The 53,469-nt window shown below is 68.8% G+C and carries 59 protein-coding genes (1 of these 59 only partly in view); 33 read left to right on the forward strand and 26 right to left on the reverse strand.

What is annotated here, in order from left to right; genetic code table 11:
- Positions 1 to 172: 172 nt before the first annotated feature.
- The 11 genes from HLB44_RS32640 (at position 173) to HLB44_RS32690 (ending at position 14,091) form a co-directional block, all read left to right on the forward strand.
- Positions 173 to 1,720 carry a PHA/PHB synthase family protein gene (locus HLB44_RS32640; RefSeq protein WP_173133572.1) on the forward strand — a complete coding sequence of 516 codons (1,548 nt, stop codon included), beginning with the start codon at positions 173 to 175 and terminating at the stop codon, positions 1,718 to 1,720.
- Between the two features lie 38 nt (positions 1,721 to 1,758).
- A complete protein-coding gene (locus tag HLB44_RS32645) occupies positions 1,759 to 2,940 on the forward strand; it encodes an acetyl-CoA C-acetyltransferase (RefSeq protein WP_173133575.1) in 1,182 nt (393 codons plus the stop codon).
- Positions 2,941 to 3,067: 127 nt separating this feature from the next.
- Entirely contained in the window at positions 3,068 to 3,814 is a 747-nt protein-coding gene (gene phbB, locus HLB44_RS32650) for an acetoacetyl-CoA reductase (protein WP_173133578.1), read from the forward strand.
- 10 nt (positions 3,815 to 3,824) lie between these two features.
- Entirely contained in the window at positions 3,825 to 4,511 is a 687-nt protein-coding gene (locus tag HLB44_RS32655) for a DUF6781 family protein (protein ID WP_173133581.1), read from the forward strand.
- Positions 4,512 to 4,559: 48 nt separating this feature from the next.
- Positions 4,560 to 5,966: a cytochrome ubiquinol oxidase subunit I gene (locus HLB44_RS32660; RefSeq protein ID WP_173133584.1), complete on the forward strand. Its 1,407-nt coding sequence runs from the start codon at positions 4,560 to 4,562 to the stop codon at positions 5,964 to 5,966.
- An 8-nt stretch (positions 5,967 to 5,974) separates the two neighbouring features.
- Positions 5,975 to 6,970 (forward strand): cytochrome d ubiquinol oxidase subunit II, encoded by a 996-nt coding sequence (locus tag HLB44_RS32665; RefSeq protein WP_173133586.1) that lies wholly within the window; start codon positions 5,975 to 5,977, stop codon positions 6,968 to 6,970.
- Between the two features lie 65 nt (positions 6,971 to 7,035).
- Positions 7,036 to 7,953: an amino acid ABC transporter substrate-binding protein gene (locus HLB44_RS32670; protein WP_173133588.1), complete on the forward strand. Its 918-nt coding sequence runs from the start codon at positions 7,036 to 7,038 to the stop codon at positions 7,951 to 7,953.
- A gap of 56 nt (positions 7,954 to 8,009) precedes the next feature.
- On the forward strand, positions 8,010 to 9,800 hold the full coding sequence (locus HLB44_RS32675) for a sensor histidine kinase (protein WP_173133591.1): 1,791 nt from the start codon (positions 8,010 to 8,012) through the stop codon (positions 9,798 to 9,800).
- 7 nt (positions 9,801 to 9,807) lie between these two features.
- Positions 9,808 to 11,172: a sigma 54-interacting transcriptional regulator gene (locus HLB44_RS32680; RefSeq protein WP_173133594.1), complete on the forward strand. Its 1,365-nt coding sequence runs from the start codon at positions 9,808 to 9,810 to the stop codon at positions 11,170 to 11,172.
- A 102-nt stretch (positions 11,173 to 11,274) separates the two neighbouring features.
- Positions 11,275 to 11,694 (forward strand): secondary thiamine-phosphate synthase enzyme YjbQ, encoded by a 420-nt coding sequence (locus tag HLB44_RS32685; RefSeq protein ID WP_173133597.1) that lies wholly within the window; start codon positions 11,275 to 11,277, stop codon positions 11,692 to 11,694.
- Positions 11,695 to 12,750: 1,056 nt separating this feature from the next.
- Complete coding sequence (locus HLB44_RS32690; protein WP_173133600.1) at positions 12,751 to 14,091, forward strand: toll/interleukin-1 receptor domain-containing protein; 1,341 nt, start codon at positions 12,751 to 12,753, stop codon at positions 14,089 to 14,091.
- Between the two features lie 346 nt (positions 14,092 to 14,437).
- Here HLB44_RS32690 and HLB44_RS38425 read toward each other — a convergent pair whose 3' ends face one another.
- Positions 14,438 to 14,905, reverse strand: coding sequence for a HEPN domain-containing protein (locus tag HLB44_RS38425; protein WP_173133603.1), 468 nt, complete (start codon positions 14,903 to 14,905; stop codon positions 14,438 to 14,440).
- Positions 14,902 to 16,023 carry a DUF262 domain-containing protein gene (locus HLB44_RS32700; protein WP_173133606.1) on the reverse strand — a complete coding sequence of 374 codons (1,122 nt, stop codon included), beginning with the start codon at positions 16,021 to 16,023 and terminating at the stop codon, positions 14,902 to 14,904. Before HLB44_RS32700 ends, HLB44_RS38425 begins: the two co-directional genes overlap by 4 nt.
- 215 nt (positions 16,024 to 16,238) lie before the next feature.
- Here HLB44_RS32700 and HLB44_RS32705 point away from each other — a divergent pair, with 215 nt between their 5' ends.
- Positions 16,239 to 16,862 (forward strand): tyrosine-type recombinase/integrase, encoded by a 624-nt coding sequence (locus HLB44_RS32705; RefSeq protein WP_173133609.1) that lies wholly within the window; start codon positions 16,239 to 16,241, stop codon positions 16,860 to 16,862.
- A gap of 355 nt (positions 16,863 to 17,217) precedes the next feature.
- On the opposite strand, the gene HLB44_RS32710 is transcribed toward HLB44_RS32705, so the two are convergent.
- The 5 genes from HLB44_RS32710 to HLB44_RS32730 form a co-directional block, all read right to left on the reverse strand.
- Positions 17,218 to 18,501: an amidohydrolase family protein gene (locus tag HLB44_RS32710; protein WP_173133611.1), complete on the reverse strand. Its 1,284-nt coding sequence runs from the start codon at positions 18,499 to 18,501 to the stop codon at positions 17,218 to 17,220.
- A gap of 434 nt (positions 18,502 to 18,935) precedes the next feature.
- Positions 18,936 to 19,418 (reverse strand): GreA/GreB family elongation factor, encoded by a 483-nt coding sequence (locus tag HLB44_RS32715; protein WP_173133614.1) that lies wholly within the window; start codon positions 19,416 to 19,418, stop codon positions 18,936 to 18,938.
- Between the two features lie 477 nt (positions 19,419 to 19,895).
- Positions 19,896 to 21,140, reverse strand: coding sequence for an adenylate/guanylate cyclase domain-containing protein (locus HLB44_RS32720; RefSeq protein WP_173133617.1), 1,245 nt, complete (start codon positions 21,138 to 21,140; stop codon positions 19,896 to 19,898).
- A gap of 418 nt (positions 21,141 to 21,558) precedes the next feature.
- Entirely contained in the window at positions 21,559 to 22,233 is a 675-nt protein-coding gene (locus tag HLB44_RS32725; protein ID WP_173133620.1) for a hypothetical protein, read from the reverse strand.
- A gap of 86 nt (positions 22,234 to 22,319) precedes the next feature.
- Complete coding sequence (locus HLB44_RS32730) at positions 22,320 to 23,264, reverse strand: hypothetical protein (RefSeq protein WP_173133623.1); 945 nt, start codon at positions 23,262 to 23,264, stop codon at positions 22,320 to 22,322.
- A 124-nt stretch (positions 23,265 to 23,388) separates the two neighbouring features.
- Between HLB44_RS32730 and HLB44_RS32735 the strand changes: the two genes are divergently transcribed.
- Complete coding sequence (locus HLB44_RS32735; RefSeq protein WP_173133626.1) at positions 23,389 to 23,637, forward strand: hypothetical protein; 249 nt, start codon at positions 23,389 to 23,391, stop codon at positions 23,635 to 23,637.
- 9 nt (positions 23,638 to 23,646) lie between these two features.
- On the forward strand, positions 23,647 to 24,552 hold the full coding sequence (locus HLB44_RS32740) for a YhjD/YihY/BrkB family envelope integrity protein (RefSeq protein WP_173133629.1): 906 nt from the start codon (positions 23,647 to 23,649) through the stop codon (positions 24,550 to 24,552).
- Here the strand turns inward: HLB44_RS32740 and HLB44_RS32745 are convergent.
- Positions 24,549 to 24,797 (reverse strand): hypothetical protein, encoded by a 249-nt coding sequence (locus HLB44_RS32745; protein WP_173133632.1) that lies wholly within the window; start codon positions 24,795 to 24,797, stop codon positions 24,549 to 24,551. The genes HLB44_RS32740 and HLB44_RS32745 overlap by 4 nt on opposite strands.
- A gap of 44 nt (positions 24,798 to 24,841) precedes the next feature.
- Positions 24,842 to 25,087: a hypothetical protein gene (locus HLB44_RS32750; RefSeq protein ID WP_173133635.1), complete on the reverse strand. Its 246-nt coding sequence runs from the start codon at positions 25,085 to 25,087 to the stop codon at positions 24,842 to 24,844.
- A gap of 88 nt (positions 25,088 to 25,175) precedes the next feature.
- Between HLB44_RS32750 and HLB44_RS32755 the strand changes: the two genes are divergently transcribed.
- Positions 25,176 to 26,414 carry a cation:proton antiporter domain-containing protein gene (locus HLB44_RS32755; protein WP_173133638.1) on the forward strand — a complete coding sequence of 413 codons (1,239 nt, stop codon included), beginning with the start codon at positions 25,176 to 25,178 and terminating at the stop codon, positions 26,412 to 26,414.
- 88 nt (positions 26,415 to 26,502) lie between these two features.
- The gene (locus HLB44_RS32760; protein ID WP_173133641.1) at positions 26,503 to 26,856 is read left to right on the forward strand and encodes a hypothetical protein; all 354 of its coding nucleotides are present in this window, start codon (positions 26,503 to 26,505) and stop codon (positions 26,854 to 26,856) included.
- 10 nt (positions 26,857 to 26,866) lie between these two features.
- Here the strand turns inward: HLB44_RS32760 and HLB44_RS32765 are convergent, their stop codons facing one another.
- Positions 26,867 to 27,283 (reverse strand): GNAT family N-acetyltransferase, encoded by a 417-nt coding sequence (locus HLB44_RS32765; RefSeq protein WP_173133644.1) that lies wholly within the window; start codon positions 27,281 to 27,283, stop codon positions 26,867 to 26,869.
- A 75-nt stretch (positions 27,284 to 27,358) separates the two neighbouring features.
- Between HLB44_RS32765 and modA the strand changes: the two genes are divergently transcribed.
- From modA to HLB44_RS32790, 5 genes are all read left to right on the forward strand, one after another.
- Positions 27,359 to 28,120 carry a molybdate ABC transporter substrate-binding protein gene (modA, locus tag HLB44_RS32770; protein WP_173133646.1) on the forward strand — a complete coding sequence of 254 codons (762 nt, stop codon included), beginning with the start codon at positions 27,359 to 27,361 and terminating at the stop codon, positions 28,118 to 28,120.
- Between the two features lie 15 nt (positions 28,121 to 28,135).
- A complete protein-coding gene (gene modB, locus HLB44_RS32775; protein ID WP_173133657.1) occupies positions 28,136 to 28,804 on the forward strand; it encodes a molybdate ABC transporter permease subunit in 669 nt (222 codons plus the stop codon).
- A gap of 7 nt (positions 28,805 to 28,811) precedes the next feature.
- Positions 28,812 to 29,507: an ABC transporter ATP-binding protein gene (locus tag HLB44_RS32780; RefSeq protein ID WP_173133671.1), complete on the forward strand. Its 696-nt coding sequence runs from the start codon at positions 28,812 to 28,814 to the stop codon at positions 29,505 to 29,507.
- 4 nt (positions 29,508 to 29,511) lie between these two features.
- On the forward strand, positions 29,512 to 30,339 hold the full coding sequence (locus HLB44_RS32785; protein WP_343051703.1) for a TOBE domain-containing protein: 828 nt from the start codon (positions 29,512 to 29,514) through the stop codon (positions 30,337 to 30,339).
- A gap of 132 nt (positions 30,340 to 30,471) precedes the next feature.
- Positions 30,472 to 31,884 (forward strand): coniferyl aldehyde dehydrogenase, encoded by a 1,413-nt coding sequence (locus HLB44_RS32790; RefSeq protein WP_173133674.1) that lies wholly within the window; start codon positions 30,472 to 30,474, stop codon positions 31,882 to 31,884.
- 25 nt (positions 31,885 to 31,909) lie between these two features.
- Here the strand turns inward: HLB44_RS32790 and HLB44_RS32795 are convergent, their stop codons facing one another.
- A complete protein-coding gene (locus HLB44_RS32795) occupies positions 31,910 to 32,641 on the reverse strand; it encodes a substrate-binding periplasmic protein (protein WP_173133677.1) in 732 nt (243 codons plus the stop codon).
- A gap of 98 nt (positions 32,642 to 32,739) precedes the next feature.
- Between HLB44_RS32795 and HLB44_RS32800 the strand changes: the two genes are divergently transcribed.
- The 4 genes from HLB44_RS32800 to HLB44_RS32815 are packed head-to-tail and all read left to right on the forward strand — an operon-like array spanning position 32,740 to position 37,044.
- Positions 32,740 to 33,684, forward strand: a complete 945-nt coding sequence (locus HLB44_RS32800) for a chromate resistance protein ChrB domain-containing protein (protein WP_173133680.1) — start codon at positions 32,740 to 32,742, stop codon at positions 33,682 to 33,684.
- A complete protein-coding gene (gene chrA / locus HLB44_RS32805; RefSeq protein ID WP_173133683.1) occupies positions 33,684 to 35,063 on the forward strand; it encodes a chromate efflux transporter in 1,380 nt (459 codons plus the stop codon). Before HLB44_RS32800 ends, chrA begins: the two co-directional genes overlap by 1 nt.
- Before the next feature lie 17 nt (positions 35,064 to 35,080).
- Positions 35,081 to 35,992, forward strand: a complete 912-nt coding sequence (locus tag HLB44_RS32810) for a Fe-Mn family superoxide dismutase (RefSeq protein ID WP_173133686.1) — start codon at positions 35,081 to 35,083, stop codon at positions 35,990 to 35,992.
- A gap of 5 nt (positions 35,993 to 35,997) precedes the next feature.
- The gene (locus HLB44_RS32815) at positions 35,998 to 37,044 is read left to right on the forward strand and encodes a Cj0069 family protein (protein WP_173133689.1); all 1,047 of its coding nucleotides are present in this window, start codon (positions 35,998 to 36,000) and stop codon (positions 37,042 to 37,044) included.
- Here HLB44_RS32815 and HLB44_RS32820 read toward each other — a convergent pair.
- The gene (locus HLB44_RS32820) at positions 37,041 to 37,256 is read right to left on the reverse strand and encodes a hypothetical protein (protein WP_173133692.1); all 216 of its coding nucleotides are present in this window, start codon (positions 37,254 to 37,256) and stop codon (positions 37,041 to 37,043) included. The two genes, HLB44_RS32815 and HLB44_RS32820, sit on opposite strands and share 4 nt — an antisense overlap.
- 138 nt (positions 37,257 to 37,394) lie before the next feature.
- On the opposite strand from HLB44_RS32820, the gene trxC reads away from it, so the two are divergent.
- Entirely contained in the window at positions 37,395 to 37,817 is a 423-nt protein-coding gene (trxC, locus tag HLB44_RS32825) for a thioredoxin TrxC (RefSeq protein WP_173133695.1), read from the forward strand.
- Positions 37,818 to 37,842: 25 nt separating this feature from the next.
- Here the strand turns inward: trxC and HLB44_RS32830 are convergent, their stop codons facing one another.
- The 3 genes from HLB44_RS32830 to HLB44_RS32840 all read right to left on the reverse strand — a co-directional run bounded on the left by HLB44_RS32830 (position 37,843) and on the right by HLB44_RS32840 (position 38,775).
- The gene (locus HLB44_RS32830) at positions 37,843 to 38,139 is read right to left on the reverse strand and encodes a type II toxin-antitoxin system RelE/ParE family toxin (protein ID WP_173133698.1); all 297 of its coding nucleotides are present in this window, start codon (positions 38,137 to 38,139) and stop codon (positions 37,843 to 37,845) included.
- The gene (locus tag HLB44_RS32835; protein WP_173133701.1) at positions 38,136 to 38,369 is read right to left on the reverse strand and encodes an addiction module protein; all 234 of its coding nucleotides are present in this window, start codon (positions 38,367 to 38,369) and stop codon (positions 38,136 to 38,138) included. The genes HLB44_RS32830 and HLB44_RS32835 overlap by 4 nt, the downstream gene beginning before the upstream one ends.
- A 91-nt stretch (positions 38,370 to 38,460) precedes the next feature.
- On the reverse strand, positions 38,461 to 38,775 hold the full coding sequence (locus HLB44_RS32840) for an EthD family reductase (protein WP_173133704.1): 315 nt from the start codon (positions 38,773 to 38,775) through the stop codon (positions 38,461 to 38,463).
- Between the two features lie 50 nt (positions 38,776 to 38,825).
- Between HLB44_RS32840 and HLB44_RS32845 the strand changes: the two genes are divergently transcribed.
- From HLB44_RS32845 to HLB44_RS32875, 7 genes are read left to right on the forward strand one after another with little or no spacing between them, the layout of a single operon-like run.
- The gene (locus HLB44_RS32845; RefSeq protein WP_173133707.1) at positions 38,826 to 39,434 is read left to right on the forward strand and encodes a GNAT family N-acetyltransferase; all 609 of its coding nucleotides are present in this window, start codon (positions 38,826 to 38,828) and stop codon (positions 39,432 to 39,434) included.
- Positions 39,431 to 39,781: a VOC family protein gene (locus HLB44_RS32850; RefSeq protein ID WP_173133710.1), complete on the forward strand. Its 351-nt coding sequence runs from the start codon at positions 39,431 to 39,433 to the stop codon at positions 39,779 to 39,781. Before HLB44_RS32845 ends, HLB44_RS32850 begins: the two co-directional genes overlap by 4 nt.
- Positions 39,782 to 39,787: 6 nt before the next feature.
- Positions 39,788 to 40,378 carry an NAD(P)H-dependent oxidoreductase gene (locus HLB44_RS32855; protein WP_173133714.1) on the forward strand — a complete coding sequence of 197 codons (591 nt, stop codon included), beginning with the start codon at positions 39,788 to 39,790 and terminating at the stop codon, positions 40,376 to 40,378.
- A gap of 16 nt (positions 40,379 to 40,394) precedes the next feature.
- Positions 40,395 to 41,051 carry an aspartate/glutamate racemase family protein gene (locus HLB44_RS32860; RefSeq protein ID WP_173133717.1) on the forward strand — a complete coding sequence of 219 codons (657 nt, stop codon included), beginning with the start codon at positions 40,395 to 40,397 and terminating at the stop codon, positions 41,049 to 41,051.
- Between the two features lie 9 nt (positions 41,052 to 41,060).
- On the forward strand, positions 41,061 to 41,531 hold the full coding sequence (locus HLB44_RS32865; RefSeq protein WP_173133721.1) for a GNAT family N-acetyltransferase: 471 nt from the start codon (positions 41,061 to 41,063) through the stop codon (positions 41,529 to 41,531).
- Complete coding sequence (locus HLB44_RS32870) at positions 41,531 to 42,367, forward strand: protein-L-isoaspartate O-methyltransferase family protein (RefSeq protein ID WP_173133724.1); 837 nt, start codon at positions 41,531 to 41,533, stop codon at positions 42,365 to 42,367. Before HLB44_RS32865 ends, HLB44_RS32870 begins: the two co-directional genes overlap by 1 nt.
- Positions 42,364 to 42,792, forward strand: a complete 429-nt coding sequence (locus HLB44_RS32875; protein ID WP_173133727.1) for a GFA family protein — start codon at positions 42,364 to 42,366, stop codon at positions 42,790 to 42,792. The genes HLB44_RS32870 and HLB44_RS32875 overlap by 4 nt, the downstream gene beginning before the upstream one ends.
- A 12-nt stretch (positions 42,793 to 42,804) precedes the next feature.
- Here HLB44_RS32875 and HLB44_RS32880 read toward each other — a convergent pair whose 3' ends face one another.
- From HLB44_RS32880 to HLB44_RS32930, 11 genes are all read right to left on the reverse strand, one after another.
- Positions 42,805 to 43,353: an arsinothricin resistance N-acetyltransferase ArsN1 family B gene (locus HLB44_RS32880; RefSeq protein ID WP_173133730.1), complete on the reverse strand. Its 549-nt coding sequence runs from the start codon at positions 43,351 to 43,353 to the stop codon at positions 42,805 to 42,807.
- The gene (locus HLB44_RS32885) at positions 43,350 to 44,549 is read right to left on the reverse strand and encodes an MFS transporter (RefSeq protein WP_173133732.1); all 1,200 of its coding nucleotides are present in this window, start codon (positions 44,547 to 44,549) and stop codon (positions 43,350 to 43,352) included. Before HLB44_RS32885 ends, HLB44_RS32880 begins: the two co-directional genes overlap by 4 nt.
- Before the next feature lie 5 nt (positions 44,550 to 44,554).
- Complete coding sequence (locus HLB44_RS32890) at positions 44,555 to 46,045, reverse strand: NAD(P)-binding domain-containing protein (protein ID WP_173133735.1); 1,491 nt, start codon at positions 46,043 to 46,045, stop codon at positions 44,555 to 44,557.
- The gene (locus tag HLB44_RS32895; RefSeq protein ID WP_246312609.1) at positions 46,036 to 46,470 is read right to left on the reverse strand and encodes a MarR family winged helix-turn-helix transcriptional regulator; all 435 of its coding nucleotides are present in this window, start codon (positions 46,468 to 46,470) and stop codon (positions 46,036 to 46,038) included. Before HLB44_RS32895 ends, HLB44_RS32890 begins: the two co-directional genes overlap by 10 nt.
- Before the next feature lie 119 nt (positions 46,471 to 46,589).
- Positions 46,590 to 47,258, reverse strand: a complete 669-nt coding sequence (locus HLB44_RS32900; RefSeq protein WP_173133741.1) for an aquaporin — start codon at positions 47,256 to 47,258, stop codon at positions 46,590 to 46,592.
- A gap of 2 nt (positions 47,259 to 47,260) precedes the next feature.
- Positions 47,261 to 47,755 (reverse strand): arsenate reductase ArsC, encoded by a 495-nt coding sequence (locus tag HLB44_RS32905; protein ID WP_173133744.1) that lies wholly within the window; start codon positions 47,753 to 47,755, stop codon positions 47,261 to 47,263.
- A gap of 2 nt (positions 47,756 to 47,757) precedes the next feature.
- On the reverse strand, positions 47,758 to 48,633 hold the full coding sequence (locus HLB44_RS32910; protein ID WP_173133747.1) for a sterol desaturase family protein: 876 nt from the start codon (positions 48,631 to 48,633) through the stop codon (positions 47,758 to 47,760).
- Positions 48,634 to 48,643: 10 nt separating this feature from the next.
- Complete coding sequence (locus HLB44_RS32915; protein ID WP_173133750.1) at positions 48,644 to 49,156, reverse strand: ArsI/CadI family heavy metal resistance metalloenzyme; 513 nt, start codon at positions 49,154 to 49,156, stop codon at positions 48,644 to 48,646.
- A gap of 37 nt (positions 49,157 to 49,193) precedes the next feature.
- Positions 49,194 to 49,523 carry an ArsR/SmtB family transcription factor gene (locus tag HLB44_RS32920; protein WP_173133753.1) on the reverse strand — a complete coding sequence of 110 codons (330 nt, stop codon included), beginning with the start codon at positions 49,521 to 49,523 and terminating at the stop codon, positions 49,194 to 49,196.
- 142 nt (positions 49,524 to 49,665) lie between these two features.
- Complete coding sequence (locus tag HLB44_RS32925; protein ID WP_173133756.1) at positions 49,666 to 50,307, reverse strand: glycine-rich domain-containing protein; 642 nt, start codon at positions 50,305 to 50,307, stop codon at positions 49,666 to 49,668.
- Positions 50,308 to 50,378: 71 nt separating this feature from the next.
- On the reverse strand, positions 50,379 to 53,469 hold the 3' portion of the coding sequence (locus HLB44_RS32930; protein ID WP_173133759.1) for a bifunctional diguanylate cyclase/phosphodiesterase. 203 nt of this gene lie beyond the right edge of the window; the window shows 3,091 of its 3,294 coding nt (coding positions 204-3,294); its start codon lies off the right edge, out of view; the stop codon is at positions 50,379 to 50,381.

The following is a 53,469-nucleotide window of genomic DNA, read 5'->3' on the forward strand; positions in this document are numbered from 1 at the left end:
TCTGAGGCCCTGTACTCGGGGCCGAGTTGTCCGCCCATCCCGCGTCCGCGAGCAGCGCAGGGCAATCGGCCCCCAGGGCCGATCGCGGCCTCCGCCCGGCCAGCGTGCCCGCCGCCGGCTTTGCCGCGCAGACCGTCGCAAGACTGCAGGCCACCGCAGTGGAGCAACTGACATGACCACCCCCTCGAACCCTTTCGATCCGAACGCGTGGCTGAGTCTGTGGACCCGCGCGCTGAACCCCGGCGCGGACGCGCCCGCGGATCGCCGCTTCGCCGCTGACGCGTGGCAGAAGGACCCGCGCTTCGCGCCGCTGGCCCAGGGCTACCTGCAACTCAGCGCCTTGATGAACCAGGCACTGGACGCCGCGCCGCTGGACGAGCGCAGCAAGGGGCAATGGAGCTTCGCGCTGCGCCAGGTGGTCGACGCGATGAGCCCGGCGAATTGCCTGGCCACCAACCCCGAGGCGCTGCAGACGGCGCTGGACAGCGGCGGCGCCAGCCTGGTCGAAGGTGCGCGGCTGTTCCTGGCCGACATGAGCCAGGGCCGTATCGCGATGTCGGACGGCGAGGCTTTCGAGGTCGGCCGCAACCTGGCGACCACGCCGGGCAGCGTGGTGTTCGAGAACGAGCTGATGCAGCTGATCCAGTACACGCCGGTGACGCCGCAGGTGCACCAGCGCCCTCTGCTGATCGTGCCGCCGTGCATCAACAAGTTCTACATCCTCGACCTGCAGCCCGAGAACTCGCTGGTGGCTTACGCCGTCGCGCAGGGCCACACGGTGTTCCTGGTGTCGTGGCGCAATGTCGGCCCCGAGCTGGGCCACCTGGGCTGGGATGACTACATCGAGCAAGGCGTGCTGCAGGCGGTGACGGTGACCCGCCGCATCAGCCGCGCCGACCGCGTCAATACGCTCGGCTTCTGCATCGGCGGCACCTTGCTGGCCAGCGCGCTGGCGGTGGCCGCCGCGCGTGACGAGCAGCCCGTGGCGAGCCTGACCTTGCTGACGACGATGCTCGACTTCTCGGACACCGGCGAGCTGGGCCTGATGGTCGACGAGGCGATGGTCGCTGCCCGTGAAGCCAGCATCGGCCAGGGTGGGCTGCTGCGCGGGCGCGAGCTGGCGCAGGTCTTCGCCGCCCTGCGCGCCAACGACCTGATCTGGCCGTACGTCGTCAACGGCTACCTGAAGGGCCAGGCGCCGGCGGCCTTCGACCTGCTGTTCTGGAACGGCGACGACACCAACCTGCCCGGCCCGATGTATTGCTGGTACCTGCGCCAGACCTACCTCGAGAACCGGCTGTGTGAACCCGGCGGCACGGTGCAGTGCGGCGTGCCGGTGGACTTGTCGCTGATCGACGTGCCGGCCTTCGTCTACGCCTCGCGCGAAGACCACATCGTGCCGTGGCAGACGGCCTACGCCAGCACGCACCTGCTCGGCGGCGACAGCCGTTTCGTGCTCGGCGCCAGCGGCCACATCGCCGGCGTGATCAACCCGCCGGCCAAGCGCAAGCGCCACCACTGGACGGGTGCGGTGCAGCCCGAGGCATCGGACTGGCTGGAAGCCGCGCAGCAGGTCGACGGCAGCTGGTGGCCGGACTGGACCGACTGGCTGCGCCCGCACGCCGGCGCCCTCGTCGCCGCGCCGCGCAAGGCCGGCAACAGTGAATTCCCCGTGATCGAAGCCGCCCCCGGGCGCTACGTCAAGACCGCGGCAGCCTGAGCGCCGCTTCCGTGTTCCTAACTTCCAAGGAGAATGACATGACCGACATCGTGATCGTCGCCGCGCAACGCACGGCAGTAGGCAAGTTCGGCGGCACGCTGGCCCGCACCCCCGCGCCGGAGCTCGGCGCGCATGTGGTCAAGGGTCTGCTGGCCAAGGCCGGCGTGCCGGTCGACGCCATCTCCGAAGTCATCATGGGCCAGGTGCTCGCCGCGGGCTCGGGCCAGAACCCGGCGCGCCAGACGGTCATCAAGGCCGGCCTGCCGCAATCGGTGCCCGGCCTGACGATCAACAAGGTCTGCGGCTCGGGCCTGAAGGCGGTGATGCTGGCCGCGCAGGCGGTGAAGTGCGGCGATGCCGAGATCGTGATCGCCGGCGGCCAGGAGAACATGAGCGCGTCGCCGCACGTGCTGCTGAACTCGCGCGAAGGCAACCGCATGGGCGAGTGGAAGCTGGTCGATTCGATGATCACCGACGGCCTGTGGGACGTCTACAACAAGTACCACATGGGCACCACGGCCGAGAACGTGGCGAAGAAGTACGGCATCAGCCGCGAGACGCAGGATGCGCTGGCGCTGGCCTCGCAGCAGAAGGCCGCCGCCGCGCAGGAGGCCGGCCGCTTCGCTGACGAGATATTGCCCTTGAGCATCGCGCAGAAGAAGGGTGACCCGATCGTCTTTGCGGCCGACGAGTTCATCAACAAGAAGACCAGCGCGGAGGCCCTCGCCGGCCTCAAGCCCGCCTTCGACAAGGCCGGCAGCGTGACGGCCGGCAATGCCTCGGGCCTGAACGACGGCGCGGCTGCCGTGCTGGTGATGTCGGCACAGCGTGTAGCGGCGCTGGGCCTGAAGCCGCTGGCTGTCATCCGCGGTTATGCCAGCGCCGGTCTGGATCCGACCCTCATGGGCATGGGCCCGGTGCCAGCCTCGCGCCTGTGCCTGCAGAAGGCCGGCTGGAATGCGCAGGACCTGGACCTGATGGAGATCAACGAGGCCTTCGCGGCGCAGGCCTGCGCGGTGAACCAGGAGATGGGCTGGGACACCAGCAAGATCAACGTCAACGGCGGCGCCATCGCCATCGGCCACCCGATCGGCGCATCGGGCTGCCGCGTGCTGGTCACGCTGCTGCACGAGATGCGCCGCCGCAATGCGAAGAAGGGCCTGGCCTCGCTGTGCATCGGCGGCGGCATGGGTGTCGCATTGGCGGTCGAACTCGCGTGATCTCCCACCCCCGTAACGGCCTTCGGCCGCCCCCCCTCAAGGGGGCAACACCAGCGGCCCGGCAGAGCCGGATCCGCGGTGTTCGCTTGGTTTAAGGCATCCGATTTTCATTCAACGGAGTAGAGCAATGAGCAAAGAACGTGTGGTGCTGGTCACCGGTGGCATGGGCGGCCTGGGCGAGACCATCTCGACCAAGATGGTCGATGCCGGCTACAAGCTGGCGGTGACCTACTCGCCCGGCAACAAGACGCATGGCGAGTGGCTGCAGCAGATGAAGGCCAAGGGCTACGACATCCTCGCCGTGCCCTGCGACGTGGCCGACTTCGATTCCTGTGCCGAGGCGGTGGCCGTGGTGCAGCAGAAACTCGGCGCCATCGATGTGCTGGTCAATAACGCAGGTATTACGCGTGACATGACCTTCAAGAAGATGGACAAGATCAACTGGGATGCGGTGCTGCGCACCAACCTCGACAGCCTGTTCAACATGAGCAAGCAGGTCGCCGATGCGATGGCCGAGCGCGGCTGGGGCCGCATCATCAACGTCTCGTCGGTCAACGGCTCCAAGGGCGCGTTCGGCCAGACCAACTACTCGGCCGCCAAGGCCGGCGTGCACGGCTTCACCAAGGCGCTGGCGCTGGAAGTGGCCAAGAAGGGCGTCACCGTCAACACCATCTCGCCGGGCTACATCGGCACCAAGATGGTCACGGCGATTCCGAAGGACGTGCTGGACAGCAAGATCCTGCCGCACATCCCGGTCGGCCGCCTGGGCAAGCCCGAAGAAGTGGCTGGCCTGATCATCTACCTGGCTTCGGAAGAAGCCGCCTTCGTGACGGGCGCCAACATCGCCATCAACGGCGGCCAGCACATGCAATGAGGCCGCAAACATGATCAAGCATGGCATCGATCAGGACGCGCTGATCACCCGGTTCTCGCAGGCCAGCGCCCAGCAGGGCGAAGCCTTGCGCAAGGCCGTCAACGAGGCCACGTTGAAGGCCTTGCAGGGCCGCGAGCTGACGCTCGCCAACATCAAGCAGGTGCTCGGCACGGTGGCCAAGGCGGCATCGACCGGTGCGGCCGGCAGCGCCCTGCCCCCGGCCGACGTGGAGGGCCTGCTGGCCAAGGCCTTCGCCGGCATGGACTCGGCGCTGGCGCAGGCGGTGCAGGCGCATCGCAAGGCCTTGCAGCAGCTGGTCGACCAGGGCGCGAGCCTGCGCGAGACGCAGCTGAAGAAGGCCGTGTCCGACATCGAGAAGATGGAGGACAGTCTCTTCGCCGCGGTGCGCAAGGCCGCGGCGGGCGCTGCGCCGTCGCTCGAAGGGCCGTGGGCCGGCGTGCTGCAGGCGATGCAGGGCAAGGGCACCGGCACCGGCGCGCTGGCCAGCGCGACGGTCGAGCAGCTGATGGACGATGCGCAGAAGAGCCTGAAGCATGGCCGCTCGCTGGGCCTGCGGGCCTCGCAGGCCATGCTCGACGGCTACACCGCGCTCGTCAGCGGCGTGCTGATCGGCCTGTCCGACGCGCTGCAACCGGCAGCCGCCGCGGCGGCCCCGGGTCGATCGCGCAAGGCCTGACATCACAGCAGCCGCGCGGCCGGAAGCGGCCGCGCAGAGAGCCCATCGATGGACGCCCTGATCCTGGCGCGCGTGCAGTTCGCGGCCAACATCACCTTCCACATCCTGTTCCCGACGATCAGCATCGGATTGGGCTGGGTGCTGCTGTTCTTCCGCTGGCGCTGGCTGCGCACGCGGCGCGGCGCCAACGCATTGCAGGCGCAGGGCTGGCTGGATGCCTACCGCTTCTGGACCAAGGTGTTCGCGCTGACCTTTGCGCTCGGCGTGGTCAGCGGCATCACGATGAGCTTCCAGTTCGGCACCAACTGGCCGGGCTTCATGGAGCGCGTGGGCAACATCGCCGGCCCGCTGCTGGGCTACGAGGTGCTGACGGCGTTCTTCCTCGAAGCCGGCTTCCTCGGCGTGATGCTGTTCGGCCACGGCAAGGTCAGCGAACGGGTGCACCTGATGTCCACCGCCTTCGTCGCCTTCGGCACGACACTGAGCGCGTTCTGGATCCTGGCGTTGAACTCGTGGATGCAGACCCCCGCCGGTCACGAGATCGTCGACGGCGTCTACCACGTCAAGAGCTGGTTCGACGTGGTCTTCAACCCGTCGTTCCCGTACCGCTTCAGCCACATGGTGCTGGCCTCGGCGCTGACCTGCGCCTTCCTGCTGACGGGGCTGTCGGCGTGGCAGGTGCTGTCGGGCGTCGGCCAGCGCTCGGCGCCGCGCGTGATGCGCGCCGGCCTGACGCTGGCGGCCGTGCTGGTGCCGCTGCAGATCGTCGTCGGCGACCTGCATGGGCTGAACACGCTGCAGCACCAGCCGGCCAAGATCGCCGCAATGGAAGGCGTGTGGCAGACCGAGCGCGGCGCCCCGCTGCTGCTGTTCGCGATACCCGATCTGGCGCAGCGCAAGAACCACTACGAGATCGCGGTGCCGAAAGTCGCGAGCCTGATCCTGACGCACAAAGCCGATGGCGAGATCCGCGGCATGAACGACTTCCCCGGCGCGCACCCGCCGCCGCTGCCGGTGTTCTTCGCCTTCCGGATCATGGTCGGCACGGGGATGTTGATGCTCGGCACCAGCTGGCTGGGCTGGTGGCTGTACCGGCGCGCCGCGTGGCAACCGGCGCGGCTGCCGCGGCCGCTGCTGTGGCTCTTCGCCGGCATGGCGTTCTCGGGCTGGGTCGCGACGGTGGCCGGCTGGTACGTCACCGAGATCGGCCGCCAGCCCTACATCGTGCACGGCCTGGTGCTCACGGCCGACGTGGTCTCTGCCGTGCCGCCGTCGATGATCGGGCTCAGCCTGGCGCTGTATGTCGCGCTGTACCTGGGCCTGATCGTCGCCTACCTGGCGGTGCTGAAGTACATGGCCGAGAAGCCCGAGGAGGTGCTGCAGCGCGAGGCGGTGGAGCGGGCCGTCACGCCCGCCGGCGCGATCACCGCGCCGCTGGTCGAGGAAGGTGTGTGATGAGCGCAATGAGCTTCGACCAAGCCCTGCCGGTGATCTTCATGGCGCTGATGGGCGCCTCGATGCTGATCTACGTGGTCAGCGACGGCTACGACCTGGGCGTGGGCATGCTGATGCACCGGGCCACCGATGCCGAGAAGGACATCCTGGTGGCATCCATCGGCCCGTTCTGGGACGCCAACGAGACCTGGCTGGTGCTGGGCGTCGGCATCCTGCTGGTGGCCTTTCCGAAGGCACATGGCCTGGTGCTGGGCGAGCTGTACCTGCCGGTCGTGCTGATGCTGATCGGGCTGACCTTGCGCGGCGCGGCCTTCGACTTTCGCGTCAAGGCCAAGGACACGCACAAGCGCACCTGGGACCACCTGTTCTTCGCCGGCTCGACGCTGGCCTCGGTCGCCCAAGGCTGGATGCTGGGGCGCTACGTCAGCGGCTTCGGCAGCGGCTGGAACTACCCGCTGTTCGCGGGGGCGATCGCGCTGGCGCTGCCGATGGCCTACGTGCTGATGGGGGCCACCTGGCTGGTCATGAAGACCGATGGCGAGCTGCAGCAGAAGGCGGTGCACTGGGCGCGCATCGCCTGGGCGCCGATGGTCGGCGGGCTGGTGCTGATCTCGATGGCCACGCCCTGGGTCAGCGCGACGGTGCGTGAGCGCTGGTTCACGCTGCCCGAGATCATCGCGTTGATGGCGATCCCGCTGACGACGCTGCTGGCGCTGCTGGCGGTGCGTGGCCTGCTGCACACGCGCTTCGTGCGCGGGCCGCTGTGCTGGATGCCCTTCGTGCTGCTGGTGGTGGTGTTCCTGCTCGGCTTCCTGGGCCTGGCCTACAGCATCTACCCCTACGTGGTGATCGACCGCATGACGATCTGGCAGGCCGCCAGCAGCCCGGCGGCGCTGAAGGTGATCCTGGTCGGTGTGTTGATCGCGGTGCCGGCGATCGCGGGCTATACGATCTTTTCGTACCGCGTGTTCCGTGGCAAGACGGGGGAGCTGAAGTACGCGTGAGCAGCCTTCAACGCATGACTCTTCATTCACCCACTCGCCGCTTTGATCGGCGTACGGAGACAACGATGGACTTTCGCGTTTGCATTCGTTATGGGGCCGTGGTTCTCGGCCTGCTGGCGATGGGATTCGCCGTGGCCCAGCCCCGGGCTGTCACCGAGGTCGCACCCTTCACCGGGACGCTGCAGAAGATCTACGAAACGGGCGTCATCCGCATCGGGCACCGCGAGAACTCCCCACCGTTCGCGTTTCTCAACGCGCAGCGCCGACCCATCGGCTACTCGCTCGACCTGTGCGACGTGATCGTCGAACAGGTGGGCGAGCTGCTTCACCGCTCGCCGCGCGTCGAATACGTGCCGGTGAGCCCGAGCAACCGCTTCGACCTGGTCAACTCGGGCGCCGTCGATCTGGAATGCGGCTCGACGACGGCCAGCGCGGAGCGGCGCACGGTGTTCGACTTTTCGCCCGCCATCTTCATCACCGGTACCAAGCTGCTCGTCAAGCGCGGCAGCGGCATCCGTTCGCTGCGCGACCTGCGGGGCAAGACCGTCGTGCTCACCAGCGGTACCGTGCACGCCGACACCGTGCCGCGGCTGGCGCAGCGCCAGAAGGTGGACATCCAGTTCGTGTTCGCGCCGGATCACGACGCGTCCTTCAAGATCCTGGCCGAAGGCAAGGCGGACGCCTTCGCGAACGACGACATCCAGCTCTACGGCGCGATCGCGCTGCGCAATGCCGCCAGCGACTACCGCGTGGTGGGCGACTTCCTCACCTACGCGGACTACGCGCTGATGTTCCGGCGCGGCGATGCCGAGTTCGCCGAGGTGATCAACCAGGCCTTCGAGCGCATGGCAGGCACCGGCGAGACCCGCGCGATCTATCGCCGGTGGTTCCAGCAGCGCTTGCCCGACGGTGCGAATCTCAACGTGCCGATGAGCGCGCATCTGGAACACGTGTTCAAGCTGCAGGCGCTCTCGTCCGACTGACCTCCATAGTGGTCTTACTGATGCCACCGGACCCCGCCCTGTGCGATACCCGTCCGATGACCTCAACGCCACCGGATGCCCGGGCAACCTCCCGGCGCCGCTGGCGCGGCCTGCCGCGCTGGTGCGCCGCGCTCGGCGCGGTGCTGCTGGCCGCCTGGATCGGCCACCAGGTGGCGCTGCAGACCGGCTTGTCGCGCCTGCGCGAAGCGGCAGCGCATCGGCTCGACATGCTCGCCACCGGGCTCGAAGCCGACCTGTCGCGTTTCGACTACCTGCCGGCGCTGCTGGAGATAACGCCCGTCATCCCCGCATTGCTGGACGGACCGGCCGACCCCACGCTGCGCGATGCCGCCAACCGCACGCTGAACAGCGTCAGCGCCACCGTAGGCGCCGAGATGCTGTACGTGCTCGACGCGGGAGGCACGTCGCTGGCCGCGTCCGACTGGCAGGACAGCGGCACCACGATCGGCCAGGACCTGTCGTTCCGGCCCTACGTGACCGATGCCATCCGCCAGGGGCGCGGCCGCTTCTACGGCGTGGGCATCACCAGCCGCCGGCCCGGCTACTACCTGTCGTATGCCCTGCGGCGCGGCGAGCGGCTGCGCGGCGTGGTCGCCGTCAAGGTCAACATCGAGGACGCTGAACGCCAGTGGCGCAACCTGCCCGGCGACGTGATGCTGATCGACGAGCGCGGCGTGGTGATCCTGTCGACGCGCGAGGACCTGAAGTACAGGCCGGTGGCGCCGCTGGAAGCCGGCCAGCGCGCCGAAGTGCAGCGGTCGCGGCCGTATGGCGAAGCGAGCCTGACGCCGCTGGACTGGGCCGCGCTGGAGGCGCCGGCCGCGAATGCGCAACAGGTGGCGCTGGACCGCCGGCCGCACCTGGCCTCCACGCGCGCGCTGCAGCGCACGCCGTGGCGCCTGGTGGCGCTGGACGACCTGGCGCCGGTGCGTGCGGTGGCGCTCTACGCCGCCATCACGGCCGGCCTGGCGATGGCGGTGCTGGTGCTGGCCGGCGTCACGTTGTGGCAGCGCCAGCGCGCGGTGCGCCAGAAGCTGGCCAGCCAGGCCGCGCTGCAGGCGGCGCACGACAGCCTGGAAGCCACCGTGGTCGCGCGCACCGCCGAGCTGCGCGCGACGCAGGCCGACCTGGTCCACGCCGGCAAGCTCGCCGCGCTGGGGCAGATGTCGGCCGGCATGGTGCACGAGCTGAACCAGCCGCTGACGGCGATGCGCACGCTCTCGGAGAACGCCGCCATCCTGCTCGAACAGGACCGGCGCGCCGACGTGCAGGGCAACCTGCGCCGCATCGCCGGCCTGGTCGACCGCCTGGCCCGGCTGACCTCGCGCCTGCGAACCTTTGCCCACAAGAGCGAGGCGCCGCCGGCCGCTGTGCCGCTGGCCCGCTGCATTGCCGACGCGCAGGCCCTCGTCGGTGCGGACCTGAAGTCCCGCGACATCGCCTTCGACAGCGACGTGCAGCCGCCCACACTGCAGGTGCTGGCCGACGAGGCGACGATGAGCAGCCTGCTGATCAACCTGTTCCGCAACGCCATCGATGCGATGCACGAGGCCCCGCAGCGCCGGCTCGAGGTGCGCGCGCGCGCCAGCGGCGAGCGCGTGCTGCTGACCGTCAGCGACAGCGGCCCCGGCATCCGCGCCGACATCCTGGCGCGCCTGTTCGAGCCCTTCGTCACCAGCAAGCCCGCGGGTGCGGGGCTGGGCCTGGGGCTCGTCATCTCGGCCCAGCTGGTGCGCGGCGTCGGCGGTACGCTGCGCGCTGCCAACCGGGCCGAAGGCGGGGCCTGTTTCACCGTCGACCTGCCCGGCGCGGACCCTGAGGAGTGAAGACAACGTGAGCGAAGCGCATTCAGTCCGGGTCCTGCTCGTCGAAGATGATGAAGACGTGCAGGTCAGCATCACGCAGGCGCTGACGCTGGCCGGCTTCGAGGTCGAAGCCTGCGGCAGCGTCGAACGCGCGCGCGCCCACATCAGCTTCAGCGCCCCGGTGATCGTCGTCTGCGACGTGCGCCTGCCGGGCCTGAGCGGCGCCGAGTGGCTGCCCGAGATCCGCAAGATCGACGCCGAGCTGCCCGTGGTGCTGGTGACCGGCCACGGCCACATCGCGATGGCGGTGCAGGCGATGCGCGAAGGCGCCTACGACTTCATCGAGAAGCCCTTCACGTCGGAGCGCCTGCTGGCGGTGGTGCGGCATGCGGTCGAGCGGCGGCAGCTGTCGCTGCAGGTGCGCACGCTGCGCGACGCGCTCGAGAACTGGCACGGCATCCAGGCGGTGCTGATCGGCCGCTCGGCGCAGATGCAGAAGGTGCGGCGCATGGTCATGACGCTGGCCGAGACCGCGGCGGACGTGCTGATCTACGGCGAGACCGGCACCGGCAAGGAGCTGGTCGCGCGCTGCCTGCACGATCACAGCGAACGAAGGCGCCACCACTTCGTGCCGCTCAATTGCGGCGGCCTGCCCGAGACCCTGGCCGACAGCGAGCTCTTCGGCCACGAAGTGGGCGCCTTCACCAGCGCCAACAAGCAGCGGGTGGGCAAGCTTGAATATGCGAACGGCGGCACCCTCTTCCTCGACGAGATCGAGAGCATGCCGATGGGCGTGCAGATCAAGTTCCTGCGCGCACTGCAGGAGCGCAGCATCGAGCGGATCGGATCGAACAAGTCCATTCCGATCGACTGCCGCGTGGTCGCCGCCAGCAAGGACGACCTGAAGGCCCTGAGCGACCAGCAGAAGTTCAGGGCCGACCTGTACTACCGCATCGGCGTCGCCTTCATCGAGCTGCCGCCGCTGCGCGAGCGGCGCGAAGACATTCCGCTGCTGTTCGAGCATTTCACGCTGCTGGCGGCCAGCCGCTACGAACGCGCGGCGCCGCTACTCAGCAGCGCCCAGCTGGCCGAGCTGACGGCCTACGCCTGGCCCGGCAACGTGCGCGAGCTGCGCAACGTGGCCGATCGCTTCGTGCTGGGCCTGCTGGGCGACCGGCTGACGCTGGCCCGCGGCACCGGCGAAGGCGCCCCCGGCCTGCCCCTGGGATTGCCGCAGCAGGTGGAGCACTTCGAGCGCACGGTGATCGTCGAGGAGCTGCGGCGCCACAAGGGCGACCAGCCCGCCACCGCCACGGCGCTGGGCATTGCGCGGCAGACGCTGCATGACAAGTTGCGGCGGTTTGGGATTGCGGCGGAGGAATTCAGAAGCTGATCCGGCCGGCGCCTTGCTCGGGTTCCGGTGGCGCTGCCAGACCGCTCGGCGCCCGAAGGGTCAATTCGCCCGCCAGCAGGCGCGCGACGCACACTGCAACCTATGCGACAGCACCACACCACGCTGCACGTGACCACCCACGGCCGCAGCCTGGTCGAGATCACGCGGAGCATCGCCGACTGGCTGCACGGCACCGGCATCGAAGCCGGCGTGCTGACGATCTTCATCCGCCACACCTCGGCCAGCCTGCTGATCCAGGAGAACGCCGACCCGGACGTGCAGGCCGACCTCGAACGCTTTTTCGCCCGCCTGGTGCCTGATGGCGATCCGCTGTACGAGCACCGCAGCGAAGGGCCTGACGACATGCCGGCGCATGTGCGCAGTGCGCTGGGGCAGGTGCATTTGGCCGTGCCGGTGCTGCAGGGGCGGATGGCGCTGGGTGCGTGGCAGGGGGTGTATGTGCATGAGCACCGGCGGCATGGGCAGGTGCGGCAGGTGGTGGTGCAGGTGATGGGGGAGTGAGGAGAAGCGCTGGCGGGCATTCCTGTGAGGACTGCCCAGGCCGTAGGCGCTGATCCCATCGAGCCCCGTGCGCATTGCGCTGCGCGGGATGGCAGGATTCGACCTGCCAATGCCGCCGGCCGGCTGGCTACACGAAGCCAAACGGTGGACGAACGACGTTCCGCTCGACCAGCCGACGCGCCGATCGTCCGCTATGCAGCGTTGTCGGTCACTCGGGCGCGAAGGCCGAACTCACGCTGACTGCCATCAAGCAGTCGCCGGGCTCGGCGGCCGCGAACGGCACGAAGGTCAGCAGTACGAAGTACAGCGGTCGCAGGCCTCATGCGTGGCCCTCAGCGCCACACTGCTGACTCCTTCTCTCCGCCCCGAACTCGCGCTGCCGACCCATCAGCGACGCTCGCCACCTTGGGCTTGTCGCCCCAAAGCCGCCGCTCGCCCGGGTTGTTCGGACTCGTGCAAAGTCACCCGAAGGAAAGGTCATGCCGACTCGCGGTCGTGTGCGCCTGCATCGTCGCGCATTGAGCTGGTGGCTCCCGCCGACTAGCTTTCCGAGGGCCTTTGGTCAACGACACCGTGGGTGCGGTCGCTGCGCAACTGCTGTACGACCTGTTCTCACGAGGCAGGTTGTGCAGACGGCGCTTTGATCAACCTCTCCAGCAAACGAGCTAGACCTATCGACGTCCACACCCAACGTGTAGGAGCGCTACGGTCACGATCGGTCTAGCGTCCCGCGCAGTCAGCAGTCAGGCGGCGGGTCGCTGCCCCACGTGGTCGGCCTCTGCCGGTGGCCAAGCCTCGGCGTTCCCCAGACTTCGGCGCTCGCCTCGCGCAGTTGCGATGCGTCAGTTCGCCGATCGGCGAGACCAGCAACGCGAGCGAAGAGCAGTCGCAAGGAATTGCGGCCGCGGTCCGACGTCTTCAGGCCGAACGGCCGACGCTTGGTAAGCTATGACATGCTACCCCGGGGCCCAGGCCCGGTCCCGGTTGCCAACGGCTGAGCCGGTAGCGTGCCTACGGGTCTCGTCGGGTCCGAGCGTTTCTTGGGGTGCTGCCAACATGTCCGACAAGCCAGGGGTGTTCATCAGCCACATCCACGAGGACGGCAAACTCGCGGTCGCACTTGAGACGTTCGTGCGAAAGACACTACTCGGGGCCGTCGCCGTCTTCAACTCCTCAAACCGTGAATCGATCGCCCCAGGCGATCCGTGGCGTGACCTGATCGTCCAGCACCTGCGAGCCTGCAAAGTCACGCTTGTCCTCGCCAGCGTCGAGAGCGTGCAGCGCCCCTGGATCAATTTCGAGAGCGGCGGTGCCTGGATCGCGGGCAACCGCGTGGTGCCCGTGTGCGTGCCTGGGCTCGCGCCCCTGGACTTGCCCGCACCGCTTGTTCACCTGCAGGCGGTCGAGCTCTCGAGTCAGGAATCGCTGCGGGACCTCATCCGCCAATTCGCAAACGTCTGCGCCCTCGAAGAGCCGCAGAACGTGGACTATGCTGGGGCAGCGCGAGAGTTCCGGCGCCTAGCGGACGAAGCCCGCGAGCCCAGGAACAAGATGGCGAACGTCTTCACCGAGGAGCGTGGCTACAAGTTCGACGATGCGCTCGCTCTGCTCAAGCACGCGATGAACGGGCACAACGTTTCCAAGTGGGGTGTGGCCGTTCCTCTGGTCGCAGGAAACTGCGATCTCATGGTCGGTTTTCGTTTCGGCGACAGTTTCCTTGGGGGACAAGCGCACTTTCTGCCTGGCTACGCGGTCGATGCGCAGAAGATGATCCATGTCCGGGTTCTGTCGGCACGCAGACCGAGGTCCCGCTTCGGCATGTTGTTCACCGAAGAACTCTGGGGCGCGATGAAGGCCGGCCCGGCCACAGGCGAATTACTGCGTTCTATCGTCAATCAACTCCTGAAAGACGGACTGCATCCTGACCATCCGATCGATCTGGACGATGTCTGTCGACGACTCAGGCGAACTCTCACCCTGGTCGACGAAGCTCACGTGCCGGGAAGCGGCTACCGGTCGGACATCGGCACCGTCATCTGCCTGCTGGGCCACGACCTCGTCTTGACGACGGACGGCATTAAGCACATTCGACTCAGAGATTCCGAGGCGATCCCAATCTACGGTCTCTTTGAAAGAGCTGGACTCGCCCTCAAGCCTGATCGGCTGGCCTCGCGGCATGACTATTTCGCTGTTAGCGAATTCGCCGGCCACCCTGAACTGGCGCAAGCGGTTGCGGCTGTCCGCCTGCTCTATTCAACAGGGTTCCTGCAGGGGCTGCTCGACGTAGACCTCGAACGCGAAAGCCACGCGGGTCCCTTCGCCGGGATCAAGATCGACCGGGTGCGTCGAAGATCGACGAAGAGCAAGCCACGCCCCTCGGGAGGCAAGAGCTCATAGGGTCTTGTTGGACGACCACCGCGATTCGACCCGTCGTCTGAACGACGACCTGCCCGTCAGATCACGCGCTCAGCCGCCGCCGACAGCTGTGTTGGACAGCAGTGGGTCGCGAGCTTGCATCCAGCGCCCGGAAGCAGCTATCGTCGAGCGGCAGGTCATGCCCGCCCATAGTGAGTTGCCCACGGGGCGCAGTTGGATGCCGGACGACTGCTCCTTGAGGCCGCGGTCGGCCCAACTCGACCAGTAGCAGACTTCGCAATCCGCGGATGCGTTGCGCGAAAGCAGACGCTATAGCAAAGTCGCACAAAGTCATTGGCCCGGCGAAACCGCAAAACTCACGTCAACGTCAAGGTTCGACCAGACTTGCTACGTGTTCGATAACCTCGTTGACTACGGCGTAGTGCTTGCGGATTTGCGAAAGGCTCGTCCCTACAGACTCACCGTGCGCGATCTTGTGTCGGAGCGCGACGAGACTATTCACACTGTCCTTTCGTTCATCAATCAGGTAACCCGCCAAGTCATCTCGCCAGCTTTGACTGAAGGCACCGAATAGGTCGATGATCTTTTCCGACTTCGGGTTGGTCCACGGGCCAAGTTGTCTCTCGACAAAGGACGCAATCTCTGGGGCGCAACGCACCTGCGCGTATGCGAGGAGAAGTGCGCATAGGCAGCTTTCAAGATACCCCGACACGAGAACGCAGAGGTACTTCGCAAAGTCAGCTTGAAGTTCTATATCTGAGGTCGAGTCCGGCGCTCGTCCAAAGGTTGCGTCTAACCGCGTCCTTAGGCGGTGGACTACATGTCGGCCACTCATTTGACGGCGGAAAAAGCCGCACGCGTCGCATCGAGACGCTTCTTCACAAAATCCTCGTCGGCGGTTGACCGTGTGATCCAGGTGGTGAAGTCGCCGCTCTTGAAGAGGCCTTCATAGGCTGCGCGCATCCCTGTGGAATCGGAAATGGGGCTGCCGGTGGCTAGGCGATTCGCGACGCCGATCATGATCGAGTCCACGAGTGCCGCGTTCACTGTGTTTTTCAAGCGGAACGCGCGCGGGCCAAGATGCTGATGGATAGCCGCAACCGTTGACTCGAAGATGGGGCGCAACTCGTTGTCACCGTGTTTCTGCAAATCGACGTTTGACGCCATATACCGATTGAGAAACTCCTTCATCGGCCTACGGTACTGTGGCGCGTGGAAGTGCAACGCGAAGAACCGAAGAATTAGTTCGAGGTCCTTGAGGCGTGCGCTCTTCTTGCCATAGAGAGCACGCCAAGACCCATTTGCGTTTAGATTTCCGAGGAGCGATGCGAACTTCCCGTGGTACAGGGCGACGCGAATCTCTTGAGGCTGCAAGAAGATGCCGCCGGAGTTTAGGCGCTCAAAGACCAAGTAGATGCTACTTTGATCGTCCGAAGGTTCATCCTGACGCACTATGGTTGCATGGATGATGCTGTCGTCGAGGCGCCTGCGGTCATCGACGTCTAACGTCTTGTAGCTGCGGTCCTTCCACTTCTCTTGGACGTGCTGCAGTAGAAATTCTTTGCCTTGAAAGAGCCCAGAATAGAAGTACTGAAGCGTCTTGAGGCGTTGCTGCCCATCAAGCACAAGATGTTTGCCCGAGGCCTCCTTTACAAGAAAGATGCCCGGCACCGGCAGTCCAAGCAGTAGCGACTCGACAAACCGATCGCATTGCGGTTTGGTCCAAACAAACTCCCGCTGAAAGCCAACGGTTGACTGACCCGCCTCTGGAGCATTGCTGAACAGCGGCACAGCTATGTCGTTCTGGTCCAGCCTCTTCACCAACCCATCGACCGGGTAGTCCGCACCGTACGAAGTGATGGAGTAGGCCGTGGGAATGACTTCGTTGATCTCGTCAAGATCCTCGACCTCTACTTCGTCGGTGATGGAGATCGGCGTGTCTTCTTCGGCCATGTTGTGCCTCTGGTTCGTAAGTAGCCGATTGTGCACCGCGCATGCTGAAAGCGGACCTTGAAGACCCCCCGCTCATGGCCGAGTCCGCAAGTTCGCCTGCCTACTCGGAAGCTGACCTCCGGCGCTCGCCCGACCCGCTGCGTTAGGCTAAATTGGCGCTTGCCCCGGCAACCGAGGCGCATCCTTGTTGGCCCTCAACTCGATGGGAGACCATCATGGGTGCCGCAAGCAATGCCGTTCGTCGCGAGCCATGGAACAAGGGCAAGCTCGTTGGGCAGAAGGCGCCGTTCAAGCTCAAGGACATTTGGGCTCTGCGCGTCCGACTGCAGATGGAAGCTCGGGTTCGCGAACTGGCCCTCTTCAACCTCGCCATCGACAGCAAGTTGCGCGGATGTGACCTGGTCGGCCTCAAGGTCCGGGACGTGTGCCACGGCGACCAGGTGGCCGCCCGCGCCATCGTCGTCCAGCACAAGACCCAACGCCCAGGCCAGTTCGAGATCACGCCGGCCGCCCGAGACGCCGTACAAGCGTTGATCAAGCTCGCTGGGCTGAAGCCGGAGGACTTCCTGTTCCCCAGCCGGCTCCACGACTCGCCTCATCTTGGTACCCGTCAGTACGCCAGGATCCTTGGGCACTGGGTCGACGAACTGGGACTGGACCGTGCCGACTACGGGACGCACTCGCTGCGACGGACGAAGGCGACGCTGATCTACCGGCGCACCAAGAACCTTCGCGCCGTGCAACTGCTCCTTGGGCACTCCAAGCTGGAGTCGACGGTGAGGTACCTCGGCATCGAGGTCGATGACGCCCTCGAGATCTCGGAGCAGACAGAAATCTGAGCTGAGGAGCGCGACCGCGCCCAGCATACTGCCGACGCGGTCGCCGAACGGCCGCTACATGGCGTCGAGTCGAGTGGAACGTCCCGGCCACAAGCAGTCCGCCGCGCTGGGCTCCAAATTCTGGCCTCAGCGTGCATCCGAAGGGCAGGTTTCCGGCGACCAGTTTGCACCACTCGGTGGCCCGACTCGGCAATGAACCCACATCGGTCTTGGCGCCCTCTACCTGCCGTTCAAGCTCGGTTGTCGACCCGGACCTGACATCGGGAATTGCAAACGGACTTCCGCAAAGCGGTCGTGGTTCGGCGCCACGCGTCTTTGCGGCGTTGTCGAGCCCTCATCCGAGCCGCGGCGGACCTCAGCGTATCGAGAACGGTGCTTGGTAGGGCCGCCCGTACGCCACGCCGCCGGTAATCGTGCCGGCGGGCTTGAGGAAGGCCTTGCCCTCGCGCCTATTGTTGCGCGTGTCGACGAAGGACACGGCGCCTTCGACCAGTTCCAGGATCGACAGATCAGCCGGCGCGCCGATCTGCAGCGTGCCGAGCTTTGGTACGCGTGCGATGGCACGCGCCGGCGCCTGCGTGGCCATCGACACGACTTGCGCGAGCGAAAACCCCATGTGCAAGAACTTGCTCATCACCCATGGCAGGTACGGCATGCCGGGCGTATTGGCCGAGAACACATGCACGTCAGAAGAGATCGTGTCGGGCGGGCAGCCCTGGGCGATGGCGGCCTCGGCAACCGTGTAGTCGAAGCTGCCGCCGCCGTGGCCGACGTCAAAGACCACGCCGCGCTGCTTGGCCGCCAACGCTGCCGGCAGCAGCTTGCCGTCCTGAACGATGTTGGTGAAGTCGCCTGCGATGTTGGGCGCACCGGAGAAAGCGTGCGTGAGGATGTCGCCCGGCCGCAGCAGGTCGAGGATCTGCGACATCAGTGCGCGATCGGCCACGCCGCCGATGTGCACCATCAGCTTGGCCGGCACGCCCGAGGCGACGCAGGCCTGGACGGCGCGCCTCAGCGGCTCGGCGCCGTGGCGGGCGATGACGTTCTCGCTCATGCGCACCTTCACGCCCAGCACGATGTCGGCGTTTTCGGCGACGGCGCGCGCCGTGGCATCCACCTGCGCGTAGTCGATGTTGTAGAGCTCGGGCACCGGAAATCCCGCCAGCCCCGCCACCGCGATGTGCACGAAGGCGAACTGCCGCGTGCGCCCGCCGGGCACTATGAAGCGCCGCCAGGCCGCGATGTTGTTGGCGCCTGCATCGCCGGCCGAGACGACGGTCGTCGTGCACTGGTGCGACACCAGCTCGTCGGCCGGGATGCCGACGGCGGAGCCAAAAGGGTAGGTGTGTGCGTGCAGGTCGATGAGGCCCGGAGTAACCAGCTTGCCGCCCGCGTCCATCAGGCGGTTTGCCCGCTCGGGCGCGATGCTGGCGTCGAGCTCCTCGATGAGGCCGTAGCGGATACCGATGTCGCGTTTGCCCGCCAAGTTCTGGCTCGGATCCAGCACACTCGCGTTGCGCACGAGCAAGTCGAACTTGTCGTTGGGGCCCATGGCCGCGCGGGCCAGCCCCGGCAGCGCGCCGGCCGCGGCCAGCGCGCTGCTGCCGAACAGGAAATCTCTACGGCCGACGCTCGTCATGGCTTGTCTCCTCTGTTGGTCTTCGTTGGAGTCAGCACATTCCAGCACACAGACCCGTCCGCAGCAAATGCGCCCGATAGATCTGAGCGCCTGAACCAGACGATCACGAGTACCCGCTGATGGCCGTCCAGGCCCGCTCGCGGGCGACCGGTCTCGACCGCTTCCACGGACCGCTCAGGGTCGAGTCCTCCCAGTCACGACAGGCTCCTTCCGCGCCGGCCATCGTGAAAGACCGCTCTGCGGCGATGACCTCGCCAAGGGGGTCGTGTGCCGACACTGACCTGCCTCGCGGTCAGTGCCATCGAAGTGTATTGATGTGCGCGAGGTCGAGAGCGCGAACGAACTCCGCATAGCTCGCCAGGAGTTGTACAGAGCGTCCTAAATGGGTCGGGGCGAGTAATTTCTGATCAATTCGGCGTGAACTTGCTTGCGGCTCAATGAACCCGCAGCACCTCAAACTGCTGTCGGATTTGAGCGACCTGTATCGACACGTCATCACCCTCGCATTTACCCAGCATGGCCCTGCCCAAAGGGGCATCGCTGCTGATGACCTGAACGAGCTGAGCGCTGCTGACCAACTTCATGCTGCCTCCATCCGGGCCGAGAAAGAGCTGTTGCTGCTTGTCGTCGGAATCGACCAGGCAGACCAGCGCGCCGAGCTGTATACCTTTGCTGGCGTCGTAGGGGCGCGGGCGGAATTGGCGCCAATTGGCCATCGCCTGGCGGATGGCTTCGGCGCGACGAGCTTGGCCGGTGGCCAGGTAGGCGGCTTCGAGTCCCAACGTGTCGTACTTGTTTTCGGCGATGTTTTCTTCGTGAGTCGCCGTTTCATGGGCCGCCCGCATTGCCCGTTCGGCTTGCAGCAGGTCTTCGGCGAGCCGTTCCAGCACCTGCTGCTGCAGAAAGAATTTATCCATGATGAAAGGTCGGCATCTCGAACAAGCGGGGGTCAGGTTTTGATTATGAAGGGCTCCACCAGCCTTCGACGCTTCTGTTGGCTGCAGGTTAACTTCAGCTATGGGCGCTGTCCTGTCGCCCATTTCCGTGCATCGAACGGCAGGAACTGGCCGACCGCCAGAGGCCATGAACGGCCGCTTATCGGATACGAAACGCGTGGAGCCGAGGCATTTCTGTCGGACAGCTCCGGAGAACCGCGAATGGCAGCTGAGGGTCGTTTGCCGGCCCACTCGAACGACCGCTGACCGGCATCCGATTCTTGTGGCTCTGGCGCCCAGGAAGCGCCGAGATGCGACCGGCCGCTTCCAGTCTAAACCGGCTATGCAGTAGCCAGCAGCAAAGGCCGACTTCGCAACGGTCGCGGCCCGTCGACGGCAATCGCCGAATTTGCCGCGCAAACCACATCGCGGTCAGTCAGGCGCTAAACCTGGCCGGACTCACGCCAACCGGTAAAGCTCGATCGGCGCCTCTCGGCCCTTCACACGCACTGGCCCGAGCGCCTGTCCTCCGTCCGGCGCTTCACCGGCGGCCGCCAGCACCTCGCTCGACACCAGGATCTGCGATCCGCGGTCTTTGTTCAGCTGCTCGATGCGCGAAGCGAGGATCACCACGTTGCCGGTGATCGAATACTGCTTGCGCAGCGCCGAGCCCACGTTGCCGCAGACTGCTTCGCCCGCGTGCAGGCCCACCCCGATCGTGATGGGCGGAATACGCCCGGCTTCCGACAGTCTCCGAATCCCGGCGACCAGCTCGCGCGCCGCGGCTAGCGCGTTGGCGCAGTCGTGCCCGGTGGCCAGCGGGGCGCCGAAGGTTGCCATGAAGCCGTCGCCGAGGAACTGGTTGATGATGCCGTGATTGCGGTTGACGATGTCGATCGCCTCGGCAAAGACGACGTTCTGGAAGGCGACGATCTCCTCCGGCGGCTTCTTTTCGACCAGCGGCGTGAAGTTGCGGATGTCCATGAACATCACGCACACGAACGTACGCTTGCTGGCGATCTCCGTGCCGGCTCCGAGCAGCGCCTCGACAATGGCCGGCGATACCTGCTGGCCGAAGGTGCCGACGATGCGCTGCCGCTCCTCCCGTGCGCGGAAGACGTTGCTGACCCGGCGCTGCAACTGGTCGGCAACGAAGCCCGCGGCGAGCCCCGCGATCAGAAGGATCACCGCCTTGGCCGCGTAGAACGGCGGCGCCTCGAACGGCGTGCTCGCCGCGGCGCGCGCGGCACCTCCGAGCACGCCGCTCCCCACGCCGATGTAGGTGAACGATAGGGCCACGTACTCCGCCGCCGCGACCAAGCCGGTGAACGCGCACAAGCGGAAGTCCAGCCGCAGCGTCGAGAGCACGATGAAGACGGCGTAGAGCAGGCCCAGCGGGCTTTGCAGCACGTAGAGAGGATCGATCTCGCGCGACACGAGGACGATCAGGATGCTGGGAACGCTCGTTTCGACGAGCGCATTCACGTACCGAAGCGCGCCCGGCACACCCTTACCCTGGAGCAACCAGCGGCCGAGCAGGTTGCGGATGGCAAGCTCGTAGCAGAGCAGCAGGGCGATAACCGCCAGGATGTAGAGGAACACGCCCGGCGTGAGGAAATGGAGCATGGGGACGCTGCGGAACAGCGCGTAGCCCAGGCCGTAGAAGACGAGCAGCATGCCCAGCAGGCCAGCGAGGAGGGCCATGCGCAGGCGCTCGCTGTGGATGATCTCCCGCGCGAGGTGATCTTTGAAAGATGCGACCGTTTCCGTCAGGCCAGCCTCAGTTCCTCAACGGCCGGGCGAGTGCCTCGGCGAGGTGCAGCGTGCCGCGCCCGGTTCCCTGCTCGATCTGCTCGCAACACGAGAACCCGTCGGCGATGCCGAGTGTATCCGCGGCCACTCGCGCGTACGGATGGCCGCTCTTCAACATTCCGGTCGCTCGGCCGTGACGCGCGACCGGCTCGGTCCAGTCTGAAGCGACCTACCAATCCAATTGACCGTGGCCGACAGTGGGCACTTTCGGCTCGCTTCACATTCCCAACGACATCGCGACGATCCGACATTGCGGCCGAGAAGTTTGACGCTGGACTCTCGCGCGTCATCGGCGGCGCGCGTCACCGTGTCACGGCTCGCGCAACCGATGGAAGCACACGCGCCCCGACCGGCTCACCGCCGCACCTTCCACCGGCCAGTGCGCCAGCGCTGCGGACAGAGTGGTGTCGACTACCAGCAACCGCACCGGATGCGCGAACGCCGCCTGCCGTGCCGACAGCGCCTGGACGGCCTGTCGCAGTGAGGCGTCGGCGAGGCCCGGCGCCACCATCAGCGTCGGCCGCCGCGGCTCGAACCGCACCAGGCGAGCCAGCGCCGCCGGCTGGTCGCCCAGGTAGCCACTGTCCCAAGGCGCCTCGGCCCCACGGCTTCGCCACCAGCTGCATTCATCCCACTTGACGCGCAGCCGCATCAGGCGCTGCGCCCAGCGGCCACCGGCAGCCAGCATCAGCCAGGTGCCGTCGAGCCGCAGCGCCAGATCCTCCACGAGCGCCGCAGTGCCGATCCCCGGCGGACTGGCAAGTACCGCCAGCGCGAACGGCTGCTCGCCGATGCCCTGCCGACACCACGCCAGCACCCAGCGCTGCACCTCCTCCTGGTGCGGAGACAACGCCAGTCCGTGCGCGGTAGCCGAATCGGGCGTCACGGGCGGCCGAAGGGCCCGGGAGTCATAACGCGCAATCAACGTGGCGCCGATGCGGCGTGCCATCGCCCACGGCCCCGCCGCTTCCTGTCGTTCCTGCATTCGCATGGCTTGCGTGTGATGCCCCGGGAAAAGCGCGCATTGTGGCGGCCCCGCTGCGCCGCACTGCGCGCCGCGGAGTCGATCGTTCAGACCAACCCGTTCATCCCCCAGATCGGCGGATGCGGCCCGCCGCCCATCGTCCGGTAGTTCCACACCGTCCCCGGGCTCTCCTTCGCCAGCCAGGTGCTCAACGGCTCCTTGTGCAGCCCCGCAGTGTCGAACTCCATCACCGTCACCACCGGCAGGCTGTAGGCCAGCACCACCACGACGCGGCCGGCTGTCCACATCAGCCCCGGCACGACCTTCGGGCTCATGTTCGCGACGATCGCATTGCCGATGGTCGCGAGCGAGGCCGACATCGGCACGACATCCGACTTGTGCGCATTGAGGCGCTGCGCCAGCACCTCGCCGAGCGCGACATTGGCGGCCAGCTTCGGCGCCACCGCGTAGAAAGCGAGCCAGAACGTGAAGCGGTCGAAGCCGCGGTAACTCGCGCTGTCCTCCAGCCGGTCGTCGGGGCGCACGTACCAGGCCTTGGGCAGGCTGGACGGAGGCCCGCCGCCGGGGTCGGCGCGGTAGTACAGCCGCCGGCCCGCCGGCGGCGCCATGCCCACCGGCACCGGTGCTGGTTGCGGCGTCGCGCAGCCCAGCTGGTATTGGTGCGTCAGCGGCGCGTGCGGGGCGGTCGGCAGCTGCAGCGGCTGCACGTTGGAGCGCGCGACGTAGGTGGTGTTGTCCGGGCCCAGCGCCAGTGCCTGGCACGGGATCGACTGGTCCCAGAGGTTGAACTGCGCGGCGTGGCCCAGGATGCTGGCCAGCAGCACGTTGAAGCCGAGCGCGCCCTTCTCGTCCTGCTTGCCGATCGGCTGCGCGGTCATGTTGCCGATCAGCAGCACGATCGCCGGCCTGCGCTGCAGCGCCGGGCTGGCACCGGGGCCGGCGCTGACCGCGAAGTGGTAGTTCTTCGGCAGCGGCACCGGCTGGATCGGCTTGAGGATCAGATGCTCCGGCAGGCTGCCAATGGACGGCATGGTCGACTCCTGGGGTGGTCAGTGCACGGCCGAAGGCTAGACCCCCTGCGTTGCAAAGGCGTTTCATCGCTCGGGCCCAGGAATGGCGATTGCCAGTCAGGCACCGTCACTGACGGAGCCATCCATGAAGACCCCCCGTTCCACGACCCAGCCGACCGACCCGAAGCAGCAGCGCCGCGACCTGCTCGACTCGGAGCGCGAGGCCAACCGCCCCGGCGCACGCAACTTCAAGGACGACGCGCTGACCGACAAGGTGGTCAGTGTCGAACCCGACGGCACCGGGCCGACGTCGACCGAAACCTTCGATCCCGATCGCGACCGTGAAGCCGGCTCCGGCGGGCCGTCGGGTGCCACCGGCGAGGGCAAGCGCTAGGCGCGTGCCGTGAGGCCCGGTGACCTCGTCCGGCTGGTCAAGGGCGCGGTCCAGGCCTGGATCGACGACCGCGCGCCCAGCATGGGCGCGGCGCTGTCGTACTACACGGTGTTCTCGACCGCGCCGCTGCTGGTGATCGTGATCGCGCTCGTCGGCCTGGTGCTCGGCGGCGATGCGGCGAAAACCGCGGTCATCGGGCAGCTGCAGGGGCTGCTGGGCGACCAGGTCGGCGACGTCATCGCCGGCATGCTGCAGCACGCCGAACGGCCCGGCCGCGGCGTGATCGCGGCAGTGGTCGGCGTGGTGGCGCTGGTCATCGGCGCGACGACGGTCTTCGCCGAGCTGCAGGACGACCTCGACCGCATCTTCGAGGCGCCGGACCGGCCGAAGCCGAGCGGCGTGTGGGGCTGGATCCGTGCCCGCATCCTGTCGCTCGGGCTGGTGCTGAGCGCCGGTTTCCTGCTGCTGGTGTCGCTGGTGATCAGTACCGCGCTGGCGGCGGTCGGCGACTGGTTCGGCACCACCTTCGGCGGCTGGCAGCTGCTGGCCAAGGGGCTGAACTTCGCGCTCAGCTTCGCGCTGATCACCGTGATGTTCGCGCTGCTGTACCGCTACCTGCCCGAGCGCCGCACCGCCTGGCACGACGTGTGGATCGGCGCCGCCGCCACCGCGCTGCTGTTCAACCTCGGCAAGGTGCTGATCGGGCTGTACCTCGGCCGCAGCTCGGTGACCTCCGGCTTTGGCGCCGCAGGCTCGCTGGCGGTGTTCCTGGTGTGGGTCTACTACTCGGCGCAGATCTTCCTGCTCGGCGCCGAGCTGACATGGGTGCATGCGCGCGAATTCGGCTCGCTGCGCGAGCAGGCGGCGATCGAGCGTGCCGCGGAACCGGCGCTCAGCCCCCTGACGTCGCGCTAACCGAAGACGGTGTCGCTCTCGGCGTGCGCGTTGCCGGCGAACAGGCGCAGGATCGTCGTCGCGCCGTCGTGCTCCCACAGCCGCCCCTGGATCAGGAACTGGCGGCCGCCGACACGCACGACATCCCCCTGCGCCGGCGGCACCGCGTGGCCTTGCCAGAACTGCGGCACGACGATCTGTTCGCGGCGTATCCAGGCCTGGTCGTCACGGCTGAAGACCAGGACGACGCGCAGGTTCTGGCTCATGTGGACTCCTCCCCAGGTCGGGACGCCCGGGCACGGGCCGGAGCTTAGCGCCCGAGCGGGCCGCCTTCGAGCTTGTCGCCGCCTTCCGGCGCATGCGAGACGTTGTCCTGCGGCGCCTCGCTGCCTTCCGGGTCACGCTTGCGCCGCTGCGGCGGTGCCGGTGGCTGCTGCTGCTCGACGGTGCGGCGCTGGCCGCTGGCATCCGGCGCCTCGGGCTCGGGCTTCTCGCCGCTCTCCGGCGCGTAGTGCGGATCGTCCTTCGGGCGCGAGATCGGCTTGTCGGGGGTCATGGCGTGGCTCCTGGTTGGCGTTCCAACGAACGGCAAGCCGGGTGCCCGGGGCACCGACAATCGCGCGCTGATCATCCTGCCCGTGCCCATGTCGACCACCATCCTGCTGCTGCAGCTCATCGTCATCCTCGTCACCGCCCGCGGCTGCGGCTGGCTGCTGCGACACATCGGCCAACCCAGCGTCATCGGCGAGATGGCGGCCGGCGTCGTGCTGGGGCCGGTGGTGATGGGCGCGCTGCTGCCCGAATGGCATGCGCAGCTGTTCTCGAAGGCTTCGCTCGCGGGTCTGTCGTCGCTGTCGACGCTCGGCCTGGTGCTGTTCATGTTCGTCATCGGGCTCGAGCTGCGTTCGCAGCGCGGCCTGCGCGCGCAGTTCAAGGCGGCCGGCTCGGTCGGGCTGATGAGCATGGCGGTGCCGGCGCTGCTGGGCCTGGCGATCGCGCCGCTGCTGCAGCCGCTGGCGCCGGCCGGCGTCGGCTTCGTGCCCTTCGCGCTGTTCATCGCCGCGGCGCTGTCGATCACCGCATTTCCGGTGATGGCGCGCATCCTGAAGGACCGCGGCCTGGCGCTCACGCGCTTCGGCCAGCTGTCGCTGAGCTCGGCCGCGCTGGTCGACGTGATCGCGTGGATCCTGCTGGCGCTGGTGATCGCGCTGGCCGGCGCCGGCGAGGGTTATGCCGGCGTGCTTCGCATCGGCGGCGGGCTGGTGGTGATGCTGCTGCTGGTCTTCGGCGTGCTGAAGCCGGCTTTTGCGTGGCTGCTGCGCACGCATGCGCCCGATGGCGAACCGTCGACCACGGTGCTCGGCGCCTTGATGATCGGCCTGCTGGTCTGTGCGCTGCTGGCCGAATGGGTGCAGCTGCACGCGGTGTTCGGCGCCTTCGTCTTCGGCCTGTGCCTGCCGCGCGACGACCGCCTGCTGCGCTCGCTGGTCGAGCGCATCGAGCCGATCTCGATCGCCGTGCTGATGCCGCTTTTCTTCGCGCTGGCCGGCCTGGGCACGACGGCCGGGGCCTTCAGCGGCGCGAGCCTGGGCCTGATGGGCCTGGTGATCGCGGTGGCGATTTTCGGCAAGATCGCCGGCGGCGCCACGGGTGCGCGCATGGCCGGCTACGGCTGGCGCGACAGCCTGGCCACCGGCGCGCTGATGAACGCGCGCGGGCTGATGGAGCTGATCGTCATCAAGGTCGGCCTCGACGCCGGGCTGATCGGGCCCGAGCTCTTCACGATGCTGCTGGTGATGGCGCTGGTGACCACCGCGATGACCGGGCCGCTGATCAACCTGTGCCTGGGCCGGCGCGCGCCGGCCGATGCGCGCGTCGCGTGATGGCGGGCGACCTGACGGCGGGCACGCCGGCCGGGCGGCGGGGCACCGTCCTACAGGGTTCGTTGCGACGTGTCGCAACAATGGCTGCATGAGAAACACAGTCCACCTCCGCGCGGCCGTCTGCGCCGCGCTGCTCGCCGCGGCCGCCTTGCCGGCCGCGCATGCCGAAGGCACCGTGACGCAAAAGGCGTCGGAGACCGCGACCAAGGTCGGCAACGCCATCGAGCGCGGTGCGCATGCCGCCGCCAGCGGCGTCGCCCGCGGTGTCGACGCGGCCGCCAGTGGCGTGCGCCGCGGGGCCAAGGCGGTCGAGCGCGGTGTGCACGCCGCGGCCAGCGGTGTCGAGCGCGGCGCGAAGGCCACCGGCCGCGCCATCGACACGGCGGCGCGCAAGGTCGGCATCGAGCCGTCGGCGCCGGCGTCTGCGCCTTCGCCGGGCTGAGGTCAGCGCCCTACTTCACCATCAGGTACTTGACGATGTCGTGCGGGTACACCTTGTGCTCGTGCGCGATGCGATAGCCGAGTGACTGGTACAGCCGCGGCGCCTGGAAGCTGAAGGTCTCGAGGTAGAAGATCGAACAGCCGTGCGTGCGCGCATGGGCTTCGAAGGCCTGGATCAGTTGCGCGCCGAGCCCCTGGCGCCGCCGGGCAGGCTCCACCCACAGCTGCTGCAGCTCGCAGCACGCGCCCCACCGCCGGCCGACCGCGCCGCCGATCACCCGCCCCGATTCATCACGCACGAAGCACGCGAGCGGCCGCACCTCGTGCAGCGGCGCTGCTGCGTCGTTGGCCTCGCCGAGGCCGTCGTCGACGAGCGCGGTTTCCTCAGGCGGCAGGTTGTCGTGGGTGCTGAACGAGAGCGTGTTCATCGAAATGTACCTTCGGTGATGACGGTGTGGCCTCAATGAATGGCGCGGCCGAAATATATACTCCTTCATATCGTGATGACCATCCCCGCCCTGCTCCGCCCCTCCCTGCTGCTGCTCGCCGCTGTCTTGCTGAGCGGCCCGGCGCGCGCCGCCGAGCTCACCGTCTCCGCCGCCGTCAGCCTGAGCAGCGCCTTCAAGGACCTCGCGCCGCTGTTCGAGGCCGCGCACCCGGGGCACAAGCTGCAGTTCAACTTCGGCGCGTCGGGGGGGCTGCTGCAGCAGATCAGCCAGGGTGCGCCCGTCGATGTGTTCGCCAGCGCCGACCAGGAAACGATGGACCAGGCGCATTCGCGCCACCTGATCGACGCGGCGCAGCGCCGCAATGTCGTCTCCAACGCCCTGGTGCTCATCGTGCCCGCCGAGTCGCCGAAGGCGCCGCAGGCGTTGGCCGAGCTGGCCCAGGCCGGCTATGCGCGCATCGCGATCGGCCTGACGGCCAGCGTGCCGCTGGGCCGCCACACGAAGAGCGCGCTCACCGCCGCCCGCCTGTGGACGGCGGTCGAGCCGAAGATGATCGCCGCGCAGAACGCGCGGCAGGCGCTCGACTACGTCGCGCGGGGCGAGGTCGACGCCGGCTTCGTCTACGCCACCGATGCCGCGCTGCTGCCCGACAAGGTGAAGGTCGTGCTGCGCGTGCCGACGCCGCAGCCGATCCTGTACCCGGCGGCGCCGGTCGCCGGCAGCGCGAACGCCGAGCTGGCCCGGCGCTTCGTCGCCTTCCTCGCGACAGCGCCGGCGCAGGCGCTGCTCGCGAAACACGGCTTCGGCCCGCCCTGAGAGGCTGGGGACCCCATGGAAGGCGCATGGGTCGCGCTGGCGCTAACCCTCAAAGTGGCCGGCGTGGCGACGCTGCTGAACCTGTTCTTCGGCGTCGGCGTCGGTTATGCGATGGCCCGCTGGCGCTTTCCCGGCCGCGACCTGCTCGATGCGGTGTTCACGCTGCCGATGGTGATGCCGCCGACGGTGCTGGGCTACTACCTGCTGGTGCTGATCGGCTCGCACGGGCCGATCGGCCGCTGGCTGCTGCAGACCTTCGGCGTGCGGCTGATCTTCACCTGGCAGGCGGCGGTGATCGCCGCCACGGTGGTCGCTTTTCCGCTGGTCTTCAAGGCGGCGCGCGCGGCCTTCGAGACGGTGGAGCCGCAGCTCGAGGACGCGGCGCGCACGCTGGGCATCCGCGAGCTGGCGATCTTCTTTCGCATCTCGCTGCCGCTGGCGTGGCGCGGCATCCTCGCCGGCCTGCTGCTGTCGTTCGCGCGCGCGCTCGGCGAGTTCGGCGCAACGCTGATGGTCGCCGGCAGCATTCCGGGCAAGACGCAGACGCTGTCGATCGCCGTCTACGAAGCGGTGCAGGCGGGGCAGGACCACACCGCGAACTTTCTCGTTGCCATCACCTCGCTGGTCTGCATCGCGGTACTGCTGGCCGCCGGCCGGCTGCTGCCGGGGCGCGTGGTGCGATAGGACGGCGATGATCTGGGACATCGAGCTCGCCAAGCTGCTGCGGCACGACCACACGCGCTTTCAGCTGGACGTTCACTTTGTGAGTCAGGCGCGGCGGCTGGCGCTGTTCGGCCCGTCGGGCGCCGGCAAGACGCAGACGCTGAAGATGATCGCCGGCATCGGGCGGCCGGACCGCGGGCGGATCAGCATCGCCGGCCGCGTGCTCTACGACAGCGCGGCGCGTTTCGCGCTGTCGCCGCAGCAGCGACGGCTCGGCTACGTGTTCCAGGACTACGCGCTGTTCCCGCACCTCACCGTGCGCCAGAACATCGCCTTCGCGCGGCGCCACGGCTGGCTCAACCCGGCGCCGAAGGGCGAGGATCCGGCGGTCGAGCGCTGGATCGAGGCCTTCCACCTGCAGGCCATCGCCGGCCACCGCCCGCACCAGATCTCCGGCGGCCAGCGGCAGCGCACCGCGCTGGCCCGCGCGCTGGTCAACGAGCCGACGGCCCTGCTGCTCGACGAGCCCTTCGCCGCGCTCGACCGCACGCTGCGCGAGCGCCTGCGCGACGAGCTGCACGAGCTGCAGGTCGAACTGCGCATCCCGATGCTGCTGATCACGCACGACGACGACGACCTGAAGGCGCTGGCCGACGAGGTGATCGTGATGCGCGCCGGGCGCATCGATCCGCGCGCCGAGCCGACCGTGCTGGTGGAGACCTGAGCCCGTGTCGATCCGCCGCCCGCGCAAGGCCCCAGCGCTCGGACTCGACGGTGCCGTCTGGCTGACGATCGGCGGCACGGCGCTCGGTGGGCGCGAGCGTGTCGAGCTGCTGCGCGCGGTCGCCGAGACGGGCTCGATCACCCGCGCCGCGCAGGCGGTGGGCCTGAGCTACAAGGGCGCCTGGGAGGCGATCGAGGCGATGAACGGCCTGGCACGCGAGCCGCTGGTCGAGCGGCGCGCGGGAGGCCGCGGCGGCGGCGCGACGCAGCTGACGCCGCACGGTGCGAAGCTCGTCGAACGCTTCGGGCAGCTCGATGCCGTGCACCGCCGCTTCGTCACGCTGCTGGAGCAGGGGTCGATCGATCTCGACCGCGACTTTTCATTGCTGGGAATCCTGAACATGCGGACGAGCGCGCGCAACCAGTTCGTCGGCACGGTCAGCGCGATCCGTGCCGGCGCCGTCAACGACGAGGTCGAGCTGACGCTGCCGGGCGGCACGCGCATCGTGGCGCAGGTGACGCCGCAGAGCACCGCGGCGCTCGGCCTGCGCACGCAGGCGACGGTGATCGCGCTGCTGAAGTCCTCGGCGGTGCTGGTCGCCACCGAGCTCGAAGGCGCGCGGCTGTCGGCGCGCAACCAGCTCGCCGGCACGGTGCGCGCGGTGACGCCGGGCGCCGTCAATGCCGAGGTCGAGATCGAGCTCGACAGCGGCGACGGCCGCATCGTCGCCATCGTCACGCAGCCGAGCGTCGAGGCGCTGGGCCTGGCGCCGGGCGTGCGCGCGACGGCGGTCTTCGATGTCGCCAACGTGATACTCGCCGTCACCGCCTGAGATGTCTGCCCCCAGCTCACTTCGTTCGCGGCCCCCGAGGGGCGCTCAGTCGGCTTGGGAGCGGCCCGGCGCCGACTGAGTCACACTCGCCGCTTCTTGCGGGGGCGCCCGCGCGCCAGGAGGGCTGTAGCCATGCACCAGACCATCGAAGAAACCCTGCGCCTGGCACTCGAGCAGCAGCGCGCCGCCTTCGCCGCCGAGCCGATGCCCAGCCTCGCGGTGCGGCGCGACCGGCTGCAGCGCGTGCACCGCATGACGACGCGCCACGGCGACGAGCTGGCCACGGCGATCGCCAGCGATTTCGGCCACCGCGCGCGCCAGGAAACGCTGCTGGCCGATGTCTTCACCGTGGCCGCCGCCGCCCGCCAGGCGATGCGCCACCTGCGTGCCTGGTGCAAGCCGCGCCGCGTGCCGACGCAGCTGCACTTCCTGCCGGGCAGCAACCGGCTGATGCGGCAGCCGCTGGGCGTCGTCGGCGTGGTCGCGCCGTGGAACTATCCGTACAACCTGGCGCTGACGCCGGCGCTGGCCGCGCTGGCGGCGGGCAACCGGGTGATGATCAAGCCGTCCGAGCTGACGCCGGCGACCTCGGCGATGATGGCGCGTCTGGTGGCCGAGCACTTTGCGCCCGAGGAGATGCAGGTCATCGTCGGCGATGCGCAGGTCGGCCGCGCCTTCACCGAGCTGCCCTTCGACCACCTGTTCTTCACCGGCTCGACGGCGGTCGGCCGCCTCGTCGCGCAGGCCGCCGCGCGCAACCTGACGCCGGTGACGCTGGAGCTGGGCGGCAAGTCGCCCGCGCTGATCGACCGCAGCTGCGACTTGAAGCTCACGGCAGAGCGCCTGGCCTTCGGCAAGCTCTTCAACGCCGGGCAGACCTGCGTCGCGCCGGACTTCGCGCTGGTGCCGCGCGAGCTGGTCGAGCCGCTGGCCCAGGCCGTGGCGCATGCGATGCGCCGCCAGTACCCGCGCGTGGCCGGCAACCCGGACTACACCAGCATCGTCGCGCCGCGCCATCACCAGCGGCTGCAGGCGCTGCTCGACGATGCCCGTTCACGCGGCGCGCGCGCCATCGCGACGCACGACGACCGCCCCACCGACGGCCGCTTCGTGCCGCACCTGCTGCTCGACGTGACCGACCAGATGACGGTGATGCGCGAGGAGATCTTCGGCCCGCTGCTGCCGATCGTGCCCTACGGCGAGGTCGGCGAAGCGCTGGCCTACATCAGCGCGCGCGACCGGCCGCTGGCGCTGTACTGGTTCGGCCGCGATGCCGCCGTGCAGCGCCGCGTGCTCGACGAGACGCACGCCGGCGGCGTGACGATCAACGACTGCATCTGGCACCTCGGCCAGGAGAACCAGCCCTTCGGCGGCGTCGGTGCCAGCGGCATCGGCAGTTATCACGGCGAATGGGGCTTCCGCACTTTCAGCAAGGAAAAGCCGGTGTTCGTGCAGTCGCGCTTCGCCGGCACGAAGCTGTTCATGCCGCCTTACGGAAAGACCTTCGATCGTTTGCTGGGGATGCTGCGGCGGATCGCCGGGTAGATCGTTCGACGTCTCGCTGGACGCGTCATTCGAAGGTAATGACCTTGTTCAGCCGCGCGATCACCTCGTCCGGAACCTGCTTGCTGCACATGATGTAGCGCCGCTCGCCCTTGGGCATGTCGGCGAAGCGGATCAGGTGGAACTCGCGCGCGCTGAAGCCGGCTTCCTCGGCCAGGTAGTTGGCTTCTTCCTCGGCCACGAACATGAAATCGGCGCGGTTGAAGCGCACCATCTCGACCATCGCCGAGTTCTCGCTGGTGGTGTAGACGAGGTTCGGCCGGTACTTCGCCAGCAGGCCGTCGATGTAGGGGCCGTACGAGTAGTTGTCCTTGGCCAGCACGCGCAGGCCCTTGATCGCCAGCACGTCTTCGAGGCGTTGGCCCTCGCGCACCTTGAACTCGCGGTTCGCCAGCGCCACCGTCGGCAGGTCGCGGTAGATGGGCTTGGTGAACTTGGCGAACTGTTCGCGCTCCGGATTCCTGAACCAGCCGACCGCGCACTCCAGCGCCGCATCCTTGCGGATGTTCATCAGCTGCCGGTTGGTCGGCACCTTGGCCCAGACCACCGGCACGCCCGCGGCCTTGAACGCCTGGGCCGCCGGCGTGCCGGTCAAGCCGGTGGCCGAGCCATCGGCCGCGGCCACCAGGTACGGCGGGCGATCGTTGTAGTAGACGGTGATCGGCTCCTGTGCCCGGCTCACCCCGCTGCAGGCGATGCACAGCACCAGCCCGGCCTGCCAGCTCCAGCGTGCTTTCATGATCGGTCCTCGTGACGGCCCTTGTGATCGCGCGTCGATTATTCAGCGATCCGCATTTGAAATTGCTATTTCAACAAGAGCAGTATATATTTCATCGCATGTGGGCCGTCCTGATCGTCACCTTGCCAACGCAGCCGAATGCCGTGCGGCTGCGCGTGTGGCGCGGCTTGAAAGCCATCGGCAGCGCCGCGCTGCGTGATGGCGCCTATCTCCTGCCGCAGGCGCACGCCGCGCTGTTCGAGCCGCTGGCGGCCGAGGTGAGCGAGCACGGCGGCAGCGCGATGGTGCTCGACCTGGCGCCGCGCAACGATGCTCAGCGCGCCGAGCTCGCTGCGCTGTTCGACCGCAGCGAGACCTATGCGGCGTGGCGCACCGAGGCAGACGAGCTGGCCGGCGCGCTCGGCGCACTCGAAGAGACCGAAGCCCGGCGCCGCCTGCGCGGCATTGGCGAATCGCTGCAGACGCTGCGCCGCATCGACTACTACCCGGCCCAAGCGGCGGACCAGGCGGAGTCGCACCTGCTGGCGCTGCGCCAGGCGCTCGATGCACGGTTCTCGAAGGGCGAGCCGCTGGCGCAGGCGCCGCACGGCATCACTCGGCTCGATGCCCGCAAGCACCAGGGCAAGCGCTGGGCGACGCGCGCTCGGCCATGGGTCGACCGCCTGGCCTGCGCGTGGCTGATCCGGCGCTTCATCGACCCGCAGGCCACGTTCGTGTGGCTCGACGACCCGGCCCGTGCGCCGCGCGGCGTGCTCGGCTTCGACTACGACGGCGCGCGTTTCACGCACGTCGGCGCGCGGGTCAGCTTCGAGGTCATCGCTGCCAGCTTCGGCCTCGAGGCCGACGCGAAGCTGCAGCGCATCGCGCAGGCGGTGCACTACCTCGATGTCGGCGGCATTCCGGTGCCCGAAGCGGCCGGGCTCGAAGCCGTGCTGGCCGGGCTGCGTGCCGTGCACACCGATGACGACCGGCTCGCGGCCGCGGCTGCCGCGGTCTTCGATGCCTTGTACGCGGCGCCGGCCAGCGTGACCGCGCCTTCCTGATGAGCTCCATGACCCCCACCCCCACCCTCGAGACGCCCACCGCCGCCGCCGCCGCGGCGCCGCCCTCGCCCATCGGCTTCGCCGAGGCCGTGCGCTTCTGGCTCAAGCTCGGCTTCATCAGCTTCGGCGGCCCGGCCGGGCAGATCGCGATCATGCACAGCGAGTTGGTCGAGCGCCGCCGCTGGATCAGCGAGCAGCGTTTCCTGCACGCGCTGAACTACTGCATGCTGCTGCCCGGGCCCGAGGCGCAGCAGCTCGCCACCTACATCGGCTGGCTGATGCACCGCACGGCGGGCGGCATCGTCGCCGGCGCGCTGTTCGTGCTGCCGTCGCTGTTCATCCTGATCGCCTTGTCGTGGATCTACCTGCGCTTCGGCGACGTGCCGGCGGTGGCCGGCATCTTCTACGGCATCAAGCCGGCCGTGACCGCGCTGGTGCTGCATGCCGCGCACCGCATCGGCACGCGGGCGTTGAAGAACCGCTGGATGTGGGGCATCGCGGCGGCCGCCTTCGTCGCGATCTTCGCCTTCGACACGCCGTTCCCGGCGATCGTGCTGGCCGCCGGCCTGATCGGCCACTTCGGCGCGCGGCGCTGGCCGCAGGTGTTCGCGCTGGGCGGCGGCCATGGCAGCGCGAAGGCCGGCTACGGCGCGGCGCTGATCGACGACCACACGCCGACACCGCCGCATGCGCGCTTCTCGCGCGCGCGGCTGGCGCGCGTGCTCGGCATCGGCCTCGGCTTGTGGGGCGTGGCGATGGCCGCGCTGATTGCGAGTCAGGGATGGGACGCGACGCTGACCCAGATGGGCTGGTTCTTCACCAAGGCGGCGCTCCTGACCTTCGGTGGCGCGTATGCGGTGCTGCCCTATGTCTACCAGGGCGCGGTCGAGACGCACCAGTGGCTCAGCGGCCCGCAGATGATCGACGGGCTGGCGCTCGGCGAGACGACGCCGGGGCCGCTGATCATGGTCGTCGCCTTCGTCGGCTTCGTCGGCGGCTGGCTGAAGCAGGTGGCCGGGCCCGATGCGCTGTTCCTCGGCGGCGCGCTGGCGGCCAGCGTGGTCACCTTCTTCACCTTCCTGCCGTCCTTCGTCTTCATCCTCGCCGGCGGCCCGCTGGTCGAGGCGACGCACGGCAAGCTCGGCTTCACCGCGCCGCTGTCGGCGATCACCGCCGCGGTGGTCGGCGTGATCCTGAACCTGGCGCTGTTCTTCGCCTGGCACGTCTGGTGGCCGAAGGGTTTCGGCGGCGGTTTCGACGCGGTGTCGGCAGCGATCACGGTGGTCGCCGCATTGGCGCTGTTCCGCTTCAAGCTCGGCGTGCTGCCGCTGCTGGCCGGCAGCGCGGCGGCCGGCCTGGCCGTGACTTTTTTACGTTAGCAACCTGAGGAGCGCCCATGGACGCACGCATCGTTCCCCTGCCCTTCGACCCGGCCACGCTGGGTGGCCTGTCCGAGAAGCTCCTCCTCAGCCACCACCAGAACAACTACAGCGGCGCGGTGAAGCGGCTGAACGCCATCCGCGGCCAGCTGGCCGCGCTGCCGTTCGCCACGACCCCCGGCTTCCAGCTCAACGGGCTGAAACGCGAGGAGCTGATCGCCACCAACTCGATGCTGCTGCACGAGCTGTACTTCGCCAGCCTGGGCGGTGACGGCGTGACGATGGAGCCGGCGATGAAGCTGGCGCTGGACGCGAACTTCGGCAGCGTCGAGCGCTGGCGCGAGGAGTTCGTCGCCTGCGCGAAGGCGCAAGGCGGTGGCTCGGGCTGGATGCTGCTGGCCTTCCAGCCGCGCGAGGGCTCGCTGATCAACCAGTGGGCAGCCGATCACACCCATGCCGTGGCCGGCGGCGTGCCGATCCTGGCGCTCGACATGTACGAGCATGCCTACCACCTCGACTTCGGCGCCGCGGCAGGTGCGTATGTCGATGCCTGCATGACCCGCATCGACTGGGCGGCAGTGTATCGGCGCTACCAGGCCGCCGTGCATGCGGCCAGCGAGCCGTTCGCGGCCGGGCCGGACGACGTGGCCCAGGCCACGCTGCTCGACGTGCGCCGCGCCGGCGTCTTCGAGCAGGCGCCGGCGATGATCCCCGGTGCGCGCTGGTGCAACCCCGCAACCGTGGGCGACTGGGCGCCCGAGCTGTCAGCCGGCCAGCCGGTGGTCGTCTACTGCGTCTACGGGCACGAAGTCGGCCGCTCGACCGCGCTGCGCCTGCGTGCGGCCGGCGTCGATGCACGTTATCTGAGCGGCGGCATCGACGGCTGGAAAGCCGCGGGTCGCCCACTCGTCGACAAGCCCGCGAGGTGATCACCATGGACCCCGCTCGTTCCCCTGCCGTTGCGCTGCTCTACCCCGGTGACCGGACGGCGCGAGATCGTGCCGACCCGGCCGAAAGCCGTTTTGCGGCCCTGTTCGACGCCTTGGCGGCGGCCGGGATCGCGGCGGAGCCGGCGATCTATCACGACGACTTCGCCGACGAGGTGGCTGCGCAGCTGAAGCGGATGGCCGTGGTTCTGGTGTGGTGCAACCCCATCGAAGGCGGCCACCCGCGCCACCGGCTCGATGCATTGCTGCGCGACGTTGCGAAAGCGGGCGTCTTGGTCAGCACCCATCCGGACACCATTGCACGCCTGGGCACCAAGGACGTGCTGCTGGACACCCGCGACCTGCCGTTCGGCAGCGATGTGCAGCGCATCGGCAGCCTCGAACAACTGCAGGCCGAGCTGCCGGCGCGGCTGCAGCGCGGGGCGCGCGTGCTCAAGCAGCACCGCGGGCACAGCGGCATTGGCGTCTGGCGCGTCGAGTGGGCGGGCGTCCAGGGCGCGCAGCCGCTGCTGCGCGTGCGCCACGCGCAACGCGGCAGCGCCGAAGAAGTCATCGACATGCCGGCGCTGCTGCAGCGCCTTGCGCCGTACTTCGAGCCCGCCGCCGGTGGCCACATGATCGACCAGGCCTGGCAGCCGCGGCTGGTCGACGGCATGGTGCGCGCCTACCTGGTCGAGGATCGCGTCGCGGGTTTCGGGCACCAGGCGATCAACGCGCTGTACCCGGCCCTGCGCGGCGAGCCTGCGCCTTCACCCGGACCGCGCCTGTACCACGACGCGGACAAGCCGGACTTCCAGCCGCTCAAGCAGTTGCTGGAGTCGCAGTGGATCGATCTGCTGCGCGAGCGGGTGGGCCTGTCGCGCGCACAACTGCCGCTGCTGTGGGATTGCGACTTCCTGCCCGGCGACGGCGCGGGCCGCCACGTGCTGTGCGAGGTCAACGTCAGCAGCGTCTCACCGTTTCCGCCGTCGGCCATTGCACCGCTGGTCGCCGCGGTGAAGGCGCGGCTGGCCGACACGTCCCTTCAGCGCTAGGCGTCGATCGGCACGCCACCGCCCCAGCGGCTGACCCATTCGTCCCACAGTTCCTTCTGCACCGCGGCGAACGCCTGCTGCCAGGCGAACAGCAGGCTGAACTGCGTGCGTTGCAGCTCGAACAGCGCCGCAGTGCCGGCACCGAACCAGGGCAGCGCCGCGGACAGCACCTCGGCGGAGGGGGCGGCGGTCGGGACGAGGGTTTCGGGCATGGTGAGTTCTCCTCGAAAATGGGCCGAGGCGCGGATCGCGCGGGCGAACAGGTGTAGGGGCAATCGGCATGCCTGCACATCAGGTACGTTGCCTGCCGAGAAGGATCGCTGAAATCCATCGATCGAAGGAGACTGACGATGCAGCTCGTCTGCCCCGATTGCCAGACCAAAAACCGCGTCCCCGACGTGCGACTGCACGACGATCCGCGCTGCGGCCGCTGCGGTGCGGCGCTGATGGGGCCCACGCCGGTGGCCCTGAGCGACACGTCCTTCGGCCCCTTCATCGAAGGCACCGAGCTGCCGGTGCTGGTCGACTTCTGGGCCGACTGGTGCGGCCCGTGCAAGATGATGGCGCCGCATTTCGCCGCGGCGGCGCAGCAGCTGCCCGAGGTGCGCTTCGCCAAGCTCGACACCGAAGCCGCGCCGGCGACCGGCGCGCGTCACGCGATCCGCAGCATCCCGACGCTGGCACTGTTTCGCGGTGGCCGCGAGATCGCCCGCCGCAGCGGTGCGATGCCGGCGGCGGAGCTGCTGAGCTGGGTGCGCTCGGCGCTGCGCTGAAGCGCCAGAAGCCCGGCCGCTGCGCTCAGCGCTGGCGGCCTTTCCAGTAGCTCGGGCGGCGCCTTTGGTGGGCGATGGCACCGATCCGCGTGCCCTCGGCAGTCGAGCGGTACACCAGGAAGTACGGAAATCGCCGCATCGGAAACACGCGGCGACCATTGAGCGTGGGCGTACCGAGCGCCGGACTCGAATCGATCAATTGCGCGGCGCGAACGAACTCGGCGAGGAAGCGTTCGGCGACGTTGGCACTGCCGTGCTCGAGGTAGTAGGCGAAGGCTCTGGCGAGCTCGCGCTCGGCTTCCTCGGACAGTGCGTAGGTCACTTCAGTTGGACGCGCAATCGACGCACCGCTTCTTCGCCCGCAATCCAGGTTGCCGTGCCCGCAGCAATTTCGGCTTCACGCCGGTCAATCTCCGTCGCCCAGGCTTGCTCCCAATCCGGATCCAGCGGATTCGGCTCCAGGCTGGCGAGCAGGCGGTCAAGCAGCTCCGAACGTTCTTCGGGAGAAAGGCCCAGCGCCTCGGCGGCCAAGACTTCGAGGGGGATGGACATGCCGGTCACCATCGTCAGAAGAAACCTTCGTCATCATAGTCCGGTCGATCCGGACGAAACGGGCGGCGGAGCTGGGTGCGCTCGGCGCTGGTCAGCCCACCACCACCTCGCTGATCTGGATCTGCGGCTGCAGGTCGGTGTAGTTCGGGATGTCGCCCATGATCTCTTTCACGTGCGGCCCGAACGCGGCTTGAAAGGCCTCGGCCGAGTCGCAGTACAGGTGGCACATCGCGACGTAGGGCGGCGGTGCGCCGGGGCGGCCGCCGGCCAGGCCCTTGTCGATCGTGTAGCGCTTGCAGGCTTCGCCCATCCGCGCCTTGACCAGCGGCAGGTGCTTGTCGCGGTAGTACTCGTGATCGAAGCGGGCATCGGCGGCGCCGGCGTACATCACGCTGACCTTGATCATCGGGGGGCTCCCATGGGGTGGCGGGGGAGCCGCATCGTACAGTCCGCACGATGCCCGGCTTCGACCACCTCGTGCTGCGCACGCCGCGCCTGCTGCTGCGGCCGATGTCGACTGACGACGCGCCGGCGCTGTTCGCGGTCTTTTCCGATCCGGCCGTGATGCGCTACCGCAGCCTGCCGCCGTGGACCGCGCTCGAGCAGGCGCGCGCGGCGATCGATCGCGACCTGCTGGCGATGGCCCGCGCCGAGCAGTTGCGCTTGGGCATCGTGCTGGCGTCCGAAGGCCTGCTGATCGGCACCTGCACGCTGTTTCGCCTCGACGAACAGAGCCGGCGCGCCGAGATCGGCTATGCGCTGGGCTCGCACGCCTGGGGCCGCGGCTTCATGCACGAGGCGCTGACCGCGCTGCTGCGGCACGGCTTCGAAACGCTGGGTCTGAACCGCATCGAGGCCGACATCGATCCGGGCAATGCGGCCTCGGCGCGCAGCCTCGAACGGCTGGGCTTCCAGCGCGAAGGCCGGCTGCGCGAACGCTGGATCGTCAACGGCGAGGTATCGGATGCGGTGATGTACGGGCTGCTGCGTGCCGATTGGGCGCGCCGCGATCACTTGGCCGGCGACGTAGGATCGCCGTTCCCGGCAACGAGAGGCGCACCATGATCAAGGGCATGCACGCGATGTTCTATTCGTCGCAGGCCGACGCGCTGCGGGTCTTCCTGCGCGACAAGCTCGGGCTGGCCGGCACCGACGTCGGCGGCGGCTGGCTGATCTTCAACGCGCCGGAGGCCGACCTCGGCGTGCACCCGACCGAAGCCGGCGAGCCGCCCTCCGGAACCGCCGACATCTCGTTCTACTGCGACGACATCGCGCAGACCGTGGCCGAGCTGCGCACGCGCGGCGTCGAGTTCACGCAGGAGGTCGAGGACCATGGCTACGGCCTCGTCACCTTCTTCAAGGTGCCGGGCGACTTCACCGTCCAGCTGTACCAGGCCAAGTACGCGAAGTAAGCGGCCATGCTGGCACTGCTGGTCATTGCGCACCCGTCACCGGCGAGCTTCAGCCACGCGATGGCCGAGGTCGCCGAGCGTGTGCTGCGCGAGCGCGGCTACCGCATCGCGCGCCACGACCTGTATGCGGAGCGCTTCGATCCGGTGCAGCCGACCGGCGAGAGCGCCAACACGGCGTCGACCGATGCGCTGGTCGAGCAGCATTGCGCCGAGCTCGTGGGCGCCGACCTGGTGATCGTCTGCCATCCGAACTGGTGGGGCCAGCCGCCGGCGATCCTGAAGGGCTGGATCGACCGCGTGTTCCGACTCGACACCGCCTACGGCTACCCGCAGGACACCGGCTTCGACGGCGTGCCGCTCGGCCTGCTGCGGGCCCGCCATGCGCTGGTCTTCAATACCTCGAACACGCCACTCGAGCGCGAGCAGCAGGTCTTCGGCGATCCGCTGCAATCGATCTGGGCCCGCTGCGTCTTTCCGCTGTGCGGCGTCGAGAGCGTGACCCGGCGCATGTTCGCGCCCCAGGCCGGCAGCACGCCGGCCCAGCGCGAAGCCTGGCTGGCCGAAGTGGCGCGGCTGGTCGGCGATGCCGCGCGCTGACGAGGAGAGCCGCCCGATGCAACCGCGCCTTGTTTTCCTGCACACCGCGCCGATGCACGTCGCGACCTTCTCGGCGCTGCTGGCCGAGGTCGCGCCGCAGTGCGAAGCTGAGCACGTCGTCGACGAGTCACTGCTGGCCGACGCGCAGCGCGTTGGTGCCGATGACCCGGCCCTCGTGGCGCGCGTGCAGGCGGCGATGACGGACGCGGCCGAGCGCGGCGCGGCGGCCGTGGTCTGCACCTGCTCGACGATCGGCGGCATCGCCGAACGCACGCCGACCGGCGGCCGTTTTGTCGCCTTGCGCATCGACCGCGCGATGGCCGACCGGGCGGCCTCGGGGGGACCGCGCGTGCTGGTCGTCGCGGCGGTTCAGAGCACGCTCGAACCGACGAGCGCACTGCTGCGCGAATCGGCCGCTGCATTGGATCGGGCGATCGAGATCCGCACGGTGCTGGCCGAGGGCGCCTGGGCCCGCTTCGTCGCCGGCGACCGTGCCGGCTACCTCGACACGGTCGTGCGCTGCGTGCGCGAAGCGGTGGGCGATGCCGATGTGATCGTGCTCGCACAGGCCTCGATGGCGCCCGCGGCCGAGGCCTTGCAGGACCTCGGCGTCGACGTGCTGTCGAGCCCGCGCCTGGGCGTGCAGTCGATCGCCGCGCGGCTCGCCGCCTGAGCGTGCGCGATGAGCGGCCGCATCACCATCGAGCCGCTGGCGCAACGCCCGGACCTGCTGGCGACGATCGAGGCCTGGTTTGAATCCGAATGGCCGGGCTACTACGGGCCGGGCGGGCCGGGTGATGCGCGGCATGACCTGCAGTCGTACAGCCGGCATCACGGTTTGCCGCTCGGTCTGGTCGCTGCGCTCGACGGCCATCCTTGCGGCTTCGCGGCGCTGAAGCGCGAAGCCTTTCCGAGCCATCCGCAATGCACGCCGTGGGCCGGCGCGGCCTACGTGCAGCCGGCGCTGCGCCGCCAGGGCATCGGCCGTGCGCTGCTGCTGGCGCTGGAGGCGCCGGCGCGCGCGCTCGGGCATGAGCGGCTCTATTGCGCCACCGCCACGTCCGATTCGCTGCTGCTGCGCTGCGGCTGGGGCTTGATCGAGCGCGTGCTGCACGAGGGGCAGGACATCGGCGTCTACGACAAGGCTCTCTGATGAACGACACCGTCGAAGCCCACCGCGCCTTTTACGCGCAATTCATCGTCCGCAGCGCGGGGTCCGCCGACCCGCGCCTGATCGACGCCTTCAACGCGGTGCCGCGCGAGGGCTTCGTCGGCCCGGGGCCGTGGCCGGTGTTCATCGGCGGCGGCCAGTACCTGCCGACGATCTCGGACGACCCGCGCCTGCTCTACCAGGACATCCTGATCGGCCTGGCCACCGAGCGCGGCATCAACAACGGCCAGCCGTCGCTGCATGCGCGCTGCCTGGCCGCCGCCGCGCCGGCCGCCGGCGACAGCGTGGTGCACGTCGGCGCCGGCACCGGCTACTACACGGCGGTGCTCGCACAGCTGGTCGGCTCCGCGGGCCGGGTGCAGGCCTACGAGATCGAGCCGGACCTGGCGCAGCGCGCCGCGCAGAACCTGCGCGGCCACGCCAACGTCAGCGTGCGCGCCGCGTCGGCCACCGAGGGCGCGCTGCCGCCGGCCGACGTCATCTATGTCTGCGCGGGCGCGACGCATCCGCCGGCCGCCTGGCTCGACGCGCTGAAGCCCGGTGGCCGGCTGGTGCTGCCGCTGACGCCGAACGAAGGCTTCGGCGTGATGCTGCAGATCACGCGGCTCGACGCCCGGCGCTTCGCCGCGACGGCGCTGATGCGCGTGTCGTTCATTCCATGCATCGGCGCGCGCGACGATGCCACCTCGGCATCACTGGCCGCGGCATTGGAGCGGCAATCGCTGAAGGCGGTGCGCTCGCTGCGCCGCGGCGACCCGCCGGACAGCAGCGCCTGGTGCGTCGGCCAGGGCTGGTGGATCTCGTCGGAGGCACCATGATCATCCACGGCCGCTGCCACTGCGCCAACATCCGCTTCGAGCTCGCCTGGGCGCCCGATCCGACGGAGATCCCGGCGCGTGCCTGCAGGTGCTCGTTCTGCGTCAAGCATGGCGGCGTGTGGACCTCGCATCCGGATGCTGCGCTCGTGGTTCACGTGCGCGACCCGCAGCACGTGTCGATCTACACCTTCGGCACCGCGACCGCCGACTTCCACGTCTGCGCGCGCTGCGGCGTCGTGCCCGTGGTCACCAGCCGGATCGGCGAGCGGCTGCATGCCGTCGTCAGCGTCAACGCGTTCGACGGCGTCGACCCCGCGCTGCTGCGGCGCGGCAGTGCCGATTTCGAAGGCGAAGCGATCGGCGACCGGCTGGCGCGGCGCCAGCGCAACTGGATCGCCGACGTGCGGTTCATCGAAGGATCCTGAGCACCGTGACGATCAGCCCCGCTGGACCTGTTGCAATGGCAGGCGAGGCGGCTCGGGCTTCTGCGCCGGCGGCTGCAGTTCCTTGCTCCACCAGCCCACATCACGCCAGGCGCCGAACTTGAAGCCCACGTTCTCGTAGACACCCAGCGCTCGGTAGCCCACCGACTCGTGAAGCGCCACGCTCGCGGGATTGGGAAGCGCAATGCCGGCGAACGCACGGAAGTAGCCCAGGTCGACGAGTTGCCGGTGCAACGCCTGGTACAGCAGCTTGCCGACACCCTGACCTCGCACGTCGTCGCGGACGTAGACCGAGGTGTTCACCGACCACTGGTAGCTCGGTGCGTCGCGATGGCCGCCGGCGTATGCGAAGCCGGCGACGGCATCGTTCGCATCCACCGCGACCAGCCACGGGTATTTCGCCAAGGTCTTGGCGATGCGCGCCTGCAGCTCGTCGACCGTCGGTGGCACCCATTCGAACGAAATCGTCGTGTCGAGGACGATGGGGCGGTAAATGGCAGCGATCGCTTCGGCGTCGGCCGCAGTGGCGGTTCGGATCTTCATGGGCGTGCGGTTTGTGGAGAGGGGACGTCGGTCGACCAGGTCGTCTGAAGCATGAACAGCGCGAGGAAGGCCAGCGTGCCGACCGCGGCCGACAGGGCCAGGGCCCCGGCGCCCCACCGGTCGAGCGCCAAACCGAAGAGCCACGGCGCTAGCGCCTGTGCGACGCGTGCCGGCAGCATCAGCCAGCCTTGCCGGTGGCCATAGCCCTGTGGCCCGAACACGACCAGCGGCAAGGTGCCCTTCGCGATCGTCAGGATGCCGTTGCCGGCTCCGTGCAGCACGCCGAAGACCGCCGCAGCGGGTGCACCAAAGAGCGCGAGCGCCAGGACGCCCAACGGATGCAAGGCCGATGCGATGCGCGCCGACAGCAGCGGATGCACCTTGCGCAGCAAGCCGAATTCGAGCAGCCGAGCCCCGACTTGCGACGGACCGATCAGCGCGCCCACGACGACCGCCGTGGCCAGCGTTGCCCCGGCGGCCTGCAGCAAGCGCGGCAGGTGAGCGGCCATCGCCGTGGAGATGAACCATGTCGCCGCGAAGACGAAGGACAGGACCACGGCGGCACGCCAGGACGGCTGCTGTGCGGGCGTGCCCGCCGCAGGGCCGGGCTCGTTGGCCGACGGCACACGCTGCGCCGGTGGGCGCGGGAGCAGCGCATTGAGCGGCAGCCCGAGCACCAGGTGCAGGCCGGCCCAGGCGATGCAGGCTTCGCGCCATCCGAACGCAGCTTCGAGCCAGGTTGACAGCGGCCAACCCACGGTGCTGGCGAAGCCGGCGATCAGCGTGATCCCGGTGATGCTGTTGCGCGAGTCGCGGCCGTACAGGCGGACCAGCGTCGCGAACGCGGCCTCGTACAGGCCGCCGCCCATGCCGATGCCGATCACGATCCAGGCCGCAAAGAGGCCGACCGGGCCCTGCGCCGACGCCAGGGCGGCGAGCCCGAGCGCGAAGACCACGTTGGTGGTCATCAGCACCGGCCGGCCGCCCCAGCGGTCGATGGCGGCACCTGAACGCGGACCGAAGAGCGCCGAGACGACGAGCGCGACGGAGAAGGCCGCGAAGACGGTCGGCATCGACACGCCGAGCTCGCGTGCCATCGGCGCCGCCAGGATCGCCGGCAGATAGTACGTGGACGCCCAGGACAGCGTCTGCGCCGTTCCGAGCGCGGCCACCGTGCCTGAACGTCCGAGCGGCATGGTCGTCAGTTGCCGCACGCTGCTGCAGCGGCCGTGGGCGATGGCCGACCGCGGGCTGCACGCTTCGCATCGCCGCAACCGCAGCCGGCTTGGCCTGCTGCCTTCTTCTGCTCGTCCAGCACACAACAGGCCGAGCTGTCGGCCTTCGCCGGACCGCCGCAGCAGGCACCATCGCCAAGGCCTTCGGTCGTGCTCCCCGCGACGCTGCAGACACCGGTCTCGGGCAGGTCCAGCTCCACGCGGTCTGCCGCCTCGAGGTCGCCGGCGATCGCAGCAACCACCGAGCGCACCTGCTCGAAGCCGGTGGCCATCAGGAAGGTCGGCGCGCGCCCGTAGCTCTTGACCCCGACGGTGTAGAGGCCAGGCTCCGGATGCGCCAGCTCGCGGTGCCCGTGCGGGCGCACCGTGCCGCAGCTGTGCAGGTTCGGATCGATCAGCGGCCCGAGCGCTTCGTTCGACTCCAGCCAGGGATCCAGCTTGACGCGCAGCTCGCCGGTCAGCGACAGATCTGGACGCTGGCCCGTCGCGCAGACGATCTGGTCGATGTCCGACACGTGCTGTGGCCGACCGTCGGCATCGACGCCCGCGATCAGGAGCTTGCCACCGTCTTCGCGGATCTCGGTGATGCGCAGCCCGGCGCTGAACTCCAGGCCGCCGGCATCGCGCAGCCGCCGCAGCGACGAACCCAGCGCGCCGCGCGCGGGCAGTGCGTCGGCATCGCCGCCGCCGAACACGCGCGTGAGGACCGGTGAGCGCACCGACCAGGCCAGCGTGGTCCGAGTCTCCTGCTTGGCCAACTCGGCCAGCGCGAGCAGCGCGTTCGCGGCCGAATGACCGGCGCCGACGACGAGCGTCTTCTTGCCGGCGTAGCGGCTGCGCTGGGCGCCCAGCACGTCCGGGATGCCGTAGAAGATGCGGTCGCTTGCGGCGCGCTCGCCGACCGCTGCCAGGCCGCTGGCGCCCACCGGGTTCGGCGTGTTCCAGGTGCCGGTCGCATCGATGACGGCCCTCGCACGCAGCTCCAGGACCTGGCCGTCGCGCTCGGCACGGATGACGAAGGGCGCGCGCTCGCGGCCGGCGCTCTTCACCTTGTCGAATCCCTCCCGCGACACGGAGATCACCCGTGTGCGCAGGTGCAGCACGCTGGCCACCTGCGGCAGTTCGGCGAAGGGCTGCAGGACCCGGGCCGCCACCTCGCCCGCGAGCGGCAGCGCGTCCGGATCGGGCGCCGTCCAGCCCGTGGGCCCGAGCAGCCTGGCCATCGTGGGGTCGATGTTGTATTGCCACGGCGAGAACAGGCGCACGTGGCCATAGTCGAGCAGGTTGGCGCCGACGCGATCACCCCCTTCGAGGATGAAGTACGGCAGCCCGCGCTCGATCAGCTTGGCTGCCGCGGCCAGGCCGACGGGGCCAGCGCCGAGGACCGCGATCGGCAGCGCGTCGATGCCGAGGGCCAGCGTTTGCTGGCGCGGCGTGGTGGTGGGGTTCAGCGACATGTCGCGGTGTCCTTTCTCGGCCCGGTCGGAAGGCAGCAGTTGGCTGCCGTGTCGTCGCGCAGGGCCTTCATCAACAGCAGGAGGGAGCGCTCGACGTCCGCCCGTTCGCGCGCGTTCAGCGAGCCCAGCAGGTGGTCGGCGTGCTCGTCGAGCGTCCGATTCAGTTCGAGGATCGTTCGCTCACCTTCGGCGGTGAGCGTCACGAGCCAGCTCCTTGCGTCGGCGGGGTTGGGCTCCTTGGTGACCAGTCCACGCTCGACCATCGCGTCGACCGCCCGCGACACCCAGCTCTTTTCCAGGCAGACCCGCGTGCCCAGCTCGGACAGCGGCAGCGGGCCGGCGCGGCCGAGCTCGCTCAGCAGGTGGCATTGCGTATTGGTCGTTCGGCAGCAATCGGCCACCACGCGCTGGGCGCGCGTGTACATGCGGGCCACTTCGCGCAACAGTGCGCCGGCAGCGGCGGTCGGGGCAGGGGTCATGAGGTTGTGGATAGCAACTATCGGCTCGCATTCTGGGTGGCCTCGGTTTAGGTTGTCAATAGCATCTATCTGGACGCAGAGAACGGGGCCTCGGCCCCGAACACCCGGTCCACGACGACCGCCAGACCGGCACCGGCAAACTGCGCCGCGACGAACGCCGGCACGCTCGCCGGCGCAATGCCCGCGAAGCTGTCGCTGAACATGCGGCCGAACGCGGCCGCGGGATTGGCGAACGAGGTCGACGCAGTGAACCAGTAGGCGGCGCCGATGTACGCGGCCACCATGGCCGCCACGCGCGACGCCGGCGCGCGCAGGATGACCAGCAGCAGCCCGAAGGTGGCCACCGCTTCGGCGATCCATTGCCCCCATCCGCTGCGAACCTTGGCGGACCACTGCAGGATGCCGAGGTCGAACATCGCGTGCGCCAGCCAGGCACCGAGCATCGCGCCCAGCAGCTGCACCAGGACGTAGGGAATCAGTGCCGATCGCGGCAGCGCCCCACGCGCGGCCATGACCAGCGACACCGCCGGGTTGAAGTGTGCGCCGCTCAAGGGCCCGAACACCTCGATCAGGATGTAGAGGCCACCCACCGTGGCCAGCGTGTTGGCCAGCAGCGCGATGGCGACGTTGCCGCCCGCCAGGCGCTCGCCCATGATGCCGGAGCCGATCACGACCGCCAGCAGCAGCGCCGTGCCGAGCATTTCGGCCAATAGGCGACGCGGCAGATCCAGCATGTTCAGTTCCGTCCGATCTCGGCGAGCGCGGACTGCAGCTCGGCATTGCTCATCTGCGCCAGCGGCAGTTGCAGCAGCTGCAGCATGCGGTACCCGATGGCCTGGCGCGTCAGCTCGAACGCCATGCGCTTGGCCTCGTCGCCACCGGGCGTGTTGGACGGGTCGGGATAGCCCCAGTGCAGCTTGACCGGGCTGCCCGGCCAGTGCGGGCACTGCTCGGCGGCCGCGCTGTCGCACACCGTGATCACGATGCGCATCTCGGGCGCATCCTTTGCGGTGAACGTGTCCCAGCTCTTGCTGCGGTAGCCCTGGGTGTCGACACCGGCCTGCTCGAGCGCCTCGAGTGCGAAGGGATTGAGCCGACCACTCGGGGCACTGCCGGCGCTGTGGGCCCGAACGTCCTTGCCCAGGCGCGCTGCCCAGTGGTTCAGCATGCCTTCGCTCAGCACGCTGCGCGCGGAGTTGTGGGTGCAGAGGATGAGAACGTTGGTCGTCATGGTCAGGCGCGGCAGCAGGCCGGTTGCCAGGCGCCGATCAGTTGGCGCCAATAGGAGGCACGGGCCGGGAAGCCGTGGCCCTCGCCGAAGAGGCCGATGCGCTCGGGCCGGCCGCGGCCGCTCGGACCGCGGTAGGTGCCGAACACGTGGTCCCACAGCACCAGCGCGCTGCCGTAGTTCGCGTTGGCCTCGTGCGGCTGCGTGGAGTGGTGCCAGCGATGAACTTCGTTGGTGCTCAGGATCCCATTGAGCCAGCCGCTCTTCAGATCGATGTTGGCGTGCTGCAGCATCAGCAACGGCTGCGTCAACGCGGTGGCGCCCAGCAGCACGACCTCCGGCGCACCGGCCAGCCACAGCGGCAGCAGACTGACCACGGTGTTGAGCACGTGGTTCAGCGGATGGAGACGGAAGTTGTTGAGCCAGTACAGCCGCTCGCTGCCATGGTGCAGCGCATGCAGCTGCCACAGCACCGGATGCTCGTGGTGCGCGCGGTGCATCCAGTACTTCGCGAACTCGATCCACAGGACCGCGGCCGTGATCTGCAGCGCCAGGGGCCAGTCGCCCAAAGCCCAGGGCGTCGCGCGCTCGCCCAGCAGCGCGATGGCAGCGATCGGCAAAACGGCCTTCAGCAGCGGATCGACCGCGCCGATCAGCAGCGCGGCGCTGGTGGCGTCGGTGGCGGTGTCGCCGCGCGCCCTGCTCCATCCGGCATCGAAGGGTGCCAGGCGCTCCAGCGCGATGCCGGCGGCCAGGATGGCCAGGCTCCAGCCCAGCACCACGGCTTCGAGCGGCCAACCCAGCAGGTGCCCCAGAGCGAACGAGATACCGCCGCCGGCGACGGCCAGCAGGTAGAGGTGGCGGGTCAGGAAGCGGACCATGGCAAGCACTTCAGCAGCAAGACGAACCGCTCTGCGCAGCGTTGACGGCGATGCCGATCGGCTTGCCGCGGGTTACCGGCCCGGTGGCAGGCGCGCAGCAGGCGTTGGCCTCGGACGCGAGCGGTGCCGCGGCCGCCGCGCCGCCCTTCTCGCTGAAGACCGGGATGTTGCCCAGCGTATGGAAGTGCTCCCAGGCAATGCCTTGCGGATCGGTGACCCAGTGCTTCTCGCTGCGCGCGTAGCAGCAGGTGGTCTCACCCTCGTCCTCGAGCGCGATCTGCGCCGCAGCGGCGCGCGCCTTCAGCTCGGCCAGTTCCTCGGCCGTGTCGGTCTGGATGCCGAGGTGGTCGACACCGAGCGCACCCCCTCTCGTCGAGATGGCGAAGTTGATGCGTGGATCCTCGAGCATCCACTTCGCGTAGTCGGCTTCGACGCGAGTGGGCTCGGTGCCGAAGAGCTGCGAGTAGAAGCCGATGCTCGCGGCGAGATCCTGAACATGCGCGTGGACATGGAAGCGCTTCATGCGGTGCTCCGTTGGTTGATCGGGTCGAGGGGGGGAGTCAGCAGCAGGACGACCGGGTCGCGGTACGTTCCACCGCACAAGCTGCGCCCTGGCAGCAGTTCTCGGTGAGGTAGCGCAGCAGCGCGTTCATCTGGTCATAGGCCGCGCGGTAGATGATGTGGCGGCTGGCACGTTCCTGCGTCACCAGGCCTGCGTTGCTCAATTCCTTCAGGTGGAATGACAGCGAGTTCTGGGGCACGCCGAGGGCCTCGGCCATCGTGCCGGGCGTCAGCCCTTCGTCGCCGGCGACGACGAGGGCGCGGAAGACCTGCAGACGCACCGGTTGCGCCAGGGCGGCGAGCGCACGAACGACAATGTGTTCATCCATAGTTCAAGAATACTCGAACTGTTGGCTGAATGCAAGTCGCGTCGAGCGCCGGGCGCGACGCTCCTGGTGCGTGCCACGAACGGCGACTTCGTCGGGCCCCAGCCGGCGGGAATTGAACCCGGCTGCAGGGGCTTCCGCCGGTTCAGTGCAATTCAGCGATCGCGCGGGCCTCATTGGCCGCACCCTGCGGCGGCGGCTCGAACGAGCACCAGGCCGCGGCGCTCCGCGGCGGCGGCTCGACGGAACACCAGGCGGCGCTCTTCGGCGGCGGCTCGACGGAGCACCAGGCCGCGGCCTGCGGCGGCGGCTCGAAGGAGCACCATGCCGCTTTCAGCTGCGGCGGCGGCTCCACCGAGCACCACGCCGCATCGCGCTTGGCGGCGCCCATCGGCTCGCCGAACTCCTTCAGGTGCAGCTGCTGCATCTTCTCGAAGGCGTCCTGCAGCACCTGCTCGTCACCGTCCCCGCGCAGGCCGAGGTACGGGAAGTGGTGCAGGAAGTAGCCGAAGATCACTTCGCAATCGTCCGCGTACTTGCGCGTGTCGAGGATGTGCATGTGCCAGAAGCGGTCGACGTCCTGCTCCGGCGCCAGCTGCATGTCGGGGTATTTCGCGTGCAGGATCAGGTAGCGCTTGTAGGCCACTTCCATCTGGTCGGCATACGCCTCGGACCAGCCATAGCCGTCGTCGCCGCGCGTGGCCTTGAACTTGATCATGCTCAGGTCCAGCGCCTGGATCGCAGCGACCGTCTGTTCCGGCGTTCTGCCGGGGGATGAGAGTGTCATGAACGAATGCTCCTGGGTGTTGCGGAAGGGCCCTTTTGGGACCCGGGACATGCCAAGGGATCGCCGCCGCTCTAGGCGGCGATCGGCGCGGCAATCTGGTGGTGGAGGTAGCCCCCGACGAAGCGGCACAGCTCCTCGGCGGGCAGCGGGCGGGACAGCAGGTAGCCCTGGATCACGTCGCAGCCGCGGCTGCGCAGGTGATCGAGCTGGGTCATCGTCTCGACGCCTTCGGCGACCACCTGCATGCGCAGCCCGTGGGCCAGCGTGATGATGCTGTCGGTCAGCGCCTGCGCGTCGGTGTCTTCGGACAGGTCGTGGATGAACGAGCGGTCGATCTTCACCGTCGACAGCGGAAAGCGCCGCAGGTACGACAGTGACGAATAGCCGGTGCCGAAGTCGTCGATCGCCAGCCCGATGCCCATGCCGCGGATCGTCTCGAGCACCGTGACCGCCTGCTCGGCGTTCTTCATCACTGCGCCTTCGGTGATCTCCAGCTCGAGCAGCTCGGGCTCGAGGCCCGACTCGTCGAGGATGGTCGCGATCTCGCTGATCAGCGTGCGGCTGCCGAGCTGCCGCGGCGACAGGTTGACGCTCATCTGCAGCGCCGGCAGCCCCTGACGACGCCAGGCGACCGCATCGCTGCAGGCCTGGCGCAGCGCCCATTGGCCCATCGCCTCGATCAGGCCGGTTTCCTCGGCGATCGGGATGAACTGCGCCGGCGAGATCATGCCCAGCGTCGGATGGCGCCAGCGCATCAGCGCCTCGACGCCGACGATGCGCTGCGTTTTCAGGTCCAGCTTCGGCTGGTAGTGCAGCAGCAGTTCTTCGCGCACCAGCGCGCGGCGCAGGCCGCTTTCGAGGATCAGCCGCTCGGCGCTCTGCGCATTCATCTGCGCGGCGTAGAAGCGGTAGGTGCCGCGACCCTTGTCCTTGGCCTGGTACATCGCCGTGTCGGCGTTCTTCACCAGCGTCTCGGCGTCGGCGCCGTCTTCCGGGTAGACGCTGATGCCGATGCTGGCGCTGATGTGCAGCTCATGGCCTTCGATCGCGAAGGGCTCGGCGAAGCAGCCCAGCGCCTTCTTCGCCAGCACCGCCGCATCCCCCGCATCGGACAGGTTCTCCAGCAGCAGCACGAACTCGTCGCCGCCGAAGCGCGCGACGGTGTCGTCCTCGCGCAGCAGCGTCGTCAGCCGCTCGCCGCAGACGCGGATCATCATGTCGCCGACGCCGTGGCCGAGCGTGTCGTTGATGTGCTTGAAGCGGTCGAGGTCGATGAACATCACCGCGAAGCGCTTGCGATGGCGGTTGCTGCGCTTGATCGCGCGGGCCAGCTCGCGCTGCAGCGAGGCGCGGTTGTGCAGCCCTGTCAGCGCGTCGTGGTTGGCGACGTAGCGCAGCCGCTGCTCGGCATGCTTGCGGTGCTCGTACTGCGCGATCTGCAGCGCGACGGTGCGCAGCGTCTCCAGCGCGTCGGCGTCGCCGGCGCGGGGGTCGCGGCTGAAGAATTCCAGCGCCGTCATCGTGCCGGCAGCGACGATCGGCACCACCAGGCCGACCACCAGCCCGGCGCGGCCAGCCAGCGCATCGCGCGTGAAGTCTTCGCGGCCGACCAGGCCGTCGACACGCACTGCCTCGCCCTGGCCCCAAGCGCGGCCGAGCGAGCCTTCGTCGGCCTGGTATTCGAGCGTGCGGCTGATGCGCACGAACTCGTCGAGCGCGGCCGAGCCCGGGCCGTGCCAGGACGCCAGGCAGCGCGCCTTGGCATCCTCGCGCACGCGCCACAGCGCGCCGCAATCCCAGCGGAAGTGCTGGCACACGACCTCGAGCGCACGCGCGATCACGACCTTCGGCTCGCCGTCGGTCAGCAGCAGGCCGGCGATCTCGTGCTCGAGCTTCAGCCGCAGCGCGCTCTTCAGCCGCTGCGTGTCGTCGCGCACGACGCCGCGCAGCAGCGTGTGCTCGCCCTCCTGCGTCGGCTCGACGATGACGTGCAGCCAGCGTTCCGAGCCGTCGGCCAGGCCGAGGTGGTGCTCGAACTCGGTGCGCTGGCTGGTCGACGAGGCCTCGGCGATCTTCAGCTCGACGCCGGCGCGTTCGGCGGCCGGGATGCGCGCGAGCAGGCTGCGCAGGTCGGCGGGCACACCGTCGTCGAGGCCGAGGATCGTGCGCGCCTGGTCCGAGCACTGCAGTGCGCCGGTGCGCGTTTCGAGGATCCAGCTGCCCAGGTTGGCCAGGCGCTGCGCCTCTTCCAATTGCCGCTCGCTCGAGCGCAGGTGTTGCGTCATCGCCGTCGCCAGCGCCTGGGCGCGGCCGCGTGCGGTGGCCAGCGAGAAGACGATGCCGGCGAGCAAGGCGCTGATCACGCTGCCGGCGGCGATCAGCAGCCACCAGATCGCGCGGTCGATGCGGCCGACGATCACACGCGGGTCGTCGCTGACCTCGACCAGCCACGAATGGCCGCCGAGCTCGAAGCGCAGCGTGCGCTCGATGCGGTGCGGATCGACCGCCGCGACGGCGGCAGTGCCCGCCGATGCCGCGACGGCGGCCGCGCCCGCCGATGCCGCGGCGGCGGCAGGCGGCGGCGCCGGATGGCTGTCGAACAGCAGCTGGCGCTGGTCGGCCGGATTGGCGCTGACGAAACGGCTTTCGCTGCGCGTGCCGATCGGGCCCGGGCCCGGGCCCGCATCGATCAGCCGCAGCCGGCGCGTGGCCGGGGCGCCGTGGCCCATCACGTCACGCATCATCGTCGCGACGCAGAAGCCGGCACCGACCGATCCTTGGTACGCGGAGCGCCGCTGCTCGACGTCGTTCAGCGGCAGGTTCGGCCGGTACACCGGCAGCCGCATCGCCAGCCCGATGTCGGCATCGCGGTTGCCGATGCGGATGCGGCGGCCCGAGGACGCCAGGCCGCCGGTATCGCGCGACTGCTCGAGCGCGTTGCCGCGGTTCGGCATCGCGCCGAGGTCACGGCCGACCAGGTGCTCGTTGCCGGCCAGCGGCTCGATGAAGGTCAGCATGTACCGGTCGGCCGGCGGGCCGCGCCGGTAGGCGGCGAAATTGACCGCCTGGAAGCCGGGATAGGTCTTGTCGAGCTTCAGCCCGGCGACGTAGTCGCGGAAGTCCTCGCGGCTGATCTCGTGCTCGGTGTTGAAGCGCGCCTGC

Origin of the sequence: Pseudaquabacterium terrae (assembly GCF_013266755.1) — a bacterium.
Taxonomy (GTDB): domain Bacteria; phylum Pseudomonadota; class Gammaproteobacteria; order Burkholderiales; family Burkholderiaceae_C; genus Pseudaquabacterium; species Pseudaquabacterium terrae.

Excerpts from the sequence above, each read along its gene's own strand:
- HLB44_RS32920 (WP_173133753.1), bottom strand. The coding sequence starts at position 49,523 with ATGGATGAACACATTGTCGTTCGTGCGCTCGCCGCCCTGGCGCAACCG.
- HLB44_RS32815 (WP_173133689.1), top strand. The coding sequence starts at position 35,998 with ATGGACCCCGCTCGTTCCCCTGCCGTTGCGCTGCTCTACCCCGGTGAC.
- HLB44_RS32910 (WP_173133747.1), bottom strand. The coding sequence starts at position 48,633 with ATGGTCCGCTTCCTGACCCGCCACCTCTACCTGCTGGCCGTCGCCGGC.
- HLB44_RS32845 (WP_173133707.1), top strand. The coding sequence starts at position 38,826 with ATGCCCGGCTTCGACCACCTCGTGCTGCGCACGCCGCGCCTGCTGCTG.
- HLB44_RS32730 (WP_173133623.1), bottom strand. The coding sequence starts at position 23,264 with ATGCCGTCCATTGGCAGCCTGCCGGAGCATCTGATCCTCAAGCCGATC.
- HLB44_RS32925 (WP_173133756.1), bottom strand. The coding sequence starts at position 50,307 with ATGACACTCTCATCCCCCGGCAGAACGCCGGAACAGACGGTCGCTGCG.
- HLB44_RS32880 (WP_173133730.1), bottom strand. The coding sequence starts at position 43,353 with ATGAAGATCCGAACCGCCACTGCGGCCGACGCCGAAGCGATCGCTGCC.
- HLB44_RS32760 (WP_173133641.1), top strand. The coding sequence starts at position 26,503 with ATGAGAAACACAGTCCACCTCCGCGCGGCCGTCTGCGCCGCGCTGCTC.
- HLB44_RS32670 (WP_173133588.1), top strand. The coding sequence starts at position 7,036 with ATGGACTTTCGCGTTTGCATTCGTTATGGGGCCGTGGTTCTCGGCCTG.
- phbB (WP_173133578.1), top strand. The coding sequence starts at position 3,068 with ATGAGCAAAGAACGTGTGGTGCTGGTCACCGGTGGCATGGGCGGCCTG.
- HLB44_RS38425 (WP_173133603.1), bottom strand. The coding sequence starts at position 14,905 with ATGAGTGGCCGACATGTAGTCCACCGCCTAAGGACGCGGTTAGACGCA.
- HLB44_RS32915 (WP_173133750.1), bottom strand. The coding sequence starts at position 49,156 with ATGAAGCGCTTCCATGTCCACGCGCATGTTCAGGATCTCGCCGCGAGC.
- HLB44_RS32780 (WP_173133671.1), top strand. The coding sequence starts at position 28,812 with ATGATCTGGGACATCGAGCTCGCCAAGCTGCTGCGGCACGACCACACG.
- HLB44_RS32810 (WP_173133686.1), top strand. The coding sequence starts at position 35,081 with ATGGACGCACGCATCGTTCCCCTGCCCTTCGACCCGGCCACGCTGGGT.
- chrA (WP_173133683.1), top strand. The coding sequence starts at position 33,684 with ATGAGCTCCATGACCCCCACCCCCACCCTCGAGACGCCCACCGCCGCC.
- HLB44_RS32885 (WP_173133732.1), bottom strand. The coding sequence starts at position 44,549 with ATGCCGCTCGGACGTTCAGGCACGGTGGCCGCGCTCGGAACGGCGCAG.
- HLB44_RS32655 (WP_173133581.1), top strand. The coding sequence starts at position 3,825 with ATGATCAAGCATGGCATCGATCAGGACGCGCTGATCACCCGGTTCTCG.
- HLB44_RS32700 (WP_173133606.1), bottom strand. The coding sequence starts at position 16,023 with ATGGCCGAAGAAGACACGCCGATCTCCATCACCGACGAAGTAGAGGTC.
- HLB44_RS32690 (WP_173133600.1), top strand. The coding sequence starts at position 12,751 with ATGTCCGACAAGCCAGGGGTGTTCATCAGCCACATCCACGAGGACGGC.
- HLB44_RS32835 (WP_173133701.1), bottom strand. The coding sequence starts at position 38,369 with ATGTCCATCCCCCTCGAAGTCTTGGCCGCCGAGGCGCTGGGCCTTTCT.
- HLB44_RS32865 (WP_173133721.1), top strand. The coding sequence starts at position 41,061 with ATGAGCGGCCGCATCACCATCGAGCCGCTGGCGCAACGCCCGGACCTG.
- HLB44_RS32800 (WP_173133680.1), top strand. The coding sequence starts at position 32,740 with ATGTGGGCCGTCCTGATCGTCACCTTGCCAACGCAGCCGAATGCCGTG.
- HLB44_RS32685 (WP_173133597.1), top strand. The coding sequence starts at position 11,275 with ATGCGACAGCACCACACCACGCTGCACGTGACCACCCACGGCCGCAGC.
- HLB44_RS32640 (WP_173133572.1), top strand. The coding sequence starts at position 173 with ATGACCACCCCCTCGAACCCTTTCGATCCGAACGCGTGGCTGAGTCTG.
- HLB44_RS32905 (WP_173133744.1), bottom strand. The coding sequence starts at position 47,755 with ATGACGACCAACGTTCTCATCCTCTGCACCCACAACTCCGCGCGCAGC.
- HLB44_RS32840 (WP_173133704.1), bottom strand. The coding sequence starts at position 38,775 with ATGATCAAGGTCAGCGTGATGTACGCCGGCGCCGCCGATGCCCGCTTC.
- HLB44_RS32790 (WP_173133674.1), top strand. The coding sequence starts at position 30,472 with ATGCACCAGACCATCGAAGAAACCCTGCGCCTGGCACTCGAGCAGCAG.
- trxC (WP_173133695.1), top strand. The coding sequence starts at position 37,395 with ATGCAGCTCGTCTGCCCCGATTGCCAGACCAAAAACCGCGTCCCCGAC.
- HLB44_RS32895 (WP_246312609.1), bottom strand. The coding sequence starts at position 46,470 with ATGTACACGCGCGCCCAGCGCGTGGTGGCCGATTGCTGCCGAACGACC.
- HLB44_RS32645 (WP_173133575.1), top strand. The coding sequence starts at position 1,759 with ATGACCGACATCGTGATCGTCGCCGCGCAACGCACGGCAGTAGGCAAG.
- HLB44_RS32705 (WP_173133609.1), top strand. The coding sequence starts at position 16,239 with ATGGGTGCCGCAAGCAATGCCGTTCGTCGCGAGCCATGGAACAAGGGC.
- HLB44_RS32870 (WP_173133724.1), top strand. The coding sequence starts at position 41,531 with ATGAACGACACCGTCGAAGCCCACCGCGCCTTTTACGCGCAATTCATC.
- HLB44_RS32745 (WP_173133632.1), bottom strand. The coding sequence starts at position 24,797 with ATGAGCCAGAACCTGCGCGTCGTCCTGGTCTTCAGCCGTGACGACCAG.
- HLB44_RS32855 (WP_173133714.1), top strand. The coding sequence starts at position 39,788 with ATGCTGGCACTGCTGGTCATTGCGCACCCGTCACCGGCGAGCTTCAGC.
- HLB44_RS32820 (WP_173133692.1), bottom strand. The coding sequence starts at position 37,256 with ATGCCCGAAACCCTCGTCCCGACCGCCGCCCCCTCCGCCGAGGTGCTG.
- HLB44_RS32860 (WP_173133717.1), top strand. The coding sequence starts at position 40,395 with ATGCAACCGCGCCTTGTTTTCCTGCACACCGCGCCGATGCACGTCGCG.
- HLB44_RS32660 (WP_173133584.1), top strand. The coding sequence starts at position 4,560 with ATGGACGCCCTGATCCTGGCGCGCGTGCAGTTCGCGGCCAACATCACC.
- HLB44_RS32875 (WP_173133727.1), top strand. The coding sequence starts at position 42,364 with ATGATCATCCACGGCCGCTGCCACTGCGCCAACATCCGCTTCGAGCTC.
- HLB44_RS32755 (WP_173133638.1), top strand. The coding sequence starts at position 25,176 with ATGTCGACCACCATCCTGCTGCTGCAGCTCATCGTCATCCTCGTCACC.
- HLB44_RS32675 (WP_173133591.1), top strand. The coding sequence starts at position 8,010 with ATGACCTCAACGCCACCGGATGCCCGGGCAACCTCCCGGCGCCGCTGG.
- HLB44_RS32765 (WP_173133644.1), bottom strand. The coding sequence starts at position 27,283 with ATGAACACGCTCTCGTTCAGCACCCACGACAACCTGCCGCCTGAGGAA.
- HLB44_RS32725 (WP_173133620.1), bottom strand. The coding sequence starts at position 22,233 with ATGCAGGAACGACAGGAAGCGGCGGGGCCGTGGGCGATGGCACGCCGC.
- HLB44_RS32900 (WP_173133741.1), bottom strand. The coding sequence starts at position 47,258 with ATGCTGGATCTGCCGCGTCGCCTATTGGCCGAAATGCTCGGCACGGCG.
- HLB44_RS32720 (WP_173133617.1), bottom strand. The coding sequence starts at position 21,140 with ATGGCCCTCCTCGCTGGCCTGCTGGGCATGCTGCTCGTCTTCTACGGC.
- modB (WP_173133657.1), top strand. The coding sequence starts at position 28,136 with ATGGAAGGCGCATGGGTCGCGCTGGCGCTAACCCTCAAAGTGGCCGGC.
- HLB44_RS32710 (WP_173133611.1), bottom strand. The coding sequence starts at position 18,501 with ATGACGAGCGTCGGCCGTAGAGATTTCCTGTTCGGCAGCAGCGCGCTG.
- HLB44_RS32665 (WP_173133586.1), top strand. The coding sequence starts at position 5,975 with ATGAGCTTCGACCAAGCCCTGCCGGTGATCTTCATGGCGCTGATGGGC.
- HLB44_RS32735 (WP_173133626.1), top strand. The coding sequence starts at position 23,389 with ATGAAGACCCCCCGTTCCACGACCCAGCCGACCGACCCGAAGCAGCAG.
- HLB44_RS32715 (WP_173133614.1), bottom strand. The coding sequence starts at position 19,418 with ATGGATAAATTCTTTCTGCAGCAGCAGGTGCTGGAACGGCTCGCCGAA.
- modA (WP_173133646.1), top strand. The coding sequence starts at position 27,359 with ATGACCATCCCCGCCCTGCTCCGCCCCTCCCTGCTGCTGCTCGCCGCT.
- HLB44_RS32850 (WP_173133710.1), top strand. The coding sequence starts at position 39,431 with ATGATCAAGGGCATGCACGCGATGTTCTATTCGTCGCAGGCCGACGCG.
- HLB44_RS32795 (WP_173133677.1), bottom strand. The coding sequence starts at position 32,641 with ATGAAAGCACGCTGGAGCTGGCAGGCCGGGCTGGTGCTGTGCATCGCC.
- HLB44_RS32890 (WP_173133735.1), bottom strand. The coding sequence starts at position 46,045 with ATGTCGCTGAACCCCACCACCACGCCGCGCCAGCAAACGCTGGCCCTC.
- HLB44_RS32750 (WP_173133635.1), bottom strand. The coding sequence starts at position 25,087 with ATGACCCCCGACAAGCCGATCTCGCGCCCGAAGGACGATCCGCACTAC.